This is a genomic window from Pseudomonas sp. AMR01 (assembly GCF_041946035.1).
GTDB lineage: Bacteria > Pseudomonadota > Gammaproteobacteria > Pseudomonadales > Pseudomonadaceae > Aquipseudomonas > Aquipseudomonas antarctica_B.
Map to the genome: position 1 here is coordinate 1 of NZ_JAUTYR010000016.1, position 57174 is coordinate 57174.

Here is a 57174-nt window from a genome sequence, read left to right on the forward strand (position 1 = left end):
CTTGGAATGCGGTAGGACCGCGACGTGGCCGGATGCGGTGTGCGGCGCCAGTTTTTCCAGATACACACCCAAACCAATGTGGGAGCGGGCTTGCTCGCGAAGGCGGTGGGTCAGGCAGTATCTTTAGTGGCTGATATACCGCTTTCGCGAGCAAGCCCGCTCCCACAGTGAGGGGGTGGTGGGGCTTGGAATGCGGTAGGACCGCGACGTGGCCGGATGCGGTGTGCGGCGCCAGTTTTTCCAGATACACACCCAAACCAAATGTGGGAGCGGGCTTGCCCGCGAAGGCGGTGGGTCAGTCAGCATATCTGTCGACTGAACCACCGCTATCGCGGGCAAGCCCGCTCCCTCAGGGGTTGGGTGGTGAGGTTTAGAACGCGTAGCGTGCCTTGAGCATTACGCCGTCTGCATCAAAACCGCTGCGGGCCTGGCGGGTGTAGCTGGCGCCGACGGTGAAGTCCGACACCTTGTAATTCACACCCACGCTGGCTTCATAACTGTCACGCGCCACCGAAGCGCCGGTGACGGTGAACGCCGAGCCGCCGGCCACGAAGCTTGAGGTTTGCGCAACGCGGTCGCCCATCAGGTCGTGATACGCCATCAAGGTCGCTTCCGGTTGCAGGCTGCCAGCGCCCAACGGCAGGTTGCCCGCCAGACGAATACCGGCGCCCAGCTCGCCCACTTCATAACGTTGCGAACCGGTGCTCAGCGCGGCCGACGAGCCCTTCTCCGTGAAGCCATCCATGCGCACGTTGGAATAACGTGTCGCCACGCGCGGCTCGATCACGACCGCCTGCGACGGCTTGAAGCTGTAACCACCGATCACACTGGCCGACAGCACATTGCTGTCGTAGCTGCCCTTGGCCGTGGTGCCCGCCACATGACGTTTGCTGTCGTTGTCGTTATGGCCATAGCTGAGGCTGCCATCGGCAAACCAGTTTTGCAGCGACCAGTTGCCATACAGCGACAGCGCGTGGCCTTCGACGTCGGTCTTGTTGCCCAAATCCGAATGGATGTTGGAATTGAGGTAGCTGTAGGCCACGCCCAGGGTGGTGGTGTCGTTCACGCGCCCGTCCACACCCACGGCCATGCCGCTGCTGTTGGCCGAGTAGCCGTTGTTACCGCCACGCCCGTCCTGGTCCATGTTGCTGCTCAGGCCCTGCACCCACACGCCGCCGACTTGGTGGCTTTCGCGTTGGTCGGTGAGGCGGTTGAAGATCGCGCCGTTGACCACGGTTTGGCCCGACAGCGCCACGTCCAGCGCGCCACGGTTGACGTCCGGCTTGAGCTGTTCGCTGACTTGCGCCAGTTGCTGCGCAGTACCGGCGTTGGCCAGGGCCTGGAACACTTGGTCGTTCGTGCCGAGCTCGCTCAGCACATCGTTTTTGAAGGTGTTGACCGCCGTGGCGGCGGCAGCGCTGGCGCCGACACCGGCCAGTTCCTGCTGCACTTGCTGATTGTCTTTAACTGCCACCACAGCCTTGACCGTCTGCGCGTCAGTCGAGTAGCTAAGCACGTCGAGCAACGATGAAGAACTCGCCACCGAGAGGCCGTTGTTCTGCAGGCTGGTGGCTTGCAGCAGGGTGTATTGCGTGCCGTTGTTGGTGCGGGCGAAGTCGCCGGGTTGCGCGCTGACAGTGACCTTCGAAGCCTGCGCGAACGTGGCATTGCCGTTGACGGTCAGGTACGGCGTGGTCGGCACGACGCTGTCAGACAGGTGCATATCAATGCCCGCGCCGTTCGCGACGTTGAGGTCGCCGGTGAGCGTGGTGCCGGGCGCGGAGAGGTTCAGCGAGCCCGAGTTGACCGAGACCGGCGCAATGATGCGGCTGCCGGTGAAATCGGCAACGCCTGCGACGTTAACCGCGCTCAGGTTGAGCAGATCGCCAGTGATTTTGCCGCCGGTCCAATTCAACGTGGCCAGGTTGGCGGCGTCGATGGCGGTGCCGGAGTTGCTGCGGATTTCGCCGGCTTGCTGGTTGATTTCAAAGGACGAGGTTTGGTCAGCAGGGTTGACCAGGATCGCCGTGCTATCGGCCTTGATCAGACCCCGGTTGACGATGCCGCGTGCGCCCGTCTGCGGGTTCTGGGTAAAGGTAGCCCCGGTCACATCGATGGCGACAGCGTTGGTGCCGTTGGCTTCGATGGTGCCGGTGTTGAGCAGGTAATCGTACGTACCGGAGTTGAACCGGACCGCCCTGGCCAGGCCGCCGTTGACCGTCACCAACCCGCTGTTCTCAATGCGCAGGTCACTGGTATCGGTTTCAACCTCAATGCCCAGCGCCTCTTCACCGGTAACGCGAATGGTCCCGGAGTTCAGAATCTTGCCGCCGACGGTCACCGGCAAATCGTTGTGGGTGTCCAGGATCAAGCCGAAGCCGTAATAGGACGTGACGTCCACCAGGCCGGAGTTGACCACATCGCCGCCTACCGTGGTGCCGTTGAGGTAGATACCCTCGCCGTCGCTGTCCGGGCCGGAACCCGGTACGTCAACGGTAACGATAGTCCCGGTGTTGATCACACTGCCGCCCACGTTCGCGGCACCTACCTCAAACCCCTCAGCCCACGACTGGTTAGTCAGCCGGATCGTACCGGTCTGGATCACATCGCCAGTAATAATGCCGCCTCGGGCAAGGAGGTCTGAATCTATCGCGCCATCCACCACAAACCCGCGAGTGTTGAGGCCGCTGCCATCAATGGTGTAGTCGGCGCGATTGATCAGCGAACCCTGAATATCGGTCTCGGCAACACTGGCCCCATCGATATAACGCTGGGTGGCCACCAAGTTACGTGAACCGACCAGGGTAACAGGCTCGTTGAACACCTGACCCTTCCACTTGTTTTGCCCGGTGCTGACGTCGAACTCCACTGCACCGACGTGGGCGGCACCTGCGCTGACCATCAGGGCCAACAAGGTTTTCTGGAACTGCTTGCGCTTCATTTCAAACTCCATGAACTACAGTCAAAGCCGCCAATAGGCCCGGCGGCCGTAGATTTTCTAAGCGAAGGATCAATTGATCCGAATGCGTCCCCCCGGCGCGCCTTTCTGAAACGCAGGCGCGTGCAAGTGCACCGCAGCGGGCGGTGGCAGAGAGGGGAAACGGGAGGCGAGGGTCACATTAATCCTTAATGTCATTTGAAAACGCTGCAGTCCATGCAGGGCTACCGCTTGCGGGTAGGCGGGGTAAAGACACTGGGATATACAAAATGTTCAAGGTGCGTTGCGGTTTGAATCAATACCCGCCCGCGCGGATATCAGCCACTGCGAGCCACGCCGCCGCCATGCGATTAAACGCCTCGTCACAGGCCCGGTCTTGCAGCTGGACAATCGCCCGGCGGGCGTGCGCAATTGACCAGCCCGTGGAGTTCAACGTCAGCCAGGCACAATCAAGCCGCCCCTGCGCCAGGAACCGCTCAAACAGCGGTTTCTTGTCTTGCTGCGAATCAAACCAGGCCGGCAGCTCCACACCCGGCGGCGCGGGCATAGCCTGCAAATCGATCTCAAAGGAACAACTGCGTTGCCACCACCCCGGCACGGGGTTCGAGGCGTCAGGGAAACCCCCTGTATACGGCAAGGCACTGCTCGGCATGCTTTCAAGCGGCGTTTGCGTTTTGAACACTTCAGCGGCGGCAAACGCTGCCAAATCATCGCCCACGTCCAGCGACACTGCGTCCAGCTCCGCCAGGCAATCAAGGCCCACTGCGCTGGCGAACTGCTCAAGCTCCGGCGTTACGCCATCGTCGAGGCTCATTGCGCGCATGGCGATCACGGCAAACAACTGCGCGGGGGTTCTGGCGATCTCCCGGACTGCGCACCCTCCCTCGACATACATCTCGACAAAACAAGGCTCGCGCTCCACGAACCAGTGCTTCCAATAACCGATGTAGGTAGGGCCGCCGCCGTCGCTCCACACCGGGATCAGTGCCGGTGGGTAGACGTACCAGTAAGCGGGAGCTTCCAGGGTGCAGATGGGCACAGGGATGCTCCCGTCGGCGCACGCGGCGAGTGCGGCGGGCATGCTCAAGAGGCTGACCGCGCGAATAGCTCGGTCAGACTCTGCGCAACCGGCTCGGCGTATTGACGCTCCATCCCGATAAACGGGACGCGCACAATTGGCATTGCCGCATCCTCAATGTCGAAACCATACCCCTCGCCTGCGCCATCTGCGCCAAACAGAAAAATGCCAGGCGCATAGGTTTCAACCTGATAATCGCGATTAAAATCCGACAGCTCCTGCGCCTGCCAGAAGATGAAATATTCTTCGCCGATAAAACCTTCGCCGCCATTGTGATGCTTCAGGAAATCGAGGTAGCTCTGCGGCAGCGCGACCCCCAGATTGACGGTAAGTCTGTCGACAAATGCGGCGTCGGCCGGGGCATTCAAGCGGCCTTTGGTAACGTTATAGGGCGGCAATTTTCTTCATCTCCTCGGCAAGAAACCGTGGTGCGGGAGTGTCTGCGTAGCGCTGGGCCACGTTGAAAGGGTCTACCGTTGGCGCAACAACGCCTTCAAACGAAAAGCCACCCACGACATACCTGGCAAATGCGGGTGACGCCGGGTCCTCGTCGACTAACCAATAGCCGCGGTAAACCACCGCCAGATACTCACCGATATAGTAGCCAATCCGTGTAATGAACCAGACCCTGTCTTCTTCGCTGATAACGGTGTTCTGGAAACCGCTGTCCAGCCGGGCCAAGAACTTTTCGGGCGTATTCAACACCTCATGAGGTTGCTCGAAACCAAGGGCCTCACAGAACTCATGCAATACCGGCAGGCGCTCGAATCTGAACCGCTCAAATTCGGCCATCCGGCGCGCCAGCAAGGCTTGGGGTGTCTCGTCGAATGTTTCCATGCGTACCTCAACAACACATTGTCAGTTCTGAGTCAGCGAGCGTTGCCAGGCTCCGCTGACGGCTTCAGTTAGACTCACGCCGACGCCGCTCGGCGCAAATCAGCTCCCAGCCTTTTTCGACAGTGCCGGTGTATTGGCCACACGACGGGCCCCTCAACTGCGCATCGATGGCATCGCGCTCCGGCGCGAACCACACCCAATCTGCCAGGTATGCCACGCCCGCAGCCAGCACCAACACCACGCCGAGCCGAGTCGCCATGTGACGCACCGTTGCGCGCGGGGTACGCGAACGCTCGAAGACAAACGCAAACAGCAGCGCGATGGCACTCCACAGAAATACACCCGTCGCCCACCCAAAAACAGAGGCCGTGACGGTCGTGAGATTGCCCCACAACATCATCGAAACCAGTGCACTGGCAAACATCAGCAGCAGGCATAACCCCTGTGCCGCCCGACATCCGACTTCCTTAAAACGAAACATCTGGGCCTCCCGCCTCAAGGGAAAGTCGAAAAGGCCTCACTACTTGAGTTCCTTCACCAGGTACCCGCTGGAAATCTGCGTAATCCCCGTGAGCGCACGGCGCAATGCCTGCGGGTCGGTGCGATACGTCTCAGGCGTATAACCGTAAACGTTCTGACCGTTGAACGCCGTGATCGTCTCGACCGTTTGCCAGAGCATCTCGCTGCCACGGTCCATCCGCGCCACCACGGTGAGCGTGGGGTACACCACGCTGCTGAAGCCCTGGGTCAGGCGAAAGCCCCACTCCGCGACCGTCAGCTGAATCTGCGCATCGGCGGGCTCATCGTCGCCCACCACCTTGAGTGACGAGGTCTTGCCCAAGGCGTCGATAAAATTCTGTTTGAGCAACACGCCCACATCAATCTGCTCGGCATTTATCAACGCCAAAATCGCCGTGGGCGTCGGCAACTCGGCCAATTGGCCGGCCGTCATGCCCGCCGCAAAACCCGCGCCCGACAATGCCGCCGTGCCGACCTTGGATGCCCCGGCCGCCATGCCGACACCCGCGCCGAGCCCGGCGCCGACCGCCGCACCCCAGGCCTGTTCGCGGCCCATGTAGACCATTTTTTGTGATTCCCACTTCACGGGCAGCACTTTTACGGTCTTGACCTGGGCGCGGTGCTCGGGGGTGAGAGGCTGGCTGACGCAGCCGCCGAGGATGAGGGTGGAGAGGAGGATCAGGAGGAGGTTTTTCACATCAGTCCTTTAATGTTTAATTTTGGAGGCAACGTTTACGGCGCGGAGGCTATGATGCGTTGAATCAACGCCCGTGTGTAGGCATTGGGTGTGCAGACGCTAGGCGTTGCGGTCGAGCCAGTACTTGATGCCTTGCGTGGCTTTGGGTGGGGGCTTATAGTCCGGCCCGTCGCCCAAATGGCGATTCAGGTTTGGCGACCTGACAACAGAGTGCAAAAGCAATCCGCTTCCATGCAGGTGTTTTTGCACCCGCAAAGCTGTGCATGTTATGGCGGCTGTGCGCGGGAGACCTTCGGGTCTGCCGGTTTACTCTGTTGCCGGTTCGCCAACCTGCGTACAGCTGCCACCCATTCGTTTGGCGACGAATGAGTGGTGGCTTAATCCACCAACAGAGTACTGAAAATGAATCAATACATGCCCCTCACGGGCCACGACTGCACCGTCCCCGCTCTCCTCATCGACACCCAGGCGCCCCTCGACGTCCTCCACGACGCCGCTGTGTTCCGCATTCGCGCCGTCACCCAACTGCTGGAAAATCTGGCCTTCCGCGAACAGCTCAGCAGCGATGCCGTAGTGCTTCAAGACTTCGCCCATTTGCTGGCCATTCCGCTGCGCGATGGGTGTGATTTGCTGGACGTCATCAGTCGCAGGCTCAATGCCGATCCATCCTGAGTAAAAGCCGGGCGGCCTGAGTGCCGCCCGATTTGTGAATGAACAGTTAAAGAGCAAACTCATTCAGTCACGGGGTTCGACCTAATAAAATTGCCGCCTCGTTTCAGCTTTTTTACTGCTTCAAATCCGTCATCAGCTTTTCTGTCATCAACTGGAAAACATGCTGCAGCGCACCACGCAACGCTTCAGGGTCTGACGCATATTGTTCTGGGGTGTATGCCTGGGTATTGCCGTCACTGAAGGCCGAGATGGTTTCGAAATTTCTCCACACAGTCACGTCACCCCGCTTCAGGGTCGCGACAATACCCAGCGTGGGAAAAAGCTCCGTACTGAAGTTTTTCAATGCAAATCCCCACTCCGAAACGACAAACTCCATATGTGCATCCGCCGCCGTGCCTTCTGGTGCAATCTTGAACAACCGCTCAGCGGTGATCCGAGTCTCCATTTGCTGCTTGAACAATTGCGCCGGCTCTATTTGATGACGCTTCAAATTCAGCAGAATGGCCTGACGAGGACTCAACGGCCCACCGTCGGCAACCTTGGCACCCGCCACCGAACCAGCTCCAATCATCGCGCTGGTCGCTCCTTTGGATGCGCCCGACGCCATACCCGCTGCAGCACCGGCGCCTGCGCCTAGCCCGGCGCCCCAGGCTTGGTCCATGCTCGTGTACTTGAACTGCTGTTCCGAGAACAAGGCAGGCTCGATGGTGATGGTTTTAATGTGTTGGCGGTTCTCACTGCTAAGGTCTTTGGTGACACAGCTACACAATACAAATGCGGCACCCAGAAGAACAATCAATTTCCTCATAGTCTTCCTTGGTGATTAATCGTCAGATGACTCAATGTTGTAAAACACAGAAATCGAAATAAAGTGTATCTCTCCCCCAACTACCGTCTCTAGAGCTTATCCGTTTTATTCTTACGCGACGCTTTAATCTTTCGCGTATTTTCAGCTATTTTCTTATCAGAAAGACCTAAGCTTCCACCCAGTTCAAGATAGCGATTTAAAGCTTGCTCACCCTCCAATTCATACTCCACATCAGCACAAAAATTTGTTGCATATTCTTCATGGGCGCTGATGTAAAATTTCAGCACTGAAACGATATGCTCCTTGCGAAGCAGAACTTTAAACTCGTCTTCAAACTCACATTCTAAAAATATATATTCCTTAACAGCTCCTATGTGATGAGCGTTACCTGTTCCTAAGTAGCCCTTTACTTCTGTCCTTTCTAAAGATTCCAATCGATCAATCCATCCAATCGCTGACAAACGGCTGTTCACGTCATCTGATAACCAAGCAGCTACCTCTCTAATGCCAACGCTTTGCGATGAAGAGATCCGCGGGTCCGAGTTTGGGTCTGTGGCCCAAACCTCAACACGATTGGGTTTAAATTTCACAAAATGAATTTTGCCTCTAGCCATGTTTATCAATTGTTCCCTTGATAGACCGGCCAAGCTGTCGCACCTGTACCGGCTGGTTTATCGTGATAACCATATATATTCAATCCGCTAGGAGAGATTCACTAGAAATAGGGGCCAGGCCACTGATAGCTGTCTTTATACTAAATGGTGGTCTGACTCGGTTTTCTTCAATGCTAAGCGATGTAGAGTTCATAGAAAATCATGGTCAACCCGAAATTTACACTGGTGCATAGAAGGGTATTAATCATAGTCTGACACCATCTATTTTTTAATTGCAGCCTGAGCCCTATTTCTCCAGATTAAAGATTTAACGGAGCCAATAGTACTCTTTTAACATACTCTATAGAGTCGTCTTCGGTTTCAAACTCCAAAACTTCATACTCGTCATTCAGCAGCATCGCCCGCCAAGAAATATTTCCATCCTCAAGCGCGGCTAATAATTCGGCTCGCATCTCATCTACTTTTCCGCCCGACTTTAAGCTTCCGAGATATATACTTTTAGCTACTTCTTCCTGCATACCAAAGTCTGCCGAAAACACAGTCTTCAACATATATCGGATATTTTCATACATTATATAACCCTATTTTATTTCTGCAACGACGCAGGGAAAACAATATCATTTCCAAAAATTCCCCTTGGCAAAAATTGACGTCGTAATACTTAAACTTAACTACAGCAGCAAACCTGACCTTCGACCAGATAATAAATGCCCTCAAGTCTTCCGCGTATTGAAGGAAGCTCGAACAGAACCTTAGAAACATATGAAATAGGTAAATCAGCTCTAACCACGTTGGAAAATATTGAACAGTCCCAAGAGGGTTTTATCATACCGTTCCAAAAGCTCACGGCCTCTCCCTTCTCCGACAAAACCACTGGCTGTACATACTCAACTGCGGCATTAGAATTCCAGTATAAATAGCCAGCATAAACAGTACCACTCGCTCCAAAAAAATCAGTACTCACAATAATCTGAAAATCTGATGAGTTTTCTTTTCCGGCGAGCGGGCGTACAGTCAGCTCGTCTTCGACGGAATCGTCCATCGGAAAAAACCATACACCGGAACGAGCGAGGTCATTCATAGTCAACTCATATATTTGCTTGTCCGACATAGTAAGCACACTTATTATTTAATTAAACGCTATATCAAATTGAAAAACTCAGGGCGCCCAATATCACCATACGCTTTTTGCAGCCTTGAGAAAACAGGGGCGAAAAATAGAGGACAATATGGGTCAGATCACTAATCTCTGTCGTTGCATTAGTTTGTGGTCTGACCCCGCCTCCTTCCAAACCGGCGGCATCAGTACCCTTTTCCAACCAGACGGTTCGGCCATCTGGCAACTTAAGGATATCAACCACATTTCCTGGCGTCATCTTAGTTTTTCCAGGCAAACCCGAGATCAATTCGTCTTTCGTCAGATTCGAATCTGAAACTCCTTTTGCCCCACGTGCTCAACTGCCGCTCTGATCCAAAACCTTTATCTCGCGCCAATAAATACTTTCTGGTAATGCCTGATTCTGATTAAACAGTGAAAAAACCTCAATCACATCATCAATATTAAACCACTCATCTTTTTTTAATGGAACACGGCCCGCGCTAAACGACAGCAGGGTTCCATCTTCAAAGTTCGTGCTGGAATTTGAATGATAGCCTCTAAACAGCCTTTTACTTTTCGCGTCATATTTTTCAATAAAACAAGTAAATCTGCCTCCAGCAACTTGCACATAGTTACCATCATCGTCAGTAATGCATGCCAATGAGCTAGGACCGTAGCTTTTTAATTTCTTTAGCGCCTTTATAATCTGCGCCTGATTAACACCAACTTTTACAGGACTATTTTCGGCTTCGAGCTTCATACTTACCACCGTCACGGAACATAGACTGTTGTAGCGCTTCAAGACTTCGCCCATTTGCTGGCTATTCCGCTGCGCGATGGGTGTGATTTGCTGGACGTCGTCAGTCGCAGGCTCAATGCCGATCCATCCTGAGTGAAAACGGGCGGCCTCTGTGCCGCCCGATTTGTGCCCCCTATTTTTCCGCCCGAACGGCCTATGGCCTGAGGTTCCAGTGCTTCAATTCAAACCGACTCTGACGGACCGCTCGGACGACCAGGAATCCTGGCCTGCTTGCAATATGGGTTCGGCAGGAATGCGGTATTTACCGAATGCGGTGACTACAGCCTGGTCTACCTCAGCGTTGCCCGAGCTTTCGACCAAAGCGATTAGCGGTACATTCGAACCCGGCTTACCTTGCACTTGCAGCGTCACCGGTTTGCTGACGCTGCCGCGTTTGATTTGCTTGTTCAAGGCAATCTCGATGTCCATCGCCGTACGATTGAGACTCTTGCGGCTGGTGTCACTCCAGACGTCGTTGTAGCGCTGTGTCTGTTCAGGCGTCAGCACCAACCCTTGAGCGCGAATCCGCTGGATGCCCTTCCACGCGACATCGCCGGCATGCTGGCTGGCCTCCACGTAATACATCATTGCCCCAAACAAATCCGGTGGGCCACCACGGCCCTCCTCCATCAATTTGGCCAACGCGAGTTTACTTTTATCACTGTCACTTTTGGTAAGCGCCAACTGGTAAAGCCGCCGCGCCTCCACATCATTGCGCGCTTGCCCACGGCCCTCTTCGGCCATGCGTGCCAATCTCTCGTAACCGAGGCCATCCACGACGGCAACGGACTCATAGAGCGCTTTGGCCTTGGCAAAATCCTGTGGCAAGGCGCCCCGTCCGAACTCATACAAACCACCGAGCGCGGCCTTACAGCGCACGTTGCCGTCGTCGCTGGCGTTACGAATGAATTGAACATCGTTTGCTGTGAGGCTTTTCTCGCCTTCAGACAGCATGCATCGAACATTGGCCAGGCTCTGTTCAAAGGAGCTTTGCGGCTTGACGGTTTGACAACCCGCGAGGAGGACTGTGAGTGCCAGTACAAAAATTGCCTTATTCATATGATGAGTTCGCAGTATCAAAAAAGGTGGCGGATCACCAGTAACGACAAAAAAGGGCCAGTTTATTTAAATCAAAAGACACTTCAATGAAATAAGTCCATCCCCTTTTTCGCACTGCAGTAACGAACTAACACAACTCATCAGCGTTGTCAGGCGGCGAGAATGGATTGAGGGGGAGTGCTTGAGCGAGCGCTCCGTGTAAAAATCGAATTGTCTGCATCGGTTCGGTATCTTAGTTTTGTGTGGTGCAAACAAAGTTTCCAACTCATGCAGGCCGCTTCAATGATTCCAACTTATTGATTTTATGTAAAAAAACGGGGATCCCTCAAGGTCACGCCCCTATTTCCACTTCGTACAAGGTATCCGGAGGTGCTTGGACCCGCTTAAAGTCCGATAAAATAACATCAGCAATATCGGAAATATCAACCTGCTTAATTGTTTCTATTTGACTACTGTCTGAAATTGAAAATACAATCTTTTTAGAATTGCAAATCGAGATAATTTCAAAAATTGCCGCCAACAGAATCTTAACTCTTTCTATAGGGTCACTAGGGAACCCAATATCCGAATACAGCGGATCATACTGATTATAATCCGTCAAATACGTGGCATTGGGATACCCAGGTCTATCCCCAATTAAAAAAATAAAGGTTTCTTCGCTTGGCAATAAGCAAGATGGATAATTAAACAACTCCGAACTGCTAATCTTAAATATCCCAAGATTGCTTTCTGAAATATATTTATCCAAAGCCATCCAAGCTTCCTGGCTGGGCGGCGGAAAAACATACCCACATACATCATTCGACATGCTGATACCTATTTATCTAAAATCCAAGGCCCGACAACTTTTCCGCCAGCACTTACTTCTCGATAATACTGCTTATCAACAACACCTCTACTGTTATATTCTATTTTATGTTCGTGAGGCACTGCCCGCCCGTCCGTCGCGTAACCTAAGCTGCCGTGGCTCCGTTGCTGACCATAATCCTCTCTAGAAAACGTCCGCCCTAAATCATCATAATACGTCACGCTTTTGCTACCGTCTGCACGAGAAATCTCATAATCGAATTTGGATTTGCTGTTTGAGGTGCCTTACCTGACGAAACGACTATATGTTCGGTAACTATCTTATTTGTTGCCGGGTTCACTATCGGAGTCGGAGACTCCGAATTTTCAACCTTCACCTTTGGCGTATCAGCGTAGCCATTATTCGAAGGTCCAAACTCTCCATCTACACGCGTCTGAGGAGTATCCCATTTCGGTTTTCCAGTTTCGGCGACAGGCTCATTGGCTGAATTAATATTTGGTTTGGCGCCTGCAGTCCCTAAGCTCCCAGCACCACCACTGGGAAGCATCCCGGGCACTACGTTAATTCCAAATGGATTAAATACAATTTTTTTGATTATTCGGGAGGGCGCTCAAAAAGAATATCTAAAAACGCTGAAAAAGAAGATGCAACAAAAGATAATTCGGCATCGCTACCGGGAGATGCTTCATGATTCCACATCACTACTTCTGGATCTTCAGACTGACGGTTCTCACGATAATCTAAACAGAGCGCATCTCCATTTCATAACACCGAAAAAATAATTAAACCTTGAACAAAATCCTCGGGCGGATGTTGATATTTCATCTCCATTGTTTCAAATGACCCCTCGATTTCACCGAAAGGCAAAAACATACCGGCGCTGCTCATGACATCTTCTCCGAGGAGACGATTATAAAACTTAAAAACGGGTTTGTTCAAAATAAACGCGCCATTAAACCCTATTGAAACCTCTTTGTATTTTTCAGGAAAAACCACGCCTGCCAATGCTTCATAAGCTGCTATTTCAGCAGCATCACCTTGACCATAATACGAATCAAAACTAACACTTGCGATCATTTTATTGCCCCTTGCTCATCGATTCCCACCCGACGTGGCGCGCACCATTATGGAAAACCTCGGGAACCAGTTGCATCCTACCGGTATCCTGATGGTGATGCGCCACGCAACACCGCATCCTGCGCTTTCTGCCAACTGAGCCAGTCACTGGAATAGCCCGGGGTCTGCACCGGCCCCGCCGTAATGACTTTCGCGCCCGCACCGTAGGCCGGGCTCGCGGTCTTGAACCAGTTACTGCCTGCGTAGTTCAACGCCCCGGTTGCCAGCCCTGCGATGGCGGAGTTCTTCAGGCTGCTGCTGCTGAAAGTGTCCTTCAAAAAAAGGTGACAGATTTATTTAAATCAAAAACCATTTCAATTAAATAAATCTACCCCCTTTTTTTCTCCTGCGCCTTCATCAACACCACTTTTCTCTCAATCAAATACTAATAAAGTCAAATACCTCAACAAATAGGCTTTTAACCTCTGGCAACGCATCAAGATTGGCAAGCGCTTCATCTGGGGATACCGGCATATCATAGGGTTCAAATCCTCGACGGACCGCAATGCCGTATAGTGCATATTCATAGGCGTCAGAATGCTCCCAGTGCGGCACATACCCAATCACCTTATATATTTTGAAGATCTCATCATTGAAGCACATCAAATCAAACAAGAAATCCGGCGCCTCACTCAATGAAACAGCCTGAGCACACCACGCATTAAACTCATGCTTTTCTATAGCTCCGCAAAAAAGACAAGCTAATACAAAAGCGAATAACTCATCACTATAATAACCAGTCACTTTAAAATTCATCATCACATCCCACCCCCCATCGCTTCGCCACCTATGTGACCCGTTTTTTTATGTACCAACTCGGGGACCGGTTGCATTCGCCCGCTGTCCTGATGGTGATGCCAAGTATATCCATCAATTTTCTTAGCACCTGCGTTTATCTGTTAGAGTTGTTTGGCCGTAAAGCTCGATGGACAATCATCTGTTATCCCAATCCAAGGGCAAAATCTCAAGACTAACGGTAGGTCTTTTCTTACTGGCTTTGTAACTGGTCAAAACATTTGGATCAAACGTCTTTACCGAGTATTTTAGCTGCGATATATAGATGATTACCATCCACAATCACATTGCCATCCATCTTAATCGGTGGAGCAACATCTCCTTTAAGATGCCTGTCAACGTACCTTTGAATCATCGCCAGGGAAACACCATCTTGCGCACTAATAGTCTTATCACCTTTCAATGCTTTCTGGATAATTTCTGGGGTTACCTCGCTTTCTTTGGTTACGAGAGACCCTGCTTTTTCACCAATGCTTTACGACGCAAAAAAACACCCATTTTCATCTATCCAAATTATTCCTGGAATATCATAAAAATAAATCGTTAACTCTCCATCATTCTCAGACTCTGCGCTTTCTGGCCAGCCATCTCTTAGATAAGACACAATCTCCTTTACACCTAAATCCCAATGGGCCATCTCATCGCAAATAGAGAGTCTTGGGTGGGGATTATCTGGGGAAACATAACAATCTTCCCCAGGCTTAATAAATTTGATCTTACCGTTAACCAATAGATACTCAATCACGTAAAAAAAAGCATCTTTTCGCTGTTCAAATGTAAATTCAGGGTTCCACGAGCCAATCGCGCTAAAAAGCGCCGATATCCATAGGCCAAGTGAATCGCGCACTATCTCATCATAAAATCTTACAGTCATTATGGTTTCCCAATAAGGAATTTTATTTCCGGGTTGTACGTGGTCAGTAAAACCCTAGGACGGCGAGCCATATAAACCCCCTAATTGTAATCTGATCAGAGCTTACAGCTTAGCCGTCCATCAACAGGCCAGCAAAATAGAAAAATCACAAAAATAAATCATATTTTTAAAGAGCTAATCTGCTGAACTCAAAAAATGCAAAATCGTGCTCTGACCCCTATTTTCCATTTTTTTAATATTTCTGGCGGCCCCTCACGTTTCGCGCCGACATTTAAGAAATTATCAAGCTTGATTCAGAAACATCACCAACGCCCAAAAACTCTTTGAAGCAAGAACAGATAAAATTGAGGTCTTTCGTCATCGACCTCGCTGGGTAACGGTCACCTAAAATATCAACCATCTCTGCTCCTGCACGTTCATTACTGATAGTTTTAACATCAATATCACCGCACTCTAGATTGTGACTAAGTATGAGGAAAAAATTTCCTGAACCTATGTAAACTTTTAACTCACGAGGACCACAATCAGGCTCCGGAACTATTGATAAGGCAATAATCCCATCATAGCAAGCATACCTACGAATAGTATTTTCTACATCCTCTTTAGTTGGACTTTGAACAATAGGTATTTGTAGCCTCCCCTGTTCAGGGTCCAGAATAAAACCACCTATTAACATTACTTTCTCTCCTTGACAGATTTACGCCAGGCTCCCAATAATATTTTTTGGCAAACCCGTACTGTCATCTACTGCATCTATAGTTAAGGATTTCAACTCGGCTCTTTTAGCCGCTGCAGCGATATCACCCTTACAATAATCGCATACATCCTTTCCTGTCACGCTCATCGACAAATCTGCACCGCTGGTTTTCCCCGAGCTATAGGCCTGCTGAATAACGCCGATTTCTGCATGAGCATCCTTCATGTTTCCATTTGAATAATTTTTTTCAGGATTTTCGCAGACTTTTCGGCAACTCTATCTGTAAGCAAAGAAGGAATTTTCGGGTCTGACTCGTTCAAAGGGCGAGTAGTCTGGTTGACATCTTGATAAGTAACCCCGCAGACTTTACCTTCCGCCGAAACCCATGGACCAGGTCCTTTAGACGGTCCCTCTATAACTGTTCTTTCAACCAGCGTGCCAGCTTCATTATCAGTGCCACCACCAAATACGGGTTGTCCCTTCGTTCCAGTATTAGGGTTAACGCCGTTCTTTATTGCTGACGAAAGCTCTCCCGATAACGCCTTACCCCCATAGTGCGCGACGGCCAACTCAGCCAACGACTCAGCAGCTCTCTGGCTAAGATCTCCCAAGCGGCTAGCCTCTCCGCAGAAAACCGGGGTCTGCCCCCTATTCCCTGACCCCTATTTACACCGAGGCACAGAAATTCATGTTCAGCAGATAAGGCGCTACGGGGCTGGTAGCTCCTTGCCTAAAGCCGACGCACTGAAAAATCTGGCTATCGCGCTGCATGTCACCTCGGACTTTTTGCTATTTGAAACCGACGAACGCGCGCTAGATGATCGCCTGCGCTACCAGTTCGAAGCGATTTCACGCATGCCGATGGAAGAGCAAGAACTGGTACGAGGCCTGCTCGATGCAGTGATTGTGAAACACCAGGTAGCCGGGGCCATTGCCCGTGCAGCAGGACCAGCGACTAAAGGGAAGGAGTAATCGAAGTGCTGTAGATCGGTGTATTACAAAAACAATACACCGCACGCCAGTGTTTATTGGGCGAAACCTGCATTTTGTAAGACAAATGTATAGCACTGCCTAGCAGGCAGAAACCAGATAACTAATTGATATATATAGAAAATAACCACCTCGCAAGAGGTGCGTGTTGTGTATTGAGATTTTGCTCCTTTTAAGGAGCGAAAAATCATGCTCAAACAGGGCATATTGAGCAGATAGACCGGAGGTCGTCAGGTTGGGGTACAGAAAGACTACAGAAAGACTACAGAAAGGGTGCAGCTTGAGTGCAAGAGGATTACAGGATGGGTGCAGGAAGACGGCAAAAAGGGTGCATGTCGGGTGCAACAGCAACTGAATATACCTGCGCAAGAGTGCGCCGGATATCAGCCAAAGCAAAAACACCTGCTGATTAAGACTCTGGCAAAACCGAAAGTACTGCTTTAAAAATATGAGTTCCATCATCGACGGCTGATGATGCCTCATATATTGCTTCAGTCGCTGCCATAAGCGAATCCTCTCCACCAGCTAAGGACAACGCCGATACAGCGCGAGCTTGGCTAAACAGATGAAGGCCTTCTACATTTAAGCTTTGCCCTTCGTCTAGGCTGTCTTGCAAGTCAAAATACTTTTCATCTAACTGTGCAGCCAAAGCAACTAGCCCAGAAACCTGATAAGTCGTGAGTTTATTACCAGATTGTAGATACCTAAGAGACTCAGCAACAATAGGCACTTCTACTGGGCAGGCCTGCAAAGCAAGTTCGCACGCCACTTTTACAGCACGTCTTCGTTGCTCCTCACTGACTACCTTAAGTTTTTCTACAAGGCTTTCCTCAACCATTTTTAAACGCATAATCATTACTCAACTGAAAGAAATTATTCTTTTTTCTAAGAAATCGATAAAGTTTTTCGCATACAAACTAAAAGTTTGATTAGAAAGATCCAGCCTATAAACAGGATATTCCCCATCATTAAGACCATCGTCCGTGGCAAAATAAAACGTCTCCCCTGCACCCGGCGGTTCACAGATGAATAGCCTCTCCTTCCCACACAACCCATTTCGACCGTTAATGATTGACATATAAACGATATCACCCCCCCTTACACTATCAAAATCCATTCCGTAGATACTATAAATCTCCTCCCCAGATATTTCCCCGCCAGAATAACACTTCAGCCACCATTTATAGCTCTCAGGCAACTTCAACCCAAGACGAGTTTCAGCTTTATAAATCCATTCATCAGCAATTCCGTCACCACAATCGGCAAATTCAACGAAATCCGACTCTTTAATAAGATTAATTATTCTCGAATAGTCCACGTATAATTATTCCCCGCTCCGAACCCGCAAATTCCAACAATCCGACTGTCAAGATTTAAACTCTTTAGCCTGTTTTATCAATGTTTTTGCATTCAAATGCGGACGAACTAAAACATAATCAGCCGTAGGACTTCTGTATTCTGCAGAGTCTTTGTAACGAGTATACCTAAAGCTTTGAGCGGCATTGCATGGGACATGAAAAACACTGCTATTCTGACTATGGAAAACACAACAAAACTCTGCATGTGAACCACGAGTACCAGCGAATCCATTAACTTCAGTTTGCGAGAGATGATGTAACTCAACTGAGTTCCCATCACCGACTGCTTAGTAACAAATCTGAATATCGCTACGGAATTTTTCCACGAAACTTTTAAGTGAGGGGTCTATATATAGGCTCAGACGAAGCAATCACCTCATTTATTGTTTGCGTACCACCAGTTAAAAACTCATACAACCGCACGCTTTTCAACTAATGATTTGATATACCTCAACCGCTCCAAGATAAAATCAGAGAAATTTGACGCCAACATATCAACCTCATCTAACTCAGAACTGACCTCTACAATCTGCCAATTATTTTTTGCGTCGAAAGCATATAGAACATCGCTAGAATTCCCACCAAATACGTAAATACCCTCATAGCCCTCAATTTCTCGGCCACATACAGTCGAATATTTCTCCGGCCCATCATCGAGATGAAATGCCGCATCTAATTCGCCAAAACCAAACTCACTTAGAAACTCCAAGTAGTCAGCTGGGGCCTGCTGTCGATCCGACTCATCAACATGGCTTAACGTCGCACTCGTATCTGTTATGCGATAGCCGTAATTACCCTCATAGCTCTTAGCGGAAGTCACAGCTTCGACTAACGACTTTAACTCTTCTTTATTTTTCATAATTACTTACCAAATATTTTTTCTGCCGGACCTTGAGCCCTGTGAATACCACCCTGATGCTCTACACCTCTCATCGCGGGTGTAATATTCCACCATTCTGCCTTACCACCAAATTTATTTTCTATAACATGATTGGCATCGTAATTTCTAGTAGCCTGATTTCCATATTTATCAGTGTACGTTTCTTTCGGCCAACTGGCGCCTGTATTTTTCTCCCACTCTGCTCGCAGGCTTGGCAGCTTACTATCAAATCCGCCCTGTTTGGCTTAACTTCCTCTTTAGATAGAGGCGAGTAAGTATTCTCTCGTAGGTCGGCTTTCAAAAGCGCTAACTGTTGAGGGGTGAACTGCCTGCCAGTCAAATTCTGGATGTCGGTAAGGTATGACTTTGCATCCTTGGCAAACTGAGTGCTAAGAAGTCCTGTTGCGGACTCACCATTTTGAATGGTACTTCCTACAGTACTTGCAGTAGCTTTTGGACCAACAATATCACCCGACGCGATTTTCGTTGTCTACACGCGCAACGCCAGACGTGGCGCGGCCTGCACGCCGGTCGGATCAGGTGGCGGGCTGTCACCCCACAAAACCACCCCGACGCGGGTTTTGAATCCGTTTCAACACACTCAATACGCTATTTTAAATCTCTGTCACACGAGCCATTTCCCATGCCCGAGCTACTTATGCCATACGATCCAGTGCACGCCATGACCGACCCGCAAGCGGTGGCCATCTTTCTCACGGATGCGCTTCAGACGGGTGATGCAGGTTATCTCGGCAAGGTATTAGGCATGGCGGCACACGCCGAGGGCATCGGTGTAATCGCCGAAGCAACAGGGCTTACATACGATCAGTTGGAAGGTTTTTTCAGCGCCGGTGACACCCTGCGCTTGGACGCGCTGCTGGTGATCGTGCATGCGCTGGGCGTGAAGTTGACCGTCTGCCCTATCGACTCTGATGAGCCTGCATGCAGTGGCGAAGTACCTGGCTGATGCCCGTTCGGTAGCCCCTGACGATGCGGTGGCGTAGCCGCCGTGTCTGCTGTGGCCAACAAGCGCAGCGCGTTAGGCTTTGGATCTAAGGGGTATCGGGGCGCTGCCCTGATCGGGGTTTTGTATGGATGGTCTGCGTGCAGGCCGTCCGTACAAAACATTTCCGGTCCTAAAGATGACTCAGGTTTATCGACTCGCAGAGGCCGCTTCGCGGCCTGCGGGGCTGTCAGGCATTTGTAGGGAGGTTGTCAGGCGTTTGTCAGGCCTGATCGCTCTCTTCGTACGCTTCGGCGTCCAGAGCGGTTAACAGAGCCTCAACCGGGTCGTCAGGAAGGGGTTCAGCCATGGTTTGGCTGGCGGTGTTCTGACGTTGCAAACGTGCCGGATGGGTCGCGGTATGAATTTCATTGAGCGCCCGGATGCTGACCTAGGTGTAAATCTGCGTGGTGTTCAGACTGACATGTCCAAGCATGGCCTGGATGAAACGAATATCGGCGCCGTTCTCCAGCATCAACGTTGCCATGGTGTGGCGAAATAAATGGCAACTGCCATGCTTGCCGATGTTGGCTTTTTCGATGTGTTCGCGCACCAGTTGCGTCAGGCGGTTGGGGCTGAACCCTTCGCCCTGCTCGGTCAGAAACAACGTGCCATCGTCCTGACCCAGGACAAAATGGGGCCGCACGTCGTCGCGGTATTTGGTGATCCACGCCAGAGCACGTTCGCCGATGGGAATCATCCGGTCTTTTTTGCCCTTGCCCTGGCGAATCATCACCGTGCCGCGCTCGTAATTGATGGCGCTCCAGCTCAGGCCGATCAACTCCATGCGGCGCATGCCGGTGCTGTAAAGGGTTTCCAGCATGGCCCGGTCGCGGATGCCGGTCGGTGTTTGGGTGTCCGGCACATTGAGGATACGCTCGGCTTCGTCGCCGCTGAGGATGTGTTTGGGTAATCGCTGCTCCATCCTCGGTAGATCGAAGTCGGAAGCCGGGTTGTACAAGATGCGATTGGTTTTGGTAAGCCTCTTGAACCACACCCGAATCGGCGTGATGCGCACCGTTTGGCTACGCGCTGACAGCGCTTCGCCATCGGCTTTTCGATACAAAAAAACTGCACGTCAGCTTGGATGATTTGGTGTTTGCAGAAGGAGAACGCGGACCGTCCGACGATTTGCGCCTGCGTTTCGAGGCTGTCAGCCATATGCCCGAAGCTGAGAAATCAGTGATCAAGGCACTGCTCGACGGGATGATTCTCAGGTACCAGGCATCAAAAATCATGGGGGCGGATAACAGGAGCCGACCACCCAGTGCGTAACCAGAAAAAAGTGCCGATCTGAAAGAGTAAACCGGCCCCCCATGCTTCGCTGCTGCGTATAGCAAAAGCTATACGCCATACGTCAGTGTTTATTGGGTGAACCCTGCATTTCGTATTACAAGTGTATAGCAGCGCCTGGAAGACATAAACCGGATAACCAATTGATACATATAGAAAATACCCACCTCGCAAGAGGTGCGTGTTGTGTATTAAGATTTTTGCTCCTGTTAAGGAGCGAAAAAATCATGCTGAAAAAGGGCGTATTGAGCAGATAGACCGTAGGTCGTCAGGGTGGCTTCAAAAGGGATGCAACTTGACTGCAGAAATGATGCAAATAGGGTGCAAGAATGCGGCAAAAAGTGTGCAAAAACACCCCATATTCAGCCTAAGCTTCTACATCTAAACCTGCCGCTTAATTTTCAAGGATAAATAAAATCTATACTTATTTTAACTTTAACTAAGTCCAAGGTTATCTCACAGCCACTCCATGCTGGCAGCCCTCCTGTAAGTTTATTCTCAACATACCAACTGCGTAGCTCTGTTAAAAGGTCTAAAATATCTGTATTGGCTCGCCCGCCTGCCGTGAACCAGGCAACGTTACCTTGTTCATCAATGTAATCATACTCATACTCACAGCTATCTAACTTTTGGGATAACTGTGCGCGCATTATAATTTTACAGGCTGCGCCGGGAGCAATTTCAAATAAAATACTCCCAATGTCATTGTAGATATCATCATCACTACGCATCAATTTCCACCCGGTGAGTTTTTAAATACAATCTCTTTTGGACGAGCACCGTCTATTGAATACTCCACATTAAAGCTATCTGGCCGAACACTTTTGCCAGAATACACAGGTTCAATCTTCACGCTAACCTGCTTGCCTTCCTTAAGTGCGGACGCCCATGTATTCTCCATAGACTTCCAAGTACCTTTATTCAGGTTCCCATTCATGGGAAGGAGGTTCAAGGTCCGTTGAATATACTAGCAATCAAGTGCCCACCCCTCTCTCTTTGTATTGCTCTGTCGCCAATTTCTTTAACCCGTATTTTCTCTTGCAAAAATTAACCTGCGATTGATGATCCGAGCACAACCTAAATAATATTCAACAATTTAAGATCATGCTTAAATTCTTCCGCTTCATCTAACGGAATAGATTTAAGCATTTCGCTTAAATCATTGCATTTCAGCAACTCGATAATACGTTGCTTATGGTATTCAGCCTGACTTGGATACCAGCAAGACAAAACCAGACTTACGACTTCCAACATCAAGTACTCGATTGGTGAATCAAAACTACCTTCCCCGCCCGAGTAACCGTCATAAACATCAGATACAATCTGATCCAAGCTCCAAAAATTATCCTTTCCAGTTCTATCTAAAGGACCATGATCTCTGCATCCGTCCCAGAAGCTCTCAAGAATCCAACTTTTTATTTCCGAATAAATAGCTCGGTTATTTTCCATATCACTGCTTTACCTTGGGTGGACGCATAACTACACCATTATTATCTAAAACGTCAATTTTTACATTCGTCTAGCTGTAATAAATGCATTATCCAGCCACTTTTCCAGGTTAAAAGATCAACCACAAAAAAGACGACGACCTAATATAAAACCGTGTTATCTTTCTACTTAGTAGCTAGCCGCCGAGGTAGAAACCAATAAGCAGCTGTCCCAGTAGATACTCCTCCCAACAAAAAACTTAAAAGCACAGGAAACATATTTCTCATCACCTGATAATTCTCAACTTCACTTATAAAGAAAAAAACGACACTAAACATCCACAAGGAGGAAACAACCGCACTCACAATTGAAATCAACACATAAACTCTGGGCCCACCTTCAAGTTTAAAAAATACAATTAAAATCGCTAAGACCAAAGCTGGAAGAAGAAAAATTAATTGCGTCATTATGGGGATGGTAATAAAAAGTGAAAACAGCTCACTGCCTCTCACCTCTCCGATTAATGATGAATTGCTAAATACTGTTACCATAATCGTAATTAACATTATAGGAACAGCCGCCAACCCCGAAAAAAAAGGGCATAGCAAAAATGCAAAAAACACTTTTTTTCGAGGATAATTTTCTAATGTCATGGCACACACCCTTGACTAGCGTCGTAACCTAGCAGCTTACAACCAAACTCAACCCTAGATTTGTAGTCTAAGATATCTACGCCACCGCTGATCCCAGGCACGTCAACTGGCAAATCCCCTGCGCCTCTGTCCGAGTCGGTCATATATTTTGAAACCCCCAAAAACGTGTCATGTCCGCTCAAATATTCTTCATGAATAGGTTGTAAAATCTTCTGTTCATTCTTTAACTGATTAATATCCCAAGCTACTGGATCAACCGCTTTCTTATTGTAAAGATTCTTAAAATTATCATACCCACCAGTCATCAGAGTATCTCCTGCCGCCTTACGCCAATCATAGACAGGTGCTAACACCCACCCAGCACTAAAGGTTAGATATGACGCATTCCCGTCTGCCCCTAAGCCAGTAATAGGCGCACGTGAGACAGTATCTGCTCCCCCAAACCACTTTGCACCAATCCCCAATTGATGCTCGTAGGTATCACTAGCACTAAAAAAGTTTGCTCGATTATCAATCGTATTGAAATAAGATACGAAGGAGCTTTTTCCGTCGTCGGTGTTATACAAATAATTGAATGTGTTTTTCGTAGACCGTTCGACATCGCTATGCATAACATTCCACGCATCTTGAATTGCAGTATATTTTATAGCAGAGTTCACGGCATTCCGGCAGCTGTCGCTACCAGGGTCTTTGGCGCAAACGCTGTTCATCTCATCATCCAAAAACTTGCTCAGTCGCTCTGCCTCTGCCCTTGCAGCATTTTTTTCGGCTTCCGTCGCGCAGGTCTTACCTGACATGCAATTATTAACCTCATCAAATTTTTGATGAGTTAAGTAATTAAATGTAGTCGCTTTTTGTGCTACCTGTGCCCCCTTTTCCAAGTCACCATCTACTGCAGCCGCAGCCAACAATCCGGTTAATTGTGACAGCATCAAGGTAATATCTTTATTTCCTTGTGCAGCCCAAGCCAGTTGATTGATAAATGCTTCGTTTAAACCGGCAGCTGCCGCGCCCGTTTTAAAGTCGCTACCAGTCGCCTCAGCCAGCAATCCACCCATCAAGGCATGAGCAACGATTTTTTGAACACTGCCATCTGGGAACTTGATGGTGTCACCCACCCAATTAAAGCCAGTAGCCATCGCCACATTGCCAGCCTCCCCCAGCAAAGCAGCATTGAAGTTATCGCCGAAGCTGCCCCCTTGAACGGCCGTCGAGATCCCGCTAGAGATTACCGCTCGGCCTCCAGTGCGCAGCGCGATATCACCTGCCGACGTCCAGGTGAAAATATCTTTGGAGGAATTCGTTACCGCCAACGTCGAGCCAGCACTCGGGGTAACGCCGCTGACAGTACCAGCACCAGCACCAGCGCTGTCTGCACCGGCAAACCAATTGGTATCAGCATAAGAAAGTGCGCCGGCAGTAAAACCAGAGACTGCCGCACTCTTGATGCTGTTGGCGCTAACTGTCTCCTTTAAGGCCCTGCCGAGGTTGCCTTTGTTGTTAATGGTGCTGGTAACACCCGTAGTAGAGAAGCTCGTAGCGACCGCCAGTTGCCAGCCACCTAGACCAAACCCAGCCGGCCCCATGATCGCCGCCATCATGATCGCAATCGCAATCTTGGCACCGGCGCCCAAACCGGAATTGTCGTACTTGAAGCTTTCGTGAATCTCCTTCACTTGGCGCCAATCAATATCACCACGCGCCTCGGCCTGTTTCAGCCAAGCCAGGTTAGGGTCAGCCTTGACCATCGCATCAACGGTCTGGCTTACGGTCTGCTGATCAACCTGTTTAACATCGATGCGTATCCCTTCGGCGGCTTTGATAACAAGCTGCCCTTGAGCAACCAGCTCGCTCTGGCGCAGGGTTTCATCCGTGTTGCCTTTACCTTTGGCGCTGAACCACGATAGGTCGCTTTTGCTCTTGGTGTGGCTCTCATCGTGCAGGTCCTTGACCCCTTCAAAGACGATCGCACCGCCACTGTCGAGGATGATGTCCTTGCCGCTGTTAAGCTTGGCGACTTGATACAGCTGGTCGCTTTCACTTTTAAGTGTCAGGTTGCCGCCAGTCTTGATTTCGGTGCCTACCTGGGTCGTGCGGGTGACTTCATCTGTCTGCGCTTTTTTCGCGCCCCAACTGCCCTTCTCCTTCATGTCATACAACGTATGCGTACTGTTCTCAGCCGCCAACAAACTCAACTTATCCCCGCTATACAGATAAGCCTCATTCCCCGCACTGATCTTGCTCGCCACCAGCGTGGTATCACGCCCAGCCTGGCTCACAAAATCCCCACCCGCCGTCAGCACGCTCGCCACTTGGGTAGTCTGGTCATCCGAGGTCTTGATGCGTTTCTTGCCGTGTTTTTCCTTGCCCTCGACGTTGTGCATGTCGCTGACCGACGCCACGTTGAAGTCGCGCCCAGCCTCAACGGTCAGGTCTTTGCCGGCCGTGGCCGTGCTGCCGATGATGTTGACGTCCTGCCCGGCTTTCATGTTGATGTTGCCGCCCGCCGTGACGCTGGCGGCGAGGTTTTTGACGTCGGTGGTGATGCTGGATTTTTCGCCGCCGTCGCGGGTCTCGTGCTTGATGCTGGTGTTGCTGGCGGCGATGAGGTTGAGGTCGCGGCCGGCGGTCAGGTTGGCGTCTTTGCCGGCGGTGAGTGCGCCTCGGTTGGTGAGGTCGCGGCCGGCGTCGATGGCGAGGTTTTCGCGGGCGACGATGGTGCTGGCGCTGGTGTCAGTGAGGGTGCGCATGCCGGCGCCGTCACGTACCTGGATCGCGGTGTTGTCGTTGGTGATGTCGCCTTTGAGCGCAGCCAGGCTGACCTGGTTGCCGCGAATTTCGCCGGCCATGGCGTTGCGGATGCTGTCTTGGGCCAGCAGGCTCAGGTTGTTGCCGGCTTCCATCAGGCCGCCGGTGTAAATGCTGCCGCTGCTGACGGCGGTGAGGTTGTTGCTGGCGCGCAGGGTGCCGACGTTGATCAGGTCGCCGCCGGTGACCAGGTTGAGGTCGCGGCCCTGGATCAGGCTGTTGCCGCGCACGTTGCGTGATTCGGCCTGGGCCAGGTAGAGCACCGGCACGAGGACGGTCTGGCCGTCGACCACGCGGTTTTCCATCCACACGATGTCGTGGGTCAGGGCGCCGACTTGCTGGCTGGTGAGTGTCACGCCGAGGCTCAGGCGCAGGGCGTCTTTGCTGGCGAGGGCGTTGTCCATCAGGTAGCGGAATTGGTCGGCGTCGCTGTACAGGCCGCCGGCCAGGAAGCGTTGGCCGGTTTGCGCGAGCACGGCGTCACGGATCAGGCGGCTCTCGTATTGGCCATCGCCCAGGCGGCGCCAGGCGCTGTCATCGGTGAACCCGAGTTTGCCGAGCATGTAGTCGGAGCTGAAGAAGCCGGTGGTGGTGGCAAATTCCGGGTTGGTCTCGATCAGGTAGTGGCTGGTCGGGTCGGGATTTTTGACGAACAGGCCGTACTCGCCCTTGGGCAACTGGAAGTTCGGCGCGGTGGTGGGGTCGACCGGCGCGAACGGCGTGCCGGTGTAGTCCACGGGTACGAAGCCGCCGCCGGGGGCGACGCTGGCAACCGGCAACACGCTGCCGGCGGCTTGGGCGCTCGGGTCGTTGGCGTGTTTGCTCAGGTTGATGTTGATGCCGCCGACGGGGATGCCGGTCTGGTCGTCGCCCAGGGTGCCGGTCAACTGCGCCAGGGTGTTGTTGTGCAGCGTGCCGTTTTGCAGGGTGCGCGCGACGTTGAGGTTAACGGTGCCGCCCGCTTGCAACGTGGCGGCGTAGCCGGGGCCGCCGTTGTCGGTCCAGGTGGTGACGTCGCTTAGTTGCCGGAACGGTGCGCTGTCGGGTGATCGGTTTTTCAGTTCTTCGAAGCGTGCCTTATCGAAATGCCCGGCAGCCGTGGCCGCATTGAACGCTGGAACGTCGACATATTGCATGCTTTCAAACAAATCGTCGGAAACGTGACCTGGCGTGCTGACGGCAATCGTGCGCTGCCCCGTGCGCGTCGCGGCGCCCTGGTTCAGCAGGTCACCGGCGGTGATACTCAGGTCGCCATTGGCGGCCATCAGGCTGTAGCGGTTCTGCACATTGTCGCCTTGCACCAGCATGTTTTTGCCAGCCACCAGACGCGCCGCTACCGAATCCTTGGTCGCAGCCTCAAGGTACGTCTCGTAGATGGTGATATCACCACGCTCCCAGTTGTCTTTCTCGCCGCAGTGCTGGTGACAGATCCAACTCAGGCTGCCGGTGGTCAGCGTCTGCCCGAGTTCGAATGCGTCTTTGGCGTTTTCGATAAAGCCTGCATTGATGCCGATGGAGCCTTCGCTTTCCACGGTGCCGGAGCGGTTGCTGAACAGCACCGCCTTGCCGCCATCCACCGCTGCAAAACTCAAGTTGCCCTTGCTGTAAACGTCGCCATACAGGTTGCTGAAACCATTACCGCGCAACGTCATGTCGCCGCCGCTGAACAACAGTGTGTCCGCCGCGTTGTTGATGCCGTTGACGGCCGTCAGGTTCACCGCACCTTGAGCACCGAGGGTGCCCCGGTTATTGATCTGCGCCGCTGCGATATCCAGTTGCTGACGCGCGGTGAGGAAGCCCAGGTTATCCAGGGTGCCGCCCAGCTTGATCTGGGTGTTGACGCCTGCGAGGCGACCGCCGTTCTGGCTGAGGTTGTTCGCCGCCACCGTCAGGGTTTGCAGGGCCGACACGCGGCCGCTGTTGGTGATGTCGCCAGGGGTGGTGATGCTCAAGTCGCCGTCGCTGAGCAGTTCGCCGCCGTTGTTCAGGCTGGCCACGTCGAGGACCAGGCCCTTGGCGCTGGCCATGCGGTCGCCCGCCTTGAGGGTCAGGCCCTGGGCACTTTTGTAGGTCAGGACTTCGTTGAGTTGCACACGGCCCAGGCCATCGACGTTGCCGAACGCCCAGTCGGCGCTGCCCGTGCCATTGATGCTGCCCTGGCTGCCGCTGAGGCTGGCGGTGTTGAGGCGGAACAGGCCGGAACCTGCGTGCTGCAATTGCCCGGACTGGTTGTTCAGGCTGGCGGCGTCGAGGCTCAAAGCGGTGCTACCGAATTCGAGGGCGCCGTTCTGGTTGTTGATCGCACCGCTGAGGGTGAGGCTGCTGCTATCGCCGGCCAGCGCACGCAGTTGCCCGCCGTCGCTGTTGTCGAGGTTGCCGCCGCTGAGGGTCAGGCCTTGGTTAGCCTCGATCAGGCCGCCGCGGTTGGCCAGCGTGTCGCGGGATGTGAGGCTGATCTGGTTGCCGCTGATCTGGCCGCCCGCACCGTTGTCCAGTGCAGCGCCGTTGACGGTGACCTGCTCTTTGCCGAACAGTTTGCCGCCACGGTTGCTCAGGGCTTCGACGGTCAATTGCAGGTTGCCCAGCAGGCTCGCCATCAAGCCGCCACTGCTGTTGTCCACCGTGTCGCCGGCGACGGTCAGGCTATCGCCCTGCACGGTACCGCCCAGGTTATTCAGGCTGCCGGTCGTCAGCTCGGTAAGCCCGCCGCCGCTGAGGATGATGCCTTTGCGGTTGGCCACGTCCTGGCCGCTGAAGCTCAGGCCCTGGTTACCGGCCAGCAGTTGGCCGGCGTCGTTGTTCAGGTGCTGCGCGGTGATGTCCAGACGCTTGCCGCGCAGGGTGCCGCCGCCGTTGTCGAGGGTGGTGAGGGCCTTGACCAGAATGCTGCGCTCGCCGGCATCGAGGGTGCCGCCCGCGTTGGTCAGCAGGTCGCTGACGTTGAACGTGATGTCGCCGCCATCGCTGACCAGCGCGCCCTTGCCGCTGTTGATGAAGGTTTGCGCGGTCACGTCGACCGAGTTGCCGAGCAGGATGCCCGCACTGTTGTCCAGGCGCTCACCTTGCAGTTGCAGGAGGCCCTCACTTTGAATGCGGCCTTGGGCATTGAGCAATTGGCCCGGCCCCTTGAGCAGCAGGCTCACACCCTGCGCGCCACCGGCCAGCAGGCCCGCGTCACGGTTGTCGAGGTTTAGTGCGCGCACGTCGAGCTGATCACCCAGCACGCGCCCGGCGCGGTTGTCGATGTCACCGCCGCTGGCGTCGAGCAACAATTGCTTGCCGACGATCACACCGCTCTGGTTGTTCAGGTTGGCGGCGTGCAGCGCCACATTGCCCTGCCCGGCCTGCAAGCGGCCCTGGGCGTTGTTGAGCTGTTGAGCGGTGACGAGGGTCAATTTGCCGGTGTTGGCGCTCAGCACGCCGTTGGCGTTGCTGCTGAGGCTGCCGGCGTTGAGGTTAAGGTCGGTGCTGGCCTGGGCGAAACCCTGGCTGTTGTTGAAAGCATTGGCGACGGAGAGGTTCAGCGCGCCGTTGTCGGCCTGGATCAGGCCCTTTTGGCTGTTGTCGAGGTCGCTGGCGTTCACCGTCAGCGCACCGGCGACCAGCACGCCGTTCTGGTTGTTGAGGCTGGCCGCGTTGACCGTCAGGTCGTTGGCGACGATTTGCCCGCCACTGGTGTTCAGGGCGGCGCTGCTGAGCACCAGGCTGCCGCCGGCCATTTCAATACGGCCCTGGCGGTTATCCAGGGAGGCCGTGTCGAGCGTCGCGGCCTGGCCTTCACCGAAGCGAATCAAGCCGCCAAGGTTGGCGATGGCCGGTGCGCTGATGGCCAGGTTTTGCTCGCCGAAGATTCGCGCGGTGGCGCCCTGGTTGCTCAGGTTGGCCGTGCTGACGCTGACGGTTTTGCCCTGGATGATGCTGCCCTGGTTGGTCAGCGCCTGCGCGGCGGTGATTGCTAACGCGCGGCTGGCCAGCAGGTTGCCGCTGGTGTTGACGGTTTGCGCATTCACCACCAGGTCGCCGGTGGCGTTTCGACTGTTGTCCGCTGCCACGCCGGCTTCGATGATGCCGGCGTTGGCCACGCTGGCCGCGTTGAGTTCAATGCGTTGGCCGGCGGCCACGCTCTTCTGGTTGACCAGCGCTTGGGCGCTGGTGACGTTTACGTTGCCGGTGGCGTAAACCTTGTCCGTCAGGTTGACGCTCTGCGCATTCACCCGGACGTTACCGGTGGCCGCCGCTTGCGCCATGCTCAAGTGGCCATTGGCATCCAGCTGAATATCACCACCACTGGCGGCCAGCGTGCCGTCGAGCTTCACGCCCACACCGGCTTCGGTGCCCACCAGTTTGATCGCGCCTGCATACATGCCGCCCAGGGCCGACGAGTCGATCGCCAGCTCCGGCTTGGCGCTGCCGTCGTCGGCGCGCGGGGTAGCGGTCAGGGTTTTGGCATCGACGTCGTTGCGACCGGCGATCACCGCGAGTTCGCGGGCGTTGATCTGTGCGTTGATCTTGGCCGAGCGGGTGATGATTTCGAAGCGGTCGACGTTGCTCGCATTCAAGCCTTCGCCGTCGATGGTCACGGCGCCGCCGTCAACCTGGTAGCGCTGCAGTTGGCCGCTGGCGTCGAGCACCGGTTTGCCAGTGGTGAGGGTCACGTTGGGGGTGTTGATAAACCCGCAACCGCTGCACGTGACGCCGTACGGGTTGGCAACGATGACCTTGGCCGACTGGCCCGCCACTTCGGTATAACCGCGCAACTGGCTCGGGCTGCCGCCGTTGACTTCGTTGAGAATGACACTGGCGGCGCCGCCCTTGAGGTTGGGGTTGCCGACGATGTAGCCGCCCAGTTGGGTGTTGGTGACCGCGCCGGTGGCGTTGTTGAGGATTACGCCGTTGGGGCCGACGTTATAGTCCTTGAATTGGTTGTGCGAGAGGCCGCTGCCATTAGGCGTGGCGATGTTCACCACGGGCACGCCATTGCCGGCCTGGCCGACAGTGGTGCCCGGCGCGCTCACCACGATGCCGTCGGCCTGGGCCAGCAGCGGCTGCCAGAACAGCGCGTTAACCAGGATCAGCACCAGCCCGCGCTTGGGCAGGCCGAAGAACGAATCCCGCGGCTTCAGCGCTGCAGAAGGTTGACGGGCCAGGAAGGCAAAGTGGCGAACATCCATTTTCAGACTCTCGTGCAGCGGGGCGTTGAATTACAGGAAGAAATCCATGCGCAAGTAAATTGGCTGTGGGCAACAGACGGGGGCGTTGTGGGGTCGGTGGCTTGGATAACCGAGCAGAAAATACCGAGTCCGTGGCAATACATAAGGCTTATTCGGTCCGTCGAAAATCAAGGGGCGGCAAATTAACATCGAACTCGCACTAACCCAAGAAACTGGCTTAGTTACGTTGCCGGAGTGGAAACCCACCCAACCCATTGATTTATAAATATAAAAAATAGCAAGACAGATAGCCGACCCGTTACTGGACGTATTATTCCGACAGGCGGCGACTATCTTGATAGCGTTTAGCCGAGCTGCTTAAAGTTGCCACTACTTGGCCACCAAGCTCCGTCCTAGGTAGCTTAGTACCGAGAAAAGCAGAAAGGTTCGCGACGTTTTTGTGAAGTGGATCACGCTAATTGGTATTGAGAGAGGTTGCTGCGCATTGCGGTCATCCACCGCTCTGCCTGGCTGGCGTCGTTGTAAACGTTATCTGACCTCGATTACACGCTCTACCACCCACCACGCCCGGACATAAAAGATTTCACATAATCCCACCGTGTAACTATCCAATACACAGCAAATATTCCTGACAAGGGAAATCCAATCCAGATGAACACCCAGTTCGAATCTGTGCGAAGCAGTATTCCAACCACTATGGCGACCATCATGCCGAAAAACGTACTCACCCCACACACCACCGCCAACAATGAAACTATCAGTAGCAGGGTATTTATAAGTTTACTTGCTCGCATCGACCGCCTCATTGTAAAGGCTATCGCCTTTCGCGCCCACGGACAGAAAATATAGCAACATTGCACCACCATACGGCGCCTTTTTACCAAGAATAAATTGGTTATTATCAAACTTTCTGAACGTCACATCAAATATTGATTTTTTCTTGTTCAAACCATCAGCCAACCCCATCTTCAGCGGCACTTTTACAAATCCCGAACCAATTGATAACGCGAAATCTGCGGCACTATAATCACTGGTCCATATCCGCCAGGCTTGGAGCGGGTAATGCCCTGGTCCCGTCATCTACCGCGTCACCTATCCCTTTTGCACAGTTAACTCACCGAGATAAGGCTCACCCCCTCGCTGATCACTATTTCCTCTGGGATCTCATCACGGAAAAAAAGCTCATCACCTAAGTTTAAAATGGACAGGTAAAGATAGTTATCAAACGAGAGAGCGATGCCTATCACTACGTCTTCTGCTAAGGACTGCACAAGCGATGCAGACACTAGCCTCCTTATAAACCCCATAACTGGATAAGAGCTTACCGCTTAGTTGCACATCAACAGGCTAGCAAAATAGAATAACTACAAAAAATAAATTATATTTCTAAAGAGTAGCGCTGCTGAACAAAAAAACGCAAAACCTTGGTCTGTCCCCTATTCGTCCTGCTTGATGGCATGATTCTCAAATACCAAGCGTTGCGGATTATGGGGACAGCAGCAAAAACCAAGCGAGCAGCTAAAAAGAAAAGCTAACGCAGATAAAAAACACCGGCGCAAGGCCGGTGCTGGAAAAGTGCTATCACTGTATAGTCAACTTAACTCAATTGATTTCAGCTGCCCCTTGCCATCGCACAAAATAATGACCGTACCGTACGGACAATCTAAAGTTATTACCCTGTCCTTATACTCATCATCAACCATTCCGGATGCCTTACGAGTAGGGCTATCAAATCTAATCTCTAGAAAATAACCCTCCCCATTAGCTTGATTTGGCAAGGCATCTTTATTGCCCTGCTCAGACAAGATTTTTTGAATTTCCTCAATATGAATTGACGCCATAAGCCCTCCGCGAACTCAAGGTAACGAGACAAAATCGCCTTTGCCTAATAATTTTTAACCTCGGTTAGGTCTAATTGATATGCCCTGTCCTTGCGTCCATAAACCGAGTAGCGCTGGAATTATTGCCAAGTTTCTGCAAAGCATCGGCATCAAGCTTTCCTGCAAGCTGACCCATTCGAGGATCGTTGAGCTGGCCAAATACGCGATCAGCAATTGAGAGGTTTTATGCGGAACCAGCAATTTCGCCTGCGCCTTTTTGCACCGTCTAGCCTTGGTGTTCTTTAAAAAACCTCATGTCTCAGCAAATTAAAGCCACCACCTTGGACAATAACTTTTTCTATATCAGTTGAACGATTTGTAGCGTTTACATAGAGCAAGATTTTATAGCTCGCGTAGTTCTGCTCTACTGGATCGCCGCCAAAAGGATCAATATTCAATTTTAAAACAAAATTCTCTGAATCACTCCTGCCTCACATATAGTAAATACCACCTTGATAAGAGCTATCTCTTTCCTCAAAAGTCTCTTCCAGCGCTCTTTCCAAATCACTTTTCGCAGACAGAAGACATGATTTGTCCGCACCATAGAGATCATACACAATAGTCATTTCGGTAACACCGCACTCGGAACACGAATTGCGGCGATTGCCGCAGAGTCATGGAAAATAAAATTAACTTCGCGTCCTGCCTGGACGCTCATCTTACTCTACAAATCTTTCAGGCCAAGGGCTTGTAAATCTCTTGCACTCCACAGCCCTGTACGAGTTCCGCCACTCCTCAAACCTATTCCTAAGGATTGAGCGCGTTGCAAAAGTTCTGGACTTTCCAGCGCAATATCAAAGTCAATCACACTGTCAACGTCAAATGCCTCCCCAGTTTAAAAATTTTGCCTGTTACGGCACTTCCTTGAAGAATTGGCTCTACATTCTCATAGCCAGCGCGTGCCAAACCATCTCGCGTATCTGTGCAAAGCGCACGAAATCATCTGCACTTGAAATATCTTGGAATTACAGGCCCTTTTGCACCAACTTAATCATTCTTAAACTTCACGTCGCCTGAATACCCAAACCCCATCATCAAATATCGGCTCCGAGGCATCTAGCCGAAAACATTTCACTGTAACTGTCCAACCCTCCTCGTAATCAGCTAGTACCTCAGTTTCAACACACGAGGCAGACTCAAAATCATCGTCCTCAATTTCCCCGTCGAAATAGAATCTAACACTCAAAAGCAATTCTGATACTGAAAAAACAACAGCACGAAGCTTTTCTGAAACTTCCCCTAGCAATGCCCTCTGAATACTTAGACGGGCCATCACGATCGCATTATCAAGAGAGCACATCAGTCACGGCCTCGCTGGCACAATATGGATACCATCCTTAGAGTAGTGAGCTATTCCATTCGCGGTAGGTGTTGCCACGCCTGCTCCATCTATATACGTCCCTATAGGCCCATCAAAAACTCCCCTTTCTTTGGAGCGCGGGCGCTGACCGCAGGTAAAACAACACCGCTGCAAGGGCGGCATTGAGTATTCAAAGGGAGTGTTTCTGGTCTACCGTAATAACTCCGTCAATTATTGTAAAAATATATAGGGGGATAAAAAACCTAAGTAGCTCAACTCAATAGTTCTAAGCTAACATCACCCATCAGCAAAAACTCCTCAAACGCCTCTTTTACAATAGAAAAATCTAAGCAGACCAGCTCACCGCTCCAAATATCACCTAAAATCTCATATTCACTATTCTTTAGCTCTGGGTTTAAATAGGAGCGTACAACATAATCCGTTCCATCATCTGCACCCAGGGATAAAACATACTTACCTTCATCTGAAAAAACTTGCAGGAACTGTAGACCTGTATCTGGGCCACCTATAATACTTAAGGTTAGAGAACCTTTCCCCCTCTTAACTTTATCGAGATAGCAGTCAACATCTTGCCAAACCGGGAATTTTTTATTCCCACCATTAGCCTGATCACCAACGCCAACCACCCACGACAAAGAATAATTTTTTTTCATCAGTCCAACTCTTTAATAGAACGTATGCCGGGCTTCCAATACAGAGTTTTGCCCGTAGCAACTTCATTGATTTCAAGAGACTTCAAGCCAGCTTTTTCCGCCGCTGCTGCAATATCCCCTCGGCAATAACCGCAAACAGCCTGCCCCTTAACTTTGAGATTCATACCCCCCCCTTGGGTTTTTCCAGCATTATAAGCTTGCTGTATAAGTCCAACTTCAGCATGTGCAGTTGCCATATTTGCATTTGGCAAAGGTTTACCAGATGACTCTATTTTTGTATTTACACGATCAGCTATGAGTGTCGGCTGATCAGCTTTTGCTTGAGAGCCGTGCCCCGCCGTCTGGTTAACATTAGTGAACGCCTGACCACCAATCTTACCTTCCGCCGTTACTTTCGGCGCAGTAGCTTTCGAACCATTTTATTCGTGCTCTCTCCTAGCGTATACAAATCCACTAATCGGCTCTAAATCTCGCTTAGCACCCGCCGCATGCACGCACTGAATATCAATTTTATTGATCGCCTGCTCTTTCCCTCCCAGTGCGTCTAGATTTGTAGCTACAACCTCCAGGCTCTCCAAATCAAAGTCTGTTGGCTGACGATCAAGATAGTATCGAATTAACACAAAACCACTATCATGATATCCGACGGCGATGGCCCTAACATTAGGGTATATCTCGCCAAGTAGCGCAATGCGGAAGCACGCCACGAGCCAATCCGGCAATTTTGTCGCGAATTGCATCTCAGTTCCTCGCATCTGGAACAATATGGGCACCATTTTTCCCATAGTGGACTTGACCTTTGATTACAGGCTGCCCTGTCCGCCCATCAATACCTATCGGTCTTCCAAAATCCACAACTGGGTTATCACAAGCCCCGGCACCAACAATTGGATATTTACCACTGTGGACTCCACCTAAAATTTTAGCCGGGTCGACGCCATTATTAAAACAACTACGTCCTTCCTCAAAGTTATTGTGGCCTCTGAAATGTTTCCCCTGCTGTCCTGCATGGATATTTTTCGAAAGATCGTTGGGAACAGGTAATTTGCCTGTCGCTGTTGCACCGTTCGATCAATCTGAAATTTAAAGTGTAAGACCTAAAATTTCTTTAAAATCATCGACTAAATCACCAAGCTTTATATCAGGATTAAGTATTACTAGCTGGTCCTTGGTCACCTCCAGCGATGTAAATACCTCCTCAAGTACATTTGCATCGATGCTTTTTTCGTAATAGTCCTCAACTAGACCCTTATAACCCGCAACACCTCCCACTAAAAAACCTAGCAGTGGATACTCCTTCAGCCCATCCGGCGACGCACACCACGATGACTGCTTGACACCTCGCCAGAAAAACAGACTAGTATTATCTGTAGAAAACGCAGGCTCAACTTTAAATCGCTGAAACGCCTCGGGCATCTCATTTAAACACTCAGATAGATTAGGCAAAGCAGAGCCACATATCACTTTTCCTGCAACACCTGCATCGGTAAAATGCAAAAAATACTCAGCGCCAGAACCGTCCCTCATTGAGCCCATCATTTCTTTCCCCGCCCCGTCCCAATTGCAGTTGAATGAAAAATATCTATACTGCCACTCGGGCATGATTATGGCATCCAACAATGCTAGCCCTTGGGCCACATGTTTAACGCGACCAATTGAAGGCAGTTCATTTATATTTAGAATGGAATTATTCATTTAGTAGCACCTATTTGTCAGATTTAGCTCTATTCGCTTGTCGAGAAAGAATCTGAAGACTTGAGCTGCAATTAGTACCATCAAAATTTTTTGTGATTATGTGGTCAAACTGCGATTCATTAGGATCTGGAGTTACGCCACGCTGGTTTTTTTGTGGTTTGACTAACACAGTACCACTCGCGGCAGATTTAACTAAACCGCCGCTGGCTGCTTTATTCAACTCCAACGCTTCTTGTTTTTGCCGCAACGTGAATTCTTTACCGGGATCAACATTTGGCGGACTTCCAGTACTTGAATAATCGACTTTTGCATGAGCGCCTATCTCTTGTGCACTAGCCTCCTTTACCGGGTGGGCATACGGCATGACAGCTTCAGCATCCGGCGATACAGTCGAGGTGTAGGTTGCCTTTCCTGCGCCCGTCCCTTTTGCCACAATAGCGCAATCAGAAAATAATTGAGTCCAAAATAAACTGTAGCTTCACAGGGTCCGCAACATTCCCAAAATAATATTCATTCCCTCCATCACCGACCAACTCAGGAGGTGTCGACTTCCAATACAGCACGAAATATTTTTCGTCCAACAAATCCTTTAGTGCGCCTGCATCATCATATGTTGAAATTCTAATGAAAGGCCCATACTCCGAGTGAATAGACACCATCACTCTCTTTCCGATTTTCGAATCAATCATAGCCCACCTACCACGTAATGCTGTTAAACCAGTCCAATTCCTGCTGAGTAGGAGCTCGTTTGATGCCTTTATTATCTAGAGCGTCTTCATATCTAATCGGACGTGTTGCCCCAGGCATATAAGGATTGGCTTCTGTTTCTTTAACTCGAGTACTAGTCATATCGAATTCCGTGCCATCTTTATAGATTATTTGCACTCCAGGCTCACCACACCATTAATATAAACCGTGGTCTGACCCTATTTTCCTGGATAGCTAAACCGAAGCTCAGGCCCCCAGCTTAAGCAGAGGTCCCGGATTTTGTATGGAGTCTGGAGAGACGGCGGCAATTCACCATATTATCAGGCGTTTGGCCAAGAAATATTGTCAGAACTTAACCATGCTATTCGATGTGATTTAACTAGTGGATTTCTAAAAAAATCTTCTACCGCTAACCATGCTATTTTCGGCGGTATAAAAGAACCAGCAGGAACAAATTGGTCTTCCCCAAAGTCTTCAACCTGACTCATTTTTTGTTGATCGCCTACTGAGTAATATTCAGCCCCTCTGCGTTCACCAGCAGCCCTGAAATTGTATCTGACAGAAATGCCGAGCTCTTTGTTCTCCAAAACAGCCAGCTCAGACTTGTCGCCTTTGTCACTGATAAAGCTAAAAACCCCATCGCCGCATCCTTTCTGCCACATCGAAGGTTGATAGTTTATAAAAAAGTCAGCATAAAACTGCAAGTCTGGATTTGTATCGACATGACGATCTAGAAAAATACATTTAAATTCGGACATTCCAACCTCTATCGAGCTCTAGCATCAATAATATCTTTCTTAGTATTAAATTGTGGTCTGAGCCAGTTCTTAACTGCCTACAACTTACTCTGTTACTCCGATATAACCTTTTCTGAGCACCTACTTTACCGAGAAAGATTTTCGTTTCAGCTGGAATTATAATTGTAGAAATTATAGTCTGACCCCTGATTTTTTCAAATAAGGTGCAATCAATCAGTAACACAAAATGGAAATACCGGCGCAAGAGTGCACCAGATCTCAGCAAAAAACAAAACCCCTACTGATTAAGACTTTGTCAAAACCGAAAATACGGCATTAAAAATATGGGTCTATCATCAACGGCTGATGATGCCTCATATAATGCTTCGGTTGCGGTCATAAGCGAATTCTCTCCACCAGCTAAGGACAGTGCCGATATAGCACGAGCTTGGCTAAACAACTGAAGACCTTCTAGGGTTAAGTTTTGCCCTTCATCCATGCCGTTTTGCAAGTCAAAATACTTCTCATCTAACTGTGCAGCTAAAGCATCTAGCTCAGAAACCTGATCGGTTGTGAGCCTATTGCCAGCCAGAAGTTGCCTAAATGAATCGACAACAATAGGCACTTTTACTGTACAAGTCTCAAAAGCGAGTTCGCAAGCCACTTTTACAGCAACGCTTCGTTGCTCCTCACCGACTAACTTAAGCTTTTCGACAAGTCCTTTCTCAACCATTTCTAAACGCATCATCATTGTTTAGCGCTTGGCAGTAGTTTTAAAGTCGTTGACACATTAGCTCCTATCGGTTCAATCACGTTCTGACATGATGCACAGACAGGAAGTATCGCGCCGATCGAAAACTTTCAATCCGATAGCGTTAGCATAGCTGACAATAACCGCTTCTCCGTAGCCAGTTCCAACAACTATTTTGTCGCCTTCTTGCTGACTCATTCCAGCACGAAGATAGCCACAAGGTTCACTTGTCCCGACCAGAACAGAGCGACCAACATTCGCACCCTCTACTACCGTAATACTCAGTGTTATTCGCCCTTTGGAATTCGCCGGTATTTGTAACTGAATTTCACTTATGCGACTTTGAATAAGGTTAGATGGGTTATCGTAGGCAAGGCCTCGCTTCAAAGATGTATCTGCCGCTTTTGCGTCATTAACTATCCTGAGTCAATATCTTTACAAATTTCTCGAATGCTTGAGAAATACATTCTTTTTCTTCTGGAGAAAGCAATATATTCAGAACCTGCTCATCAAGAGCACAGTCATATATATCAATACTCACCCAGTCTTTAGACCAAAAGTCTACAATTCCTAGCTTGTTAAAACCATCCAACTCTATCCTTTCAAGGTCTCCAAAATCTCCATCAGCAAATGACGAGTACTCTAGAGAAAAACCCTTTAAAAGGCGTTTTACGTTTTCATCAAACCAAGCGCCATCCATAAGACCTCTCACTTCTTATCTAGAATTTCATTATTCTTGATCGCTGGAAGAAACTCGCCGCCCTGCTTATTAAGTTTTTCTACAGCTCAAAGCAACCAGCTCACCTTTCAACCATTGTTCATGCTCATGAACAACGTGATCATAGTTCGATACAGAGTGGTATTGATGTTGCGGTAAAGTCATCGCACCAGGAATCATCGAAAGTGGAGCATCAACAGGCCAATCCCAGCCCGACCAAAACTCAGACAACTTTATCAACCCATAGAGCGGGTCCGAGTCCAGATTTGCTAGTAATTCTTCCAATGCAACCGCTCGCCATATTCTCTTAGCCCGTTGCATTTCTGCATTTTGAAAATCGCTCATTTTTTTCAACTGTGGGCATAGCTCAGATAAAAGCAGATCACTATCGTTAGCCAAACTAACAATCACATCGAGCAAGGGGTTATTCCCAGCAACCTTTTCAAGCTCAGCGCTTGCAAAGTCTTCCACACAAGACGATGGCAATCTCTCCAAAAGACCAGGAACACCACAGACGCCCTGAAGCAAAACGGCCCAGTCGGTCAAGCCATATTTGATAATTCGTTCAAAGACTGCTTGAATCATGGTTTCACCGGTATACCGTTAATAACTCCATTTGGTACAAACATTCTGTATGTTACACCGCCTAACTTCGGATCTACAATCCATTCAAACCACATGATTGTTAGAAATATATTCTCCAGTCACAGGGTCTTTAACTCCGAAATGTACATGCGGAACTCCCGGAGCGTGTGCTCCTGATATAGATCCTGAGTCGATACGGAACGCCTTGGTGCCATCAGCGCGGTAAAACAACCCAGAGCCGGGCTTACCGATTTCCCTGTACTCGAGACCGAGATATTTTTGCCTTGCCGATAGAGACTCATCGGTTGTGAGCGTCATAGTGCTTGTGAAATTTTTCTTACCAGATAGAGTTTCATTGATAACTTGATCTACACGCTGCCCAGCACCTGTTTCCAGTTGAATCTGTTTTTCAACATTAACAAAGGCTATTCAGTTTTCAGTAGGACCAGCTAGTGGAGTGCGTGGAGTAGCTGTTGCTTTTGTACCAACTCAACTTTTCCCTTTGAGGTGATTTCGCCACGGTACAAGCAAACCGTCCAGCAGGACTTGATCAATAACACCGTCCTCAATAGCGCCAACAAAAGTAGTATCTAACTGAAACTCAAAGGAAAGATTTTCATTTTCAGATAGTTTCTTTACGGCACCTACCAGCGCCTCTACGTCATCTAGGTTTTTTGAGTCCCTCTTAATAGGAAGTATGTTTGGCGGCAAAGCCGAATAAATTTCTAAAATCCCACCTACAACTTCCACCCCATTCTCGTCTATCTCGTCAATAAATCTCGGCGGAGTAACGCTCCATATTCTTGACGCGGCAACCTCATTTACAAGTTGCTGCACATTGAATCTAATAGACTTGTCCAAATCCTGAGCCACGTAAAAAATTAACTTTTGCTTCGCAAGCTCTAGCGGTGTGAAATGCATTACTCAGCTCCTTTTTTCGGAGGGTATGCCGGGAGAGCTGACCCTGGACCGCCCGGATTATATCTAAATCCTCCTAGCATATGCGCGTCCAAATGCCGTGTATCAGGCAGTCGCACAGTAAGTGGCGAACTCTGGACATGGTGCATAGGAATTCTCTCGCCCTTTTGCCCTGCATCTTCAGGAGAAACCTTAATACATACATCGTCAACTTTCGGAGTCTTTCCTTTAGCTATCGCAGCCTGATTCTCAGTACTTAAGATTTGACCATATCCAAGGTCATCCCAGTTATCACGCAGCGCTCTCCAGCGCTGCGGCATTTGTACGAACAACACCTGTCCGAGTAGTACCCGAAGTAACAACAGGCACAGGAGGCACGGCTTCACCCGTCGCTTTTGCACCTTATCTCTGAGCTTTGCCACTTAAAAGTAGAACCATATCAGCGCTTAGTTTTAGCTGACAGATAAGAACTCAACATCTCAGACAAGCCAATCCGGTCAATATAATCAACAATATATGCAGCAGAGCTCTCGTCCGCCTCACATATCGGCTCAGACATTTGCTCTTGCAGCCCTGTAACCCTGTAGACTTTATTAGCAAAAAAGCCAATTACCAACAAAGTCAAAATCAAGCTATTTTGCTCTACACTTTCTGATGCAAAATTTCCTTCTGCCAACGGTCCGCTCTGCATCTGTTCGGAGTCTAGGTAATATGCTAACTCAGCAGCACTGACCTCTCGATCAGCCAACCAACGCCAACATCTATCAACTGCCTCCTGACATTTTTTTTGCGTATCACTCGCCGAATCAAGATTACCTAGAGCATAATCAAGCAACAGGAGAAAAATAGTGGCTTTCTTTATCCACATCATACTGTCAATGACTTTGAGAGTTTCTTTATTGTCCATTAACTATTCTGCCACCTTTTACTAGGATTGTTAGACGATTAGGCATTGCTGCCACTCCCTCAGCGGTAACTCTTAGCAGAAGGGTAGGATAGCGCTCACTGAATTGTTTAACCACCCCATTAAGCTCACTGTTGCCAGTCAAACCTGCGCTACACTTATTGCAGATACCACTTGCATTATAAATTTTCACATCCACAACTCGACCATCTAACTGGATAGATGTTAATCCTTGCCCGTCAATTTTGTTAGACACACTATTAAACAAATCTTCTTCCGCGTGCCGAGTAAATAGCGGGTTGTTATAAGGTGACTTGATCACTCTCGCCTCTCCGTATAGTTCATCCAGGCTTGGCAGCCCAGAATTACGACGCAGGACAGGTGAAAGACCCTCAACAACCTCCGATTCAAACCCAGGAATGTCTGTTCTAGCCACAGCTATCGTGTTCCCATCTGGCAAACTATACTTTGCTCTAGCCAACACCAAGTCATCTGCAGTAGCAAGTTCAAAAAACCTTCCTGTATCTTTTGCACCAAAGGAAACTCAGACAAACGAAATGTCTAACCTATCGACCCGCCATGAAATCAGCTTCCCCTCAAGAAAACCAAAATCTGCCAGAAAAATCTCATCACAGAAGGTCAACCCACTACAGCACAAACAACCATGCCTCAACTCGCCAATAATTCTGTATGAATAGCCTGGACCTTCTCTAAGGACTGAGGGTGTGACATGAGAACTCTCTTGAACAATATAATTACCAAAAACCATGGGCAACAACTCTGCCCGATACACTTGCCCTATCTCAAGCTGATAGGGAAGATAGCTTGCAAAGCAGGTAAGCCGCTGACCACATACAACAATCGAGACTTCCTCTTCTATTTCAGGATTGACGCCATCAACAAGCACTGAATAAATCATGGTACAGGCCTTATAGTTTTATCTTTAGGATCACCATTCAACATCTTCCAAAAACTCTTACCACTTTCCACATGGATTTTAGTGATGACACCATCAGAATTAGTTCCTACAAATCCATACTTCGCATCTCCACGGGACGAATTACCCATGAACTGCACGTAGCCAGTTCGCATTTCGCCCTTGTACAGATACTGAACCTTATCCCCGCCTTGCATAATGTCCTTGCCCGTCTGCAAATATTCGATAGACGACTTTGCCCCAAATTCAGCACCGTGTTTTTCAAAGTGACCAATCAGCTTTGCATCATTAGCAAAACTAGCCGACCTCACATTTACAGCCGCTTTTGCACCACGTGTTCAACTGCCGCTCTGATCCAAAACCTTCATCTCGCGCCAGTAAATACTTTCTGGTAATGCCTGATTCTGATTGAACAGTGAAAAAACCTCAATCACATCATCAATATTAAACCACTCATCTTTTTTTAATGGAACACGGCCCGCGCTAAACGACAGCAGGGTTCCCTCTTCAAAGTTTGTGCTGGAATTTGAATGATAACCTCTAAACAGCTTTTTACTTTTCGCGTCATATCTTTCAATAAAACAAGTAAATCTGCCTCCAGCTACTTGCACGTAGTTACCATCATCGTCAGTAATGCATGCGAACGAGCTAGGGCCGCAGCTTTTTAATTTTTTTAGCACCTTTATAAGCTGCGCCTGATTAACACCAACCTTTACAGGACTATTTTCGGCTTCGCGCTTTATATTTACCTCCCTCACGGCACATAGACTGTTGTAGCGCTTTCGATGACTTTGCCATTCAGCCGCCCTTTTCCTTGCGCCCCAAACTTATTAACAAAGTAGTCGGTGAATTCTTGATAGCTGGTCTTGTTAGCGGTTCCGCTTTTGACCTCAAGACCGTGCAATTTACCGTTCGCATCACGTACTACAATGTCATACCTACGATCACCGAGAGGCCCTTTAACAACCATCTCAGGCCTACAACTTCCATCCCGTTTGATTCTAAATGTTTAGCAAACTCATCTGCCTTGACTGTTCCTGGAGGAGAAACACCAGTCGTACTTGCAAATTTTCCGTCAGGGGTTCGATAGCTTCCATCCGAATACAGTTTTATTTCGGGAGTTAGATTATTCTCTAGGCTAACTTTCGTCCCGCCCGTCTTAGCTGTGCCTGCTACCTCCTTTGTATCACCAGTCGCTTTTGCACCGAGTAGTAAATATTAATCAATCGACTCGATCTGGAAAACCAAAGTAGAAAAGTCGACTACCTCAGTACCGCCACTACACTCCAATTTTGTTATGCAACCCTCCTCACTTATTACAATTCCTGCGTTCCCAACCCAAGCCTGCACGATATCGTTCACACGCCATACATTCCAGACCTTTAGTTCGCAAGCTTTTTTGGACACCACCGTAAAAAAAAACCTGACTCCGGGCTAGTATCAGACCATAAAATTATTTCAGAGTGACGCTGGTTATTTACTTCTAGCTCGCCCTTTACCACTTTTAAACGCAGTCCAGACACCAGCTGTTTAGATGATTTCAACCTTCGAGCCAAGAATCTGCTTCGGCCTGCCCTAATCTTTTTTTGAAAAATCGGGTGCGCAAGCCCCTCAGCAGCTTCAATAGGAGCCCCTCGAGTCCGCTGAAAAATTGAAGACAGTGTTTCCGTCATTTATCAATATCCTGGCTTTCGGTAAGGATCGACAGCGGCGTGATCTTGCGGCCAACGAGGAACAAAGTCTTTCCCTCCATCCCGAGCAGGAATGGGTTCGTGACTCAACTCCATAGACTCAACTCCACCTTTATCCGCGCAGATGCTGGATGCCCTGATCGTTCAGGCAACGACCAAAGCGAGCAGCGAAAGAAGGGAAGTTTTGCAGTAAGCAGATAAAACAACACCGGCACAGGGCCGGTGTCAGTGGTACAAGGCCATTAAACACCTGATTCAAACGCTTCCATCTTCGTATCCCTCGAACTCCCACAAACCTAACCTTAATACCTTTCTTGAAACTTCATTCCAATCTTTACCCGAACAGCCCTGTAGAAATTTCTCAATGGAATGAACAATTTTTTGATAATTGTAGTCACGGACAATAAGGTAATGTCGCCCGACAAGGGCCTCGTCCAACCCGAGATTTTTTTCAATCCATTTCGGAGTGCAAACCTCTATATCAAAGGACTCTTCGCCTTCCTCACCTTCGGGGCCAATCATAGCCTGAAGAAGAAAGCAAAAACTGTCTGCGCATTCCGGTTGGTAATTTTCAAGATTGTAAATATCGGGGCTATGAAGCCATTTTAATTTCGCGTTCATAGTTTAGTCCGTGATATCCAAATGACCATTTGACTGCCACTTCTTTGTCTTCTGCCCAGGAAATCTTTGCTCAAAGTTAGCCTGAGCCCCTTGTTGATATGGCTTGTAAGTAGGTAGCCTATATTGTTTTATAGCCATCCTGACTAACTAACGTTTTTTTTCCATCACTAGCAACTTTATACCCATCGCCAACCCAAGCCTTCCCCATAACCTCAGCTTGTTCTCTTGTACCTGACCGAATGCCAAAATTACCTTTACCTTTCGAAGCCTCACTGAGCTGACCACTCAGTTTTGCCCAATCGCCTGCGCCTTTTTCAGCTTGAGCTATTCCTTTTGCACCGACTAATTATCGACTATGGGCAATACTCAACCATATAACTTCTCCCTAGTTCTTGCTGCATCGATTTGGCCAGTTCCTCCCCCTCTGCTTTATGCCGAAGCTCTGCCTCAGGCGTGGCAAAACAAGAATCGGGCGGGTAGTCGCTATTGAACGTCGACTGATACTCACCGTCCCACTCACTGATTTTGACCCTCAGCTCTGGAGAAAGGGGCAAATCTTCAATATCAACGTGCCCCATTCTATCCGGATCTGGGCAGAATATCGGCCAAGCCAAATACTCACTCGTTAGTCTTAACCTGATCATGGCAATGGTTTCCAAGAACTTACCGGATTAGCTCGAACCACGAAGCCGTTTGAGCCAACCCCAACTGCGATGTTTTGCTCAACATCATTGTGTGTGATGCGATAAACATTAGCCGAACCATTGGTCCCGACAACTTTCCCACGTTCAAGAGCACTCATTACAACATTTGGAATGTCATCACGTGAGATGCCTTTGTTGACAAAGTCGGCTTCGTGTCGTTTGTAGATGTGTTGCAATCCGGCAGCATCAGTACCCTTTTCCAGCCAAACTGTTCGGCCATCTGGCAACCTACGGATATCAACCACACTTCCTGGGGTGATTTTAGTGCCTACAGGCAATCCCGAAATCAATTCGTCCCTCGTCAGAGCCGCCCCCGACACTCCTTTTGCACCAAGCTAACTGACCCTTTATTTTTTATAACCTCGCCACATATTATTTAAAACAATTAACACCCTAGAATAAATCAGCAACTGAACTTCAAAAACCACAACACTCTCCGAAAGATGAATTTCCAAAGGAATTGAAATATTCACATTCTGGTTCGCCGAAGCCTGCGAAAACACCGCCGCAGATAGATGACTGGTAATCTTTAATATATCAGAATAAAGAGCACCAATATCTTTCCCCTTAAACTTTAGAGCTACGCCTTTTTCAAAAATCTTTAAGGCACAGCCATCTAAATAAATTTCATATACCCCCTGACCCAGTTCGGGGTCACTACTGAGATGTATATAGCCTCCATAACCAGACACATTGAGGCTTTTCAGATGTTTGCTCACTGAATTTGGATGGCTCACTACTTTAGCCCCTTCAAAAAATCTCTAAGTCCTTCTTTGGTAGCCGGAAAACTAAAAGAGAATTTCTCGCCCACTTTCCCGGCCCCTAATGCTGCGCCTTCCTCTGACGCGTAATAACCTTTAAGGGTGACTGTCTTGGCTCCTTGAGACTGAGTGTATTCTAGGAGTTTTTTAAGCGGCCCCACTAATTCTGAAGCCCCGTCCGGACCATAGCCCATAAAACCTTTCGATGTACCTACAGCAAAGTCATCAAATATAACCTCGCCGGCCTTCATCGTCACTTTCGGGGAGTATATGGTTCCGACCCCGTTAGCAGCATCAAATGAAACCTTCCCAAGATCGGTCGCCACAGGCAAGGTTGCTTTTGCACCAGCAATCCTTCTCTCAGCCTCAGCCAGTACCGCAACAGTGCCTCCCGCCTTTGGCACAAGTCCATTCGGACCATTGAAGTACACCAGACCATCTGCGCCCAAGACTTCAAAGTTACCCGTGCGGGTATTGATAATACGACTCGCGCCGTCAGCTAGCGCATTATCAAAGGAGACAAAATCAGCGCCCGCAGCCCCATCGACGCGGTACCACTCAGGTAAATTCACATCGCCTGCTGGTGTTGATACAACGATAAAACCTTTTTCACCCGCCGAAGCCGGTTCATTAATGGCGCCTTCCCGCCACAGGTAACATCAGAAGCAGAGCTTGGAGTAGATATGTGGGGATCCCTCAGTTTCTGACCTCTATTTTCTCAAATAGAGTTAACGCTTATCCTTCTCCGGCAGCCAGCCCTCTTCAATTCTCTGAACTAATAGCGTGTCATTCCATGTTCCACGGATGGGGTACGACCTCTGTTCCGGTGTTATCTCGCCAACTTTCCACTCTCTCTCCCCGTTCCAAAACCACCAAGTATCTACACGCCCAGTGGAAGGATCTACTACTCCAGCACGGAAGGTCGGTGTTTTCTGAGAGTGCTCTGGAATAGCCCCCCCCTTAGCCTTTTGAATAATTCCCTGCTTCAAAGCTGCTGACACAGGAAAAAAAATCCAGAAATTTGTTTTCTCCCCTACCAGTGCGTCCAAATCCGGCAACTCATTATACGTACCTGGTAAGACACGGATTAATGAGCCCATCGGAGGTATTTTTTTCACAAACTGTAAATATGCTTTTCCATTCGTGGTCGCGATGACAAATACATCTCCAACTCTGATCATTATTTAAACCCTGGATACCCAACTGTTTTCATAAGAGCCGCGCCCCTAGTGAGAGACTCCGCATAAATCGGATTGGTTGTAGAGATACTGTTGATTTTATTGATCAATGAGCCACCATTTTTACCTAAGCCTTTATACTCGATCAGCACCTGCTCAACTGCTCTCGCATCACTGCGAGATATATTCTGAAGACCTGGTATTGTATCAATTTCAATGCTTTTCTGAGATAAGTACGCCGCTAACCGCGCTTCAAGATTATAAACCGGCCCCCCCATGCTTCGCAGCTGCGTATAGCAAAAGCTATACGCCATACGTCAGTGTTTATTGGGTGAAACCTGCATTTCGTATTACAAGTGTATAGCAGCACCTAGAAGACATAAACTGGATAACTAATTGATACATATAGAAAATACCCACCTCGCGAGAGGTGCGTGATGTGTATTGAGATTTTGCTCCTGTTAAGGAGCGAAAAATCATGCTCAAAAAGGGCGTATTGAGCAGCTAGACCGTAGGTCGTCAGGGTGGGTGCAAAAGGGATGCAACTTGACTGCAGAAAGGATGCAAATAGGATGCAAGAAGGCGGCAAAAAGGGTGCAGACAGGGTGCAAAAACACCGGCGCAAGGCCGGTGCCATATCAACTCAGACCCCTTAAAATTTATAATGGAACTCACCTGCCTGTTTCATCTATCAGCTTTTGTTAAATTAGAGTAACAACCAAACTTGGGAATTTTTTCATAATTTCGAGACGGTTCGAAACTTGATCTAGCCTCTTCAATCTCATGAGGATTAAATTTTTCTCGCCTAATAACAAGACCGCCTTCCTCATTGAAAATATAGGACTCCCCACCTATGACCTCGTCTCCATCCCCTTCAAACTCACGATGAGTCGCCATAGTCAAAAATAAGTTATCCGAATCTGTTACTTGAAATTGGTAGGTCAGGTACTCACGACATTTTTTATCTAAAAAACCGACACCAACCATTCCTTTATCTATGGAGAACTCAACAAAGCAAGATGGCGCAGAGTCCGAGCCAATGAGAGCCGTATATGACTCACCCGAGAGATGCCTAGAATGTGCCAGAGATTCATCCATAGGCTCTATCGCAAACTTCTTCATCCGAAACCAAGTCTTACAATAATAAATAGGTAGCTCCATCAATACACCTTCCCATTAGTATCTCTAATTAAAACCCCTGCTTTATTGGCAGAGTCCAAGATGGCTTTTGGAATTACTCCATTCTGTGGAGGAACCTCCAGAATAACAGTACCTTGCAATTTTTGACCACCCAAAGACCCACTAGATGGAACTTTCGCAATGGTCGCACCAGAAGGGTATTTCGTAATGGCCTCATTTATGTAGCTCTTTGCTGTCGCCTCTGAAACCTCAGAAAGCTGTGTCAATTTACGAGAGACGATTTCGCCTTTTATGGGATTATACGAATCAACACGATAATAGCCATTCCCGTCAGGTCGCTGAATATAAACTTCGTTATTCGGGTAGTTTTTAGACTGTACCTTATTAAACTCATTACCCGCATCAAGCCGTTGCAACCATTCAGGTTTAGACGATGGAGCTACAACATCATCTACCTTTCCAGCAGCGCCACCAGTAGCTTTTGCATCAACAATCCTTCTCTCAGCCTCAGCCAGTACCGCAAGAGTACCTCCCGCCTTTGGCACAAGTCCATTCGGACCATTGAAGTACACCAGACCATCTGCGCCCAAGACTTCAAAGTTACCCGTGCGGGTATTGATAATACGACTCGCGCCGTCAGCTAGCGCATTATCAAAGGAGACAAAATCAGCGCCCGCAGCCCCATCGACGCGGTACCACTCAGGTAAATTCACATCGCCTGCTGGTGTTGATACAACAATAGAACCCTTATCACCCGCCGAAGCCGGCCCATTAGTGGCGCCTTTACCCGCCACGGGTACATCTGCAAGTTCCTCCAAAAGCTTGCCGTCTGCAAAACCAAGCTTCGCCGCTTCTGCAGCTTTAGCTGCCTCCGCCGCTTTAGCCAACTGGCGAGCCTCACTCGCTTGCCCGAGCCCAGGTAAAGCCATCTGCAAAATATCTGTACCGAGCTTAGCGTTCCTCAAATACTGCTCGTAGCTATTGCCTTGCAGGCCAGACACTAAGCTCTGTGCACCGTCCGTCATCCAGTCGTCCAGCAAACCGGAAGACGGCTCTACGAAGGGATCAAGCATTTTATTGGCTTCGTCCAAAGAGTTGCCGCCAAACGCAATCTTGAACAAAGAGCCCACAGTTTGGACCGTTCCAAGGAGGCTCAGCCCCACCCCGGCAGCAGCGCCCCTCCCTTCCTCACCGGGGACTTTGCCTCGGTAATCGAGGTTGTTTTTGTAAAAGTCCTCCAGTCCTAGACTTGGGTCCTCCAAATAATTCTGATTGACGGTGGCGTCTTTGAAGTCTCTGGCATGAGTGACGCTATAGTTTTTGAGCAAGCTGAGTGTTTCTTCGCCGTTATAAGTACGGCGGGTCCCTTCGGGATAAAGCGCGCTGTTCTCATAAATGGCCCCCAACGGTGCCAGCGCTTCACCCAGGTGTTTCAGAGTAAGGGGGTCAAACTGACTCTCACCGGCTTTTTCGACCGTGGCTTGCCACTTTTTGTCGGTATAGGACGCGAGTGCTGCGGCCATGCGCCTTTATGCTTCAGAAGGGGAAACTCCTGCTTCTGCCGCCAACTTGTCAGCCTATTTTTGTATCAGGCGCGTTTCCGTAGGTATTGGGATTAAAACTCACCCTCTCCGGGAAAGCAGCACTTACTTTTGGACCAGATAAATGCGCGCCTTTTCCACTTTTTTTAGGATCAGCACACTTTTATGCCTAATCCGATAGGGTGTAAGAAACATCTCCCGAGTCACGCCAAACTCCATTCGCAAAGCTTATCGGCCGCTGTGGATAACATACCAACACCCCTTCGACGAACTGACGAAACGACAAGTCAAGTCGCGTTATCCAACGCATATTGTCGATTTCCAACAATCGCCAGTTGTCTCCACTGTCGAAACCGAAAGCAGTCCCGGTGCTATCCCAGCCGAACAGCCACACCTCGCCTTTAGCACCCGATTCATAGGGTCCGTCTTTATAAAACCCATCATCACTAAAGTAGTCTACCGCGGAACATAATGTGGGTTGAATCGTCAAAAGCGACAGCGCGCAATCGTCCTCCTTTATTTCGCCATGCCCCCGCTCCTGCATAAAAGCAAAGTATTCATCGGGAGCCGCTGGCCACTGCTGTCGCATCCCACTCACGTCACCAGAAGAAACAGGGTTCAGCCGCTCTAATAGTACGCATGCGAGTGCATTGAAGGCCTCTAATTTTTCGTACATGGTCATGGGCGCCTCGGAGGTTTCTGCGGAAATGCTGTAGTTGTTGGACTTGCTGGGGCATGAACGCCACCTTGGTGAGCACTTCCACCCGGCACCGGATGCAAATTCCACCATTGGTTAGGTCCACCATACTGCTGTGGTATCACACGGTGCGCTTGGAAATCCACGCCACTCTCCGTCTTGGGCCATGTCAAACCAGTATTCAACTCCCACTCACGCTTGAGATTATTTCGCTGGCTATTGTATTCACGCTGTAAGGCTTGATAGTCGCTTCTAGGCGCGACATAAGTGTGATCCACCTGACGCAACTCCTCTGCGAGTTGCGTGCGCTGGTTAGAGGGCATCGGCACACCTGAATGGTACTCGACGTCCCGGACCACCGCGCGAGCGTCACTCGAGATGCTCGTCCATCCTGATGTGGATGTTGCTGTAAAACTCGCATCATTAGCCGCAGCTTTACCAGTACCTACAACTCTAGTTTCTCCAGAAACCAAACCGGATGGAGTTGCTTTTGCAATTTATCTCTGTGGTCTGACACTTAAAAGTAGAACCATATCAACGCTTAGCTTTAGCCGAAAGATAAGAGCTCAACACATCAGACAAGCCTACCCGCTCAATATAATCAACAATATATACAGCAGAGCTCTCGTCAGCCTCACATATCGGCTCAGACATTTGCTCTTGTAGTCCTGCAGTTTTATAGGCCCTATTAGCAAAAAAACCGACCACCAACAAAATCAAAATCAAACTATTTTGCTCTACACTTTCAGATGCGAAATTTCCTTCTGCCAACGGTCCGCTCTGCATCTCCTCGGAGTCTAGGTAATATGCCAACTCATCAGCACTGAGCCCTCGATCAGACAACCATTGCCAACATCTATCAACTGCCTCCTGACACTTTTCTTGCGTACCAATCGCCGAGTCAAGATTACGTAGCGCATAATCAAGCAACAAAAGAAAAATTGAGGCTTTCTTTATCCACCTCATACTGTCAATGAGACTAAGAGCTTCTTTATTGTCCATTAACTATTTCCCACCTTTAACTAGGACTGTTAGACGATTTAGCATTGCTGCGCCTCCCTCAGCGGTAACTCTTAGCAGGAGGCTAGGATAGCGCTCGCTGAATTGTTTAACCATCCCATTCAGGCCACTATTACCAGTTAAGCCTGCGCTACACTTATTGCAAATACTACTTGCATTAGAAATTTTCACATCCACAACGCGACCATCTAACTGGACAGATGTTAATCCTTACCTGTCAATTTTATTAGCCACATTATTAAATATATCTTCTTCCGCATGCCGAGCAAATAACGGATTATTATAAAGTTACTTGATCGCTCTTGCCTCTCCGTATAGTTCATCTAGGCTTGGCAGCCCAGAATTGCGACGCAGTACTGGTTAAAGTCCTTCGACAACCTCAGATTCAAACCCAGGAATGTCTGTTTTAGCGAAACCTATTGTGTTCCCATCTGGCAAATTATATTTTGCTCTAGTTAAAGCCAAGTCATCTGCAGCAGCAAGTTCAAAAAACTTCGTTGTATCTTTTGCACCAAGCAATCACAACAGGATAAATATCACAACGGCAAAAGCAGAAAAGCTAGTTAATCGTGGCCTACCCCCGATTTTTCCGGGACCTCAATATAAAATAACTCTGAATGAATTTCCCAAGACATCCAGCCCGGTCCTGGCGAAACATTTAGAACTCCCTCTAATAAATACTCTTTAGAAGATTGCTTAATATAAGCACGAGAGCCAAACTCTTCCACTGTTTCATTGCCAGTTGATCTTTTACGATCCGCTGCGTATTCAGCAGTTATCCTTTTTGAAAAAGAAACACCTTCAAAAACAAACCAGCAGCCACCTACAAATTCATGCATGGCATATTGGCTATCAGCCTTGCTTCCATATTGAACCCACTCACCAGAGTCAGTGCGGGCTCTCAAAAGCCCATCACTTAACCCCCATTCAACATATTCAGTCTGCCTTGACGGATCGTAAATATAGTGCCTCGGAAATATATCTTCTATACCACTGCCTTTGTCTTTATCACACTTAACAAAATGAGCCCCACTTGCTTCTTTTAAAAGAAAGCCATATGGAAGTGCTAGCCCTCCCTCAACAAAAACCCTAAGCACTCCAAGCTTTTCTTCTGAAAACCCATATGTGCAATTAAATGTATCAAGGTCATCAAAGCCAATAAAAACTATCACTTGAGCTTCTCCAGAACAATAGTTTTCATGCTATCTAGATTCGTAATTATACTTCCATCTGTACGAAGGAATGTTTGCCCTGCGAATCGAGAGTCAAGAGAGCCATTTTGTATAACTCGCAACCCTAGAGACTCTAATTCAGATGTACTTGGTATTTTTCCGTAAGGGTTCGCAGCATTTGCGTTGACAAATATCTTTCCGCCAGGCTCAACCACGCGCGTAGCTTCCGGAAGAAAATCCATCATTGAGTTAGTACCGCCTGCACTCTTGGGAATGAATGGGTTACTAGCAACAATCTCTCCCACCGAACTGTCCTTGAAAGGAAGTTTCGTTGCGTCCGCTCGAATACCAGACTGAATATCTGCTCGGATATCCACGTTTATAGCACCAGGAGTTTGAGAATTCTTCCCACCAAATAATTCAACGGTGGGTTTCCCACCAGAACTAGCTAATTCTCCTGTCGCTTTTGCCCCAGCTGACTCACCCGCTCTGGCAAGATTAGATACTTTGGCTACAGTAAAATCAACTACGCTTTTACCAAGCATACCCAAGGAAACAAGGGCAGCCTGGTTTTCAGGATCAGATATAAACAATGCAAAGCTCGCCCATCTTGGACTGTTCACATCAATCTTATTCAGATCTTGACCATTCCACTCCTGAACAAAAGCTTTCGCTTCCTCGCTGCTCATCACATCCACGCCGACGTAGCTCAACCAGTCCGGACGTTGGGTGGTTTCGATCCCACCTCGTGCAAGCTCTTTATCCTCACCCACAGCTCTAAGCGGATGCTCCTCTAATCTCCGGTCTGTTTCTGCACTCTGCTTATCACTGACCTGCTTCCACTTATCTATAACCGTTTGGCAATTCCCGACACCTGATTTGTGGCAGTCAGACAGCTCCTTATCAAAGGTCAAAGATTGCTCAGGACTCAACCAGTTGTTCTGAACAGCATTAGTCCCCGCCTGCGCCCCCGTCACTGCACCGCTCAGATCACCGCCAGCAATGCCCCCGGCCAGCCCCGCCGCCAAGCCCGACAACGCTGAAACCGTCTCTTTTTGCTTCTGCGTCAGATCATCCGTGGCCGTCCCTGGATAAAGCTGGTGAGCAATGAATTCGCCCGTCGCAGCCCCAGCACCGCCTGCCAGCGCAGAGTTGCCTTGCGCCTGAGCCACTACCGCTCCCAACACGGCATGGGCCATGATATTGAGCGCAGTGTTATCCCCAGTCGTTTTCTTGATGACTTGCGCCAGATACGGCGCTGATGCGCCCGCAATGGCTGAACCGATATCGCCCCCAACCAGCCCTTGCAATGCCGCCGTTACGGCCTGGGCTACACGCGGGTAGTCACCGCCCACACCGTAGTCAGCCATGACTTTTTTGTACGCATCGCTGGCAGCGATTTGTTTGTCCGTCGGCTGATCATTGCCTTTCCTCTCCAGTTCTTTGCGACCCGCCTCTTTGGCGTTGAGCTCGCCTTGTGTGTGCACAATGTCGACGGTTTGAGCACCAATATCCGCAATCAACTGCACCTGCCGCAGGCGCTTCTGCTCTTTCTCCTTATCGAAGATGGGGCTGATACTGCCGTTGGCGTGTTCAACATCGTGGCTCAGCGTTGCCACGTCCTGCTGCTGTTTGGCAGGGTCGCGGATGTCGAGAGTGCCGTTGGAAATCGCCGATGAGGTGGTGCCGCTGTCACTGTCGCCATGATTGAACGCGATCAAGGTGCCGGTGGGCATGTTGCTGATGAACCCGTTGGTGCCATCGCTGCCACTGCTGACGCTGGCACTCTGCAACTGACTTGAGTACTCAGCCTTGTTCTTTAAAACGCTCCAGCCGAGGGTGCCGGTGCTCAGGCGGTTTTTGTCCGGCGTGGCAGTGCTGGCGATCACGCTGCCATCGAGTTGGGTGTGGTTGCCTACATCAATCTGGTAGCCGCCCTTACCGCCGAACAGGCCGGTTTGCTCCTGCACACTTGTATAGTTGGAGTCGATCTTGCTTTTGCTGATGCTCAGGTTTGCACTGCCACCGCTGCCAATGATGGCAAAGCTGACGCCCCCGCTGACATCCGTCTGCTTGGACTTGTAGTCATCCGTGTCTTGCAGACTTTGCAGCGTAAGGTCACGACCCACATCGGCGGTAATTTTATCTGCGCTGACCTGCGCGCCCTTCAGGGCGGTGTCTCGCCCGCTGATCAGGCTGACCTGTTTGCCCGCGTCGAGGGTCGTTTCCGTCCAAGTGGTGCCGGTGCCCTTTTCTTTACCAGTACTCTTGTTTGCATTGGCGAAGATACTCAGGCCACTTTCTTCGGAACCCACGCCCAGGCTGATGCCAATCGCACCGCCGCTGCTGTTGTTTTTGCCATCGAGTTTTTGATTATTCGCCGCAGCGTCCAGGAGAATATCGCGCTCCGCCGCCAGCCGCATTTCGTTACCGGCTTGCAACTTGCTGCCTTGAACATGGATATCGCCTGCTGCTCCAGGCGTACCGTTACCGTCCGCCACGATGGTGAGGTCGTTGCCGGCCGTCAGGCTGCTGCCCTGGCTAAGGGTCTGCTCCTGGGTCTGTTTGGAATCGGATTTTTGAGAACCCAGGGAGAGGCTGATCCCCACAAATTGCGAAGCATTTGCGCTGTTCATGCCGCCATTCTGCTGAGCCGCTTGCCACGCTTGCACGCCGGTCAACCCCGCCTTCACACCTTGCAAAGCCGAGAGACGGCCGTCGTCCTCGCTTTTGGCTTGCTTGGCAGTTCGGTAAGCGGAGTCCACCGCGCTACCCACGGTGCCAGACAACGCCAGAGTCAACCCACTGGTCTTGCTCTTGGAGGTCTGCTCGCTGCGGTTGTTGTTCTCGGAAGCCAGAATGCTGACATTTTGCCCGATCAGGCTGATGTCCTTACCGGCAACTACGTCAGAACCTCTGATGGTCAGGTCTTTACCGGCCTGGACGTCCACACTGCCCAGCACACTGCCGATATTGCTGGCCCGGGTAGTTTCAGTGCTGCTGGTGGAGGTGGTCTTGTTGCTGCTTGAGCCCAACGTAACGCCGATGCCGCCGCTGCTCATCAAGCCCGATTTTTTGGTCGAGGACGAATGGCTTTGTTCAAAGGTTTCCGTCGCCCCATCAATCACCACATTGCGCCCGGCAATCAGGCTGGTGGCATTGGTGGAAACCACGTCGCTGGCGGTAGTGCCGATGTCCCGACCGGCACGCACGACCACGGTGTCAGCGCTGACGGAAGAGCCCTGCTGGCTGATCTGGTTACTGCTGTCGATGCGCGTTTTCTGGCTGCTCGACAGCAACCCTTTGCTGGTTTTGGTTTTGCGGTAATAGCTGTAGTCGGTGTCTTGCGCGGCGTTCAGCGCCAGGTCATTGCCTGCGTACAAGTAGGCTTCCTTGCCGGCACTCGCACGACTGGCGCTGACCACGATATCGTTGCCGGCACTCAGGGAAAGGTTCTCACCGGCCACAAGCGATGTACCCACTTGCTGAACGTGGTCTTCCTGGCTGGTGACCTTCTTGGAATTAAACGCCGAATGCTGTTCATTCGCCGCCGACGCCAGGTTCAAATTCCCCTTCGCCACCAGCGCCAAATCCCGCGTGGCATTAACCTGACTGCCAATCGCACTGATATCCCGCGCAGCCACAACCTGGAAGTCACGCCCCGCCTCTACAACGCTGCCGTACTGGGCCACGCTGCTTCTGCGTGAGTAGGTGCTGACGATATTGGCGTTGCGCTGTTCGGCGGTGGCCAGGTTTACGTCGCGCCCGGCTTGTATCCGCGTATCGGCGCCGCTTTTCAGCACGCCGCCGGTGCTGTTGACGTCACGCCCGGCTTGCAGGGTGAGGCT

Annotated in this window: 67 protein-coding genes and 1 pseudogene (1 of these 68 only partly in view); 3 read left to right on the forward strand and 65 right to left on the reverse strand. The window is 50.1% G+C overall.

The genetic code is table 11. The features are described from left to right. Positions 1-370: 370 nt before the first annotated feature. The 6 genes from Q7C20_RS15750 to Q7C20_RS15775 form a co-directional block, all read right to left on the reverse strand. Entirely contained in the window at positions 371-2941 is a 2571-nt protein-coding gene (locus Q7C20_RS15750; protein WP_375068550.1) for an autotransporter domain-containing protein, read from the reverse strand. Positions 2942-3233: 292 nt separating this feature from the next. Beyond that, a complete protein-coding gene (locus Q7C20_RS15755) occupies positions 3234-3977 on the reverse strand; it encodes a hypothetical protein (RefSeq protein WP_375068552.1) in 744 nt (247 codons plus the stop codon). 44 nt (positions 3978-4021) lie between these two features. Continuing rightward, positions 4022-4414 (reverse strand): SMI1/KNR4 family protein, encoded by a 393-nt coding sequence (locus Q7C20_RS15760; RefSeq protein ID WP_375068553.1) that lies wholly within the window; start codon positions 4412-4414, stop codon positions 4022-4024. Next, on the reverse strand, positions 4401-4853 hold the full coding sequence (locus Q7C20_RS15765; protein ID WP_375068555.1) for a hypothetical protein: 453 nt from the start codon (positions 4851-4853) through the stop codon (positions 4401-4403). The genes Q7C20_RS15760 and Q7C20_RS15765 overlap by 14 nt, the downstream gene beginning before the upstream one ends. A gap of 64 nt (positions 4854-4917) precedes the next feature. Then, positions 4918-5334: a hypothetical protein gene (locus tag Q7C20_RS15770; protein WP_375068557.1), complete on the reverse strand. Its 417-nt coding sequence runs from the start codon at positions 5332-5334 to the stop codon at positions 4918-4920. A 39-nt stretch (positions 5335-5373) separates the two neighbouring features. Further along, the gene (locus Q7C20_RS15775) at positions 5374-6069 is read right to left on the reverse strand and encodes a hypothetical protein (RefSeq protein WP_375068559.1); all 696 of its coding nucleotides are present in this window, start codon (positions 6067-6069) and stop codon (positions 5374-5376) included. A 414-nt stretch (positions 6070-6483) separates the two neighbouring features. On the opposite strand from Q7C20_RS15775, the gene Q7C20_RS15780 reads away from it, so the two are divergent. Next, a complete protein-coding gene (locus tag Q7C20_RS15780) occupies positions 6484-6741 on the forward strand; it encodes a hypothetical protein (RefSeq protein ID WP_177006290.1) in 258 nt (85 codons plus the stop codon). A 112-nt stretch (positions 6742-6853) separates the two neighbouring features. Here the strand turns inward: Q7C20_RS15780 and Q7C20_RS15785 are convergent, their stop codons facing one another. The 18 genes and pseudogenes from Q7C20_RS15785 to Q7C20_RS15870 all read right to left on the reverse strand — a co-directional run bounded on the left by Q7C20_RS15785 (position 6854) and on the right by Q7C20_RS15870 (position 15988). Further along, positions 6854-7549, reverse strand: a complete 696-nt coding sequence (locus Q7C20_RS15785; protein ID WP_375068561.1) for a hypothetical protein — start codon at positions 7547-7549, stop codon at positions 6854-6856. Positions 7550-7638: 89 nt separating this feature from the next. Then, on the reverse strand, positions 7639-8163 hold the full coding sequence (locus Q7C20_RS15790) for a hypothetical protein (protein WP_375068562.1): 525 nt from the start codon (positions 8161-8163) through the stop codon (positions 7639-7641). Positions 8164-8462: 299 nt separating this feature from the next. Continuing rightward, positions 8463-8735, reverse strand: a complete 273-nt coding sequence (locus tag Q7C20_RS15795; protein WP_375068563.1) for a hypothetical protein — start codon at positions 8733-8735, stop codon at positions 8463-8465. 95 nt (positions 8736-8830) lie between these two features. Next, complete coding sequence (locus Q7C20_RS15800; protein WP_375068564.1) at positions 8831-9244, reverse strand: hypothetical protein; 414 nt, start codon at positions 9242-9244, stop codon at positions 8831-8833. Positions 9245-9308: 64 nt separating this feature from the next. Continuing rightward, positions 9309-9539, reverse strand: coding sequence for a hypothetical protein (locus Q7C20_RS15805; protein ID WP_375068565.1), 231 nt, complete (start codon positions 9537-9539; stop codon positions 9309-9311). 78 nt (positions 9540-9617) lie between these two features. Next, positions 9618-10022: a hypothetical protein gene (locus Q7C20_RS15810; protein ID WP_375068566.1), complete on the reverse strand. Its 405-nt coding sequence runs from the start codon at positions 10020-10022 to the stop codon at positions 9618-9620. A 216-nt stretch (positions 10023-10238) separates the two neighbouring features. Further along, positions 10239-11015 carry a tetratricopeptide repeat protein gene (locus Q7C20_RS15815; protein WP_375068568.1) on the reverse strand — a complete coding sequence of 259 codons (777 nt, stop codon included), beginning with the start codon at positions 11013-11015 and terminating at the stop codon, positions 10239-10241. A gap of 436 nt (positions 11016-11451) precedes the next feature. Then, positions 11452-11928 (reverse strand): hypothetical protein, encoded by a 477-nt coding sequence (locus Q7C20_RS15820; protein WP_375068569.1) that lies wholly within the window; start codon positions 11926-11928, stop codon positions 11452-11454. A gap of 594 nt (positions 11929-12522) precedes the next feature. Beyond that, a pseudogene (locus tag Q7C20_RS15825) lies at positions 12523-12678 on the reverse strand (SMI1/KNR4 family protein); the annotation flags it as partial. Positions 12679-12690: 12 nt separating this feature from the next. Next, the gene (locus Q7C20_RS15830) at positions 12691-13005 is read right to left on the reverse strand and encodes a hypothetical protein (protein WP_375068571.1); all 315 of its coding nucleotides are present in this window, start codon (positions 13003-13005) and stop codon (positions 12691-12693) included. 1 nt (position 13006) lies between these two features. Then, positions 13007-13123 (reverse strand): HNH endonuclease, encoded by a 117-nt coding sequence (locus Q7C20_RS15835; RefSeq protein ID WP_375068693.1) that lies wholly within the window; start codon positions 13121-13123, stop codon positions 13007-13009. Further along, entirely contained in the window at positions 13083-13322 is a 240-nt protein-coding gene (locus tag Q7C20_RS15840) for a hypothetical protein (RefSeq protein ID WP_375068696.1), read from the reverse strand. The genes Q7C20_RS15835 and Q7C20_RS15840 overlap by 41 nt, the downstream gene beginning before the upstream one ends. Positions 13323-13422: 100 nt before the next feature. Then, positions 13423-13800, reverse strand: a complete 378-nt coding sequence (locus tag Q7C20_RS15845; RefSeq protein ID WP_375068572.1) for a hypothetical protein — start codon at positions 13798-13800, stop codon at positions 13423-13425. A gap of 2 nt (positions 13801-13802) precedes the next feature. Next, positions 13803-13940: an HNH endonuclease gene (locus Q7C20_RS15850; protein WP_375068694.1), complete on the reverse strand. Its 138-nt coding sequence runs from the start codon at positions 13938-13940 to the stop codon at positions 13803-13805. Positions 13941-14314: 374 nt separating this feature from the next. Then, positions 14315-14713, reverse strand: coding sequence for a hypothetical protein (locus Q7C20_RS15855; protein WP_375068574.1), 399 nt, complete (start codon positions 14711-14713; stop codon positions 14315-14317). 271 nt (positions 14714-14984) lie between these two features. Beyond that, positions 14985-15389 carry a hypothetical protein gene (locus tag Q7C20_RS15860; protein ID WP_375068575.1) on the reverse strand — a complete coding sequence of 135 codons (405 nt, stop codon included), beginning with the start codon at positions 15387-15389 and terminating at the stop codon, positions 14985-14987. A 21-nt stretch (positions 15390-15410) separates the two neighbouring features. Continuing rightward, complete coding sequence (locus tag Q7C20_RS15865) at positions 15411-15635, reverse strand: hypothetical protein (protein WP_375068577.1); 225 nt, start codon at positions 15633-15635, stop codon at positions 15411-15413. Then, a complete protein-coding gene (locus Q7C20_RS15870) occupies positions 15632-15988 on the reverse strand; it encodes a hypothetical protein (RefSeq protein ID WP_375068579.1) in 357 nt (118 codons plus the stop codon). The genes Q7C20_RS15865 and Q7C20_RS15870 overlap by 4 nt, the downstream gene beginning before the upstream one ends. Before the next feature lie 148 nt (positions 15989-16136). On the opposite strand from Q7C20_RS15870, the gene Q7C20_RS15875 reads away from it, so the two are divergent. Further along, complete coding sequence (locus Q7C20_RS15875; RefSeq protein ID WP_375068581.1) at positions 16137-16382, forward strand: hypothetical protein; 246 nt, start codon at positions 16137-16139, stop codon at positions 16380-16382. A 427-nt stretch (positions 16383-16809) separates the two neighbouring features. Here Q7C20_RS15875 and Q7C20_RS15880 read toward each other — a convergent pair whose 3' ends face one another. The 3 genes from Q7C20_RS15880 to Q7C20_RS15890 form a co-directional block, all read right to left on the reverse strand. Continuing rightward, positions 16810-17250, reverse strand: a complete 441-nt coding sequence (locus tag Q7C20_RS15880; protein WP_375068583.1) for a hypothetical protein — start codon at positions 17248-17250, stop codon at positions 16810-16812. A gap of 9 nt (positions 17251-17259) precedes the next feature. Beyond that, positions 17260-17718, reverse strand: a complete 459-nt coding sequence (locus Q7C20_RS15885; protein WP_375068585.1) for an SMI1/KNR4 family protein — start codon at positions 17716-17718, stop codon at positions 17260-17262. A 449-nt stretch (positions 17719-18167) separates the two neighbouring features. Then, positions 18168-18617, reverse strand: coding sequence for an SMI1/KNR4 family protein (locus Q7C20_RS15890; RefSeq protein ID WP_375068587.1), 450 nt, complete (start codon positions 18615-18617; stop codon positions 18168-18170). Between the two features lie 679 nt (positions 18618-19296). Here Q7C20_RS15890 and Q7C20_RS15895 point away from each other — a divergent pair. Continuing rightward, positions 19297-19605 (forward strand): addiction module antidote protein, encoded by a 309-nt coding sequence (locus tag Q7C20_RS15895; protein WP_375068589.1) that lies wholly within the window; start codon positions 19297-19299, stop codon positions 19603-19605. A 427-nt stretch (positions 19606-20032) separates the two neighbouring features. Here Q7C20_RS15895 and Q7C20_RS15900 read toward each other — a convergent pair whose 3' ends face one another. The 38 genes from Q7C20_RS15900 to Q7C20_RS16085 all read right to left on the reverse strand — a co-directional run. Beyond that, positions 20033-20707: a tyrosine-type recombinase/integrase gene (locus tag Q7C20_RS15900; protein WP_375068590.1), complete on the reverse strand. Its 675-nt coding sequence runs from the start codon at positions 20705-20707 to the stop codon at positions 20033-20035. A 628-nt stretch (positions 20708-21335) separates the two neighbouring features. Next, complete coding sequence (locus tag Q7C20_RS15905) at positions 21336-21665, reverse strand: hypothetical protein (RefSeq protein WP_375068592.1); 330 nt, start codon at positions 21663-21665, stop codon at positions 21336-21338. Continuing rightward, on the reverse strand, positions 21665-21871 hold the full coding sequence (locus Q7C20_RS15910) for a DNA/RNA non-specific endonuclease (protein WP_375068594.1): 207 nt from the start codon (positions 21869-21871) through the stop codon (positions 21665-21667). The genes Q7C20_RS15905 and Q7C20_RS15910 overlap by 1 nt, the downstream gene beginning before the upstream one ends. Before the next feature lie 140 nt (positions 21872-22011). Beyond that, on the reverse strand, positions 22012-22383 hold the full coding sequence (locus Q7C20_RS15915; protein WP_375068596.1) for a hypothetical protein: 372 nt from the start codon (positions 22381-22383) through the stop codon (positions 22012-22014). Positions 22384-22547: 164 nt separating this feature from the next. Next, entirely contained in the window at positions 22548-23015 is a 468-nt protein-coding gene (locus tag Q7C20_RS15920; RefSeq protein ID WP_375068598.1) for a hypothetical protein, read from the reverse strand. Further along, entirely contained in the window at positions 23012-30994 is a 7983-nt protein-coding gene (locus Q7C20_RS15925) for a DUF637 domain-containing protein (protein ID WP_375068599.1), read from the reverse strand. The genes Q7C20_RS15920 and Q7C20_RS15925 overlap by 4 nt, the downstream gene beginning before the upstream one ends. Before the next feature lie 780 nt (positions 30995-31774). Beyond that, on the reverse strand, positions 31775-32074 hold the full coding sequence (locus tag Q7C20_RS15930) for a hypothetical protein (RefSeq protein ID WP_375068601.1): 300 nt from the start codon (positions 32072-32074) through the stop codon (positions 31775-31777). Between the two features lie 29 nt (positions 32075-32103). Beyond that, entirely contained in the window at positions 32104-32280 is a 177-nt protein-coding gene (locus Q7C20_RS15935; RefSeq protein WP_375068603.1) for a hypothetical protein, read from the reverse strand. 306 nt (positions 32281-32586) lie between these two features. Next, complete coding sequence (locus tag Q7C20_RS15940) at positions 32587-32835, reverse strand: hypothetical protein (protein WP_375068604.1); 249 nt, start codon at positions 32833-32835, stop codon at positions 32587-32589. Positions 32836-34177: 1342 nt separating this feature from the next. Beyond that, positions 34178-34357: a polymorphic toxin type 50 domain-containing protein gene (locus tag Q7C20_RS15945; protein WP_375068606.1), complete on the reverse strand. Its 180-nt coding sequence runs from the start codon at positions 34355-34357 to the stop codon at positions 34178-34180. Positions 34358-34446: 89 nt separating this feature from the next. Beyond that, the gene (locus Q7C20_RS15950; protein WP_375068607.1) at positions 34447-34848 is read right to left on the reverse strand and encodes a hypothetical protein; all 402 of its coding nucleotides are present in this window, start codon (positions 34846-34848) and stop codon (positions 34447-34449) included. After that, positions 34848-35012, reverse strand: a complete 165-nt coding sequence (locus tag Q7C20_RS15955; RefSeq protein WP_375068609.1) for a hypothetical protein — start codon at positions 35010-35012, stop codon at positions 34848-34850. Before Q7C20_RS15955 ends, Q7C20_RS15950 begins: the two co-directional genes overlap by 1 nt. Positions 35013-35267: 255 nt before the next feature. Beyond that, positions 35268-35588 (reverse strand): colicin, encoded by a 321-nt coding sequence (locus Q7C20_RS15960; protein WP_375068611.1) that lies wholly within the window; start codon positions 35586-35588, stop codon positions 35268-35270. Position 35589: 1 nt separating this feature from the next. Further along, positions 35590-35862 (reverse strand): polymorphic toxin type 50 domain-containing protein, encoded by a 273-nt coding sequence (locus tag Q7C20_RS15965; RefSeq protein WP_375068695.1) that lies wholly within the window; start codon positions 35860-35862, stop codon positions 35590-35592. A 69-nt stretch (positions 35863-35931) separates the two neighbouring features. After that, a complete protein-coding gene (locus tag Q7C20_RS15970; RefSeq protein ID WP_375068612.1) occupies positions 35932-36543 on the reverse strand; it encodes a hypothetical protein in 612 nt (203 codons plus the stop codon). 10 nt (positions 36544-36553) lie between these two features. After that, a complete protein-coding gene (locus Q7C20_RS15975; protein WP_375068614.1) occupies positions 36554-36907 on the reverse strand; it encodes a hypothetical protein in 354 nt (117 codons plus the stop codon). Between the two features lie 664 nt (positions 36908-37571). Further along, positions 37572-38009, reverse strand: coding sequence for a hypothetical protein (locus Q7C20_RS15980; protein ID WP_375068616.1), 438 nt, complete (start codon positions 38007-38009; stop codon positions 37572-37574). 295 nt (positions 38010-38304) lie between these two features. Further along, positions 38305-38739, reverse strand: coding sequence for a hypothetical protein (locus tag Q7C20_RS15985; protein WP_375068618.1), 435 nt, complete (start codon positions 38737-38739; stop codon positions 38305-38307). Between the two features lie 412 nt (positions 38740-39151). Beyond that, a complete protein-coding gene (locus Q7C20_RS15990; protein ID WP_375068620.1) occupies positions 39152-39439 on the reverse strand; it encodes a hypothetical protein in 288 nt (95 codons plus the stop codon). 69 nt (positions 39440-39508) lie between these two features. Further along, complete coding sequence (locus tag Q7C20_RS15995; RefSeq protein WP_375068621.1) at positions 39509-40042, reverse strand: DUF2247 family protein; 534 nt, start codon at positions 40040-40042, stop codon at positions 39509-39511. Between the two features lie 489 nt (positions 40043-40531). Then, positions 40532-40963: a hypothetical protein gene (locus Q7C20_RS16000; protein WP_375068623.1), complete on the reverse strand. Its 432-nt coding sequence runs from the start codon at positions 40961-40963 to the stop codon at positions 40532-40534. After that, positions 40963-41280 carry a hypothetical protein gene (locus tag Q7C20_RS16005; protein WP_375068625.1) on the reverse strand — a complete coding sequence of 106 codons (318 nt, stop codon included), beginning with the start codon at positions 41278-41280 and terminating at the stop codon, positions 40963-40965. Before Q7C20_RS16005 ends, Q7C20_RS16000 begins: the two co-directional genes overlap by 1 nt. Positions 41281-41399: 119 nt before the next feature. Continuing rightward, positions 41400-41867, reverse strand: coding sequence for an Imm6 family immunity protein (locus Q7C20_RS16010; protein ID WP_375068627.1), 468 nt, complete (start codon positions 41865-41867; stop codon positions 41400-41402). Beyond that, positions 41857-42186 (reverse strand): hypothetical protein, encoded by a 330-nt coding sequence (locus Q7C20_RS16015; protein WP_375068628.1) that lies wholly within the window; start codon positions 42184-42186, stop codon positions 41857-41859. The genes Q7C20_RS16010 and Q7C20_RS16015 overlap by 11 nt, the downstream gene beginning before the upstream one ends. Before the next feature lie 222 nt (positions 42187-42408). Beyond that, the gene (locus Q7C20_RS16020; RefSeq protein ID WP_375068630.1) at positions 42409-42783 is read right to left on the reverse strand and encodes a hypothetical protein; all 375 of its coding nucleotides are present in this window, start codon (positions 42781-42783) and stop codon (positions 42409-42411) included. After that, on the reverse strand, positions 42780-43112 hold the full coding sequence (locus Q7C20_RS16025) for a hypothetical protein (protein ID WP_375068632.1): 333 nt from the start codon (positions 43110-43112) through the stop codon (positions 42780-42782). The genes Q7C20_RS16020 and Q7C20_RS16025 overlap by 4 nt, the downstream gene beginning before the upstream one ends. Positions 43113-43139: 27 nt before the next feature. After that, positions 43140-43559 (reverse strand): hypothetical protein, encoded by a 420-nt coding sequence (locus Q7C20_RS16030; protein ID WP_375068633.1) that lies wholly within the window; start codon positions 43557-43559, stop codon positions 43140-43142. Between the two features lie 1188 nt (positions 43560-44747). After that, the gene (locus Q7C20_RS16035; RefSeq protein ID WP_375068635.1) at positions 44748-45113 is read right to left on the reverse strand and encodes an immunity 8 family protein; all 366 of its coding nucleotides are present in this window, start codon (positions 45111-45113) and stop codon (positions 44748-44750) included. Between the two features lie 640 nt (positions 45114-45753). Next, the gene (locus tag Q7C20_RS16040) at positions 45754-46107 is read right to left on the reverse strand and encodes a hypothetical protein (protein ID WP_375068637.1); all 354 of its coding nucleotides are present in this window, start codon (positions 46105-46107) and stop codon (positions 45754-45756) included. Between the two features lie 57 nt (positions 46108-46164). Further along, positions 46165-46554 carry a hypothetical protein gene (locus Q7C20_RS16045; protein ID WP_375068639.1) on the reverse strand — a complete coding sequence of 130 codons (390 nt, stop codon included), beginning with the start codon at positions 46552-46554 and terminating at the stop codon, positions 46165-46167. Beyond that, positions 46554-47150, reverse strand: a complete 597-nt coding sequence (locus Q7C20_RS16050; RefSeq protein WP_375068641.1) for a hypothetical protein — start codon at positions 47148-47150, stop codon at positions 46554-46556. Before Q7C20_RS16050 ends, Q7C20_RS16045 begins: the two co-directional genes overlap by 1 nt. Before the next feature lie 156 nt (positions 47151-47306). Next, a complete protein-coding gene (locus tag Q7C20_RS16055) occupies positions 47307-47759 on the reverse strand; it encodes a hypothetical protein (protein WP_375068643.1) in 453 nt (150 codons plus the stop codon). 681 nt (positions 47760-48440) lie between these two features. Continuing rightward, a complete protein-coding gene (locus Q7C20_RS16060; RefSeq protein WP_082036824.1) occupies positions 48441-48917 on the reverse strand; it encodes a lytic transglycosylase in 477 nt (158 codons plus the stop codon). Beyond that, a complete protein-coding gene (locus Q7C20_RS16065) occupies positions 48917-50419 on the reverse strand; it encodes a hypothetical protein (RefSeq protein WP_375068645.1) in 1503 nt (500 codons plus the stop codon). The genes Q7C20_RS16060 and Q7C20_RS16065 overlap by 1 nt, the downstream gene beginning before the upstream one ends. A gap of 187 nt (positions 50420-50606) precedes the next feature. Beyond that, the gene (locus Q7C20_RS16070; protein ID WP_375068647.1) at positions 50607-51119 is read right to left on the reverse strand and encodes a hypothetical protein; all 513 of its coding nucleotides are present in this window, start codon (positions 51117-51119) and stop codon (positions 50607-50609) included. A gap of 549 nt (positions 51120-51668) precedes the next feature. Continuing rightward, positions 51669-52136 (reverse strand): Imm6 family immunity protein, encoded by a 468-nt coding sequence (locus tag Q7C20_RS16075; protein ID WP_375068649.1) that lies wholly within the window; start codon positions 52134-52136, stop codon positions 51669-51671. Between the two features lie 581 nt (positions 52137-52717). Continuing rightward, positions 52718-53326, reverse strand: coding sequence for a hypothetical protein (locus Q7C20_RS16080; RefSeq protein WP_375068651.1), 609 nt, complete (start codon positions 53324-53326; stop codon positions 52718-52720). Further along, on the reverse strand, positions 53323-57174 hold the 3' end of the coding sequence (locus Q7C20_RS16085; RefSeq protein WP_375068653.1) for a hemagglutinin repeat-containing protein. 6495 nt of this gene lie beyond the right edge of the window; only the last 3852 of its 10347 coding nucleotides appear in the window; its start codon lies off the right edge, out of view; its stop codon occupies positions 53323-53325. Before Q7C20_RS16085 ends, Q7C20_RS16080 begins: the two co-directional genes overlap by 4 nt.

Coding starts and splice junctions, on each gene's coding strand:
- Q7C20_RS15750 (WP_375068550.1), bottom strand. CDS start 2,941: ATGAAGCGCAAGCAGTTCCAGAAAACCTTGTTGGCCCTGATGGTCAGC.
- Q7C20_RS15765 (WP_375068555.1), bottom strand. CDS start 4,853: ATGGAAACATTCGACGAGACACCCCAAGCCTTGCTGGCGCGCCGGATG.
- Q7C20_RS15770 (WP_375068557.1), bottom strand. CDS start 5,334: ATGTTTCGTTTTAAGGAAGTCGGATGTCGGGCGGCACAGGGGTTATGC.
- Q7C20_RS15780 (WP_177006290.1), top strand. CDS start 6,484: ATGCCCCTCACGGGCCACGACTGCACCGTCCCCGCTCTCCTCATCGAC.
- Q7C20_RS15785 (WP_375068561.1), bottom strand. CDS start 7,549: ATGAGGAAATTGATTGTTCTTCTGGGTGCCGCATTTGTATTGTGTAGC.
- Q7C20_RS15790 (WP_375068562.1), bottom strand. CDS start 8,163: ATGGCTAGAGGCAAAATTCATTTTGTGAAATTTAAACCCAATCGTGTT.
- Q7C20_RS15795 (WP_375068563.1), bottom strand. CDS start 8,735: ATGTATGAAAATATCCGATATATGTTGAAGACTGTGTTTTCGGCAGAC.
- Q7C20_RS15800 (WP_375068564.1), bottom strand. CDS start 9,244: ATGAATGACCTCGCTCGTTCCGGTGTATGGTTTTTTCCGATGGACGAT.
- Q7C20_RS15805 (WP_375068565.1), bottom strand. CDS start 9,539: ATGACGCCAGGAAATGTGGTTGATATCCTTAAGTTGCCAGATGGCCGA.
- Q7C20_RS15810 (WP_375068566.1), bottom strand. CDS start 10,022: ATGAAGCTCGAAGCCGAAAATAGTCCTGTAAAAGTTGGTGTTAATCAG.
- Q7C20_RS15815 (WP_375068568.1), bottom strand. CDS start 11,015: ATGCTGTCTGAAGGCGAGAAAAGCCTCACAGCAAACGATGTTCAATTC.
- Q7C20_RS15820 (WP_375068569.1), bottom strand. CDS start 11,928: ATGTCGAATGATGTATGTGGGTATGTTTTTCCGCCGCCCAGCCAGGAA.
- Q7C20_RS15830 (WP_375068571.1), bottom strand. CDS start 13,005: ATGATCGCAAGTGTTAGTTTTGATTCGTATTATGGTCAAGGTGATGCT.
- Q7C20_RS15835 (WP_375068693.1), bottom strand. CDS start 13,123: ATGCGGTGTTGCGTGGCGCATCACCATCAGGATACCGGTAGGATGCAA.
- Q7C20_RS15845 (WP_375068572.1), bottom strand. CDS start 13,800: ATGAATTTTAAAGTGACTGGTTATTATAGTGATGAGTTATTCGCTTTT.
- Q7C20_RS15855 (WP_375068574.1), bottom strand. CDS start 14,713: ATGACTGTAAGATTTTATGATGAGATAGTGCGCGATTCACTTGGCCTA.
- Q7C20_RS15860 (WP_375068575.1), bottom strand. CDS start 15,389: ATGTTAATAGGTGGTTTTATTCTGGACCCTGAACAGGGGAGGCTACAA.
- Q7C20_RS15865 (WP_375068577.1), bottom strand. CDS start 15,635: ATGAAGGATGCTCATGCAGAAATCGGCGTTATTCAGCAGGCCTATAGC.
- Q7C20_RS15880 (WP_375068583.1), bottom strand. CDS start 17,250: ATGCGTTTAAAAATGGTTGAGGAAAGCCTTGTAGAAAAACTTAAGGTA.
- Q7C20_RS15890 (WP_375068587.1), bottom strand. CDS start 18,617: ATGAAAAATAAAGAAGAGTTAAAGTCGTTAGTCGAAGCTGTGACTTCC.
- Q7C20_RS15895 (WP_375068589.1), top strand. CDS start 19,297: ATGCCATACGATCCAGTGCACGCCATGACCGACCCGCAAGCGGTGGCC.
- Q7C20_RS15905 (WP_375068592.1), bottom strand. CDS start 21,665: ATGCGTAGTGATGATGATATCTACAATGACATTGGGAGTATTTTATTT.
- Q7C20_RS15910 (WP_375068594.1), bottom strand. CDS start 21,871: ATGAATGGGAACCTGAATAAAGGTACTTGGAAGTCTATGGAGAATACA.
- Q7C20_RS15915 (WP_375068596.1), bottom strand. CDS start 22,383: ATGGAAAATAACCGAGCTATTTATTCGGAAATAAAAAGTTGGATTCTT.
- Q7C20_RS15920 (WP_375068598.1), bottom strand. CDS start 23,015: ATGACATTAGAAAATTATCCTCGAAAAAAAGTGTTTTTTGCATTTTTG.
- Q7C20_RS15925 (WP_375068599.1), bottom strand. CDS start 30,994: ATGGATGTTCGCCACTTTGCCTTCCTGGCCCGTCAACCTTCTGCAGCG.
- Q7C20_RS15930 (WP_375068601.1), bottom strand. CDS start 32,074: ATGACGGGACCAGGGCATTACCCGCTCCAAGCCTGGCGGATATGGACC.
- Q7C20_RS15940 (WP_375068604.1), bottom strand. CDS start 32,835: ATGGCGTCAATTCATATTGAGGAAATTCAAAAAATCTTGTCTGAGCAG.
- Q7C20_RS15945 (WP_375068606.1), bottom strand. CDS start 34,357: ATGCCGCCCTTGCAGCGGTGTTGTTTTACCTGCGGTCAGCGCCCGCGC.
- Q7C20_RS15950 (WP_375068607.1), bottom strand. CDS start 34,848: ATGAAAAAAAATTATTCTTTGTCGTGGGTGGTTGGCGTTGGTGATCAG.
- Q7C20_RS15955 (WP_375068609.1), bottom strand. CDS start 35,012: ATGAATCTCAAAGTTAAGGGGCAGGCTGTTTGCGGTTATTGCCGAGGG.
- Q7C20_RS15960 (WP_375068611.1), bottom strand. CDS start 35,588: ATGCAATTCGCGACAAAATTGCCGGATTGGCTCGTGGCGTGCTTCCGC.
- Q7C20_RS15970 (WP_375068612.1), bottom strand. CDS start 36,543: ATGAATAATTCCATTCTAAATATAAATGAACTGCCTTCAATTGGTCGC.
- Q7C20_RS15975 (WP_375068614.1), bottom strand. CDS start 36,907: ATGCCGTATGCCCACCCGGTAAAGGAGGCTAGTGCACAAGAGATAGGC.
- Q7C20_RS15980 (WP_375068616.1), bottom strand. CDS start 38,009: ATGTCCGAATTTAAATGTATTTTTCTAGATCGTCATGTCGATACAAAT.
- Q7C20_RS15985 (WP_375068618.1), bottom strand. CDS start 38,739: ATGATGATGCGTTTAGAAATGGTTGAGAAAGGACTTGTCGAAAAGCTT.
- Q7C20_RS15990 (WP_375068620.1), bottom strand. CDS start 39,439: ATGGATGGCGCTTGGTTTGATGAAAACGTAAAACGCCTTTTAAAGGGT.
- Q7C20_RS15995 (WP_375068621.1), bottom strand. CDS start 40,042: ATGATTCAAGCAGTCTTTGAACGAATTATCAAATATGGCTTGACCGAC.
- Q7C20_RS16000 (WP_375068623.1), bottom strand. CDS start 40,963: ATGCATTTCACACCGCTAGAGCTTGCGAAGCAAAAGTTAATTTTTTAC.
- Q7C20_RS16005 (WP_375068625.1), bottom strand. CDS start 41,280: ATGCCGCAGCGCTGGAGAGCGCTGCGTGATAACTGGGATGACCTTGGA.
- Q7C20_RS16010 (WP_375068627.1), bottom strand. CDS start 41,867: ATGGACAATAAAGAAACTCTCAAAGTCATTGACAGTATGATGTGGATA.
- Q7C20_RS16020 (WP_375068630.1), bottom strand. CDS start 42,783: ATGATTTATTCAGTGCTTGTTGATGGCGTCAATCCTGAAATAGAAGAG.
- Q7C20_RS16035 (WP_375068635.1), bottom strand. CDS start 45,113: ATGAACGCGAAATTAAAATGGCTTCATAGCCCCGATATTTACAATCTT.
- Q7C20_RS16055 (WP_375068643.1), bottom strand. CDS start 47,759: ATGATCAGAGTTGGAGATGTATTTGTCATCGCGACCACGAATGGAAAA.
- Q7C20_RS16060 (WP_082036824.1), bottom strand. CDS start 48,917: ATGGAGCTACCTATTTATTATTGTAAGACTTGGTTTCGGATGAAGAAG.
- Q7C20_RS16065 (WP_375068645.1), bottom strand. CDS start 50,419: ATGGCCGCAGCACTCGCGTCCTATACCGACAAAAAGTGGCAAGCCACG.
- Q7C20_RS16070 (WP_375068647.1), bottom strand. CDS start 51,119: ATGACCATGTACGAAAAATTAGAGGCCTTCAATGCACTCGCATGCGTA.
- Q7C20_RS16075 (WP_375068649.1), bottom strand. CDS start 52,136: ATGGACAATAAAGAAGCTCTTAGTCTCATTGACAGTATGAGGTGGATA.